Genomic DNA, 55,646 nt, shown 5'->3' with positions numbered 1-55,646 from the left:
TTACCTTGTGGAACCAGGAAGTTACGAGCATAGCCCGCTTTAACGTTCACTTGGTCACCCAGGCTGCCCAGGTTTGCTACTTTATCAAGCAGAATAACTTGCATTACCTTATCCTCTCAAAGTCGTTAATGGACAGTGGCCGATTACTGATGACGATCAGTGTACGGCAACAAAGACAGGTAGCGTGCGCGCTTGATACAACGGGCGAGCTGACGCTGGTATTTTGCGCGAGTACCGGTAATACGGCTCGGGACAATTTTACCACTTTCAGTGATATAGTTTTTCAGCGTAGCGATATCTTTATAATCAATCTCTACAACGCCTTCCGCGGTAAAACGGCAGAACTTGCGACGACGGAAATAACGTGCCATTTGGCTAGTCTCCAGAATCTATAAATTCAATCTGCTCGGCATGCAGAACCAATTTGTTCAGCCCATTGCGACCTTGATGGCAGCTAATGAAGCCTTCAACGGTTAACTGACTGCCGACCGTTATACTGTGAGTTAATGCTTGTGACTTTTGTCCGCTGACAATAACCGGCATTCTGCACCATGTTTGTCGGCTAAATCCGGCTTCCTGCTGTGTTGATCGGTGCTCAAGCACAAATTGACAATGCGGAATACCAGAAGGACTTACTTTTCGAACCGGCGTCTTGCACACTGTGCCAGAAAGTACCAGACGATTAGTGGTCACCACGGCAATTACTCTTCAGAATCCCCAGCTTCAGAATCATCATTGGCTTCTGATGCGAAGTCGTGACGCTCACGGCGTTCGTCTTTCGCTTTAACCATTGGTGATGCTTCAGTTACCGCGTGTTTAACGCGCATAACCATGCTACGGATAACGGCGTCGTTGAAGCGGAAGTTTGTTTCCAGCTCATCGATCGCTTCCTGCGGGGCTTCAACGTTCAGCAGAACGTAGTGAGCTTTATGCAGTTTATTGATCGGGTAAGCCAGTTGACGGCGGCCCCAGTCTTCCAGACGGTGGATCGTACCAGCAGCATTAGTGATAGTTGCACTATAGCGCTCGATCATGCCCGGAACCTGTTCGCTTTGGTCAGGATGGACCATAAAAACGATTTCGTAATGACGCATCGATTATTGCTCCTTACGGATTATTCAGCCTCCTGATAGGGTCAACCGCGGCCCATGGAGGCAAGGAACGTGTTTGTGTGCGGCTGAAAAATGACGCGTAACTATACTTGCGGGCGGTTTGAAACTCAAGGACTGACGGGGATTTATTCTTGTTCTGGCCCTTACTTCGCTAAAAAGGCATTTTTTGTTCATTAAATAACCAATGGATGTAGATCCATTAGTCTATTAAATCTTTCAATAAAATCATTGGCTCAGTGAAAATATCATTCATTTTTTTTGACCAAGTGAATCAATTACTACGTATTTTTAAATTAACAAAAGCGACTAGAATTATTTACATCCACCGCATATTAAGCGGTAGCGTTAATCGAAAGTTATTCAAAGTATATAAACATACCCTAAATAATTCGAGTTGCAGGAAGGCGGCAACTGAGCAAATCCTCAGGAGCTTACACCAGTAAGTGACTGGGGTGAACGAAGGCAGCCAACGCGCCTGCCACTTGAAGTATGACGGGTAAAAGATATTGGAGTCACCTATGAAACACACTCTCATCATCGCAGCCACGGTCAGTTTGCTCCTATCCGCCAACACGTTTGCCGCCACAGAAATCAGCCGCCAGGAAGCGATGCAGCAGCAGCGTGTCAGTATCGGCGAAATCTCTCTTAACCATAATGTGGTGTCACCGGATGACGCCGTGGCACAAATCAGCAAAATGGCTGATGAGCGCGGCGCTACGGCATACCACATTACTCAGATGCATGAGCCGGGTAGCAACAGCTCAATTCGGGTCAATGCTGAGATTTACCGTTAGACGCAGCAGTATAGATACAACACCAGTGAATACGACGACCAACAACCAAAAAAGCCCTTTGATATGCCCTTGCCCCCAGACCTTTGGGGGCTTTTTTATAAGTGGCTGCTGAAGAATGTGACTCCAGCCTTTAATGCACTTGGGGTAATTTTGTGGCCAATACCGGCCTCGGTAATATAGGTTAGCTGATTAGCGCGCCCGCTTGCCCTTAACGCCTGTACCAATCGCGTACTTTCTGCTGCTGGCACCACTTCATCAGCCTCGCCATGCCAGACCAATAAGGGCCGCTCTGCAATTTTTTCTAGCTGATGGTGCAGTTCATAATCCGCCAGCGGCGCTAAACGGCGCTCAAATTCAGCAGCGTTGACCGGCTGCCCTGCTTTCAATGGCGGAAACAGCGAGCGGGCCAGTGAGGTAAAATCACCTGACCCCATAAAGTCTGCGGCCACTTTCACCCATGGATAGCGAGCAAACGCCCCCAATGTGGTCATACCGCCCATTGATGCCCCCGCCACGCCAATGCGATCACCGTCAATCAATCCTGCTTGTTGATAATGTTGTTTAATCGCAGGCAACTCATCAATGTTTGATTTCAGGATCTCCCAGAAATAGGATAAGCGCTGTGATTCATCACCGTTAAACCGCGCACCGTGCATATCCGCATCTGGCAAGATGGTGCGAAAACCGGCTTGTGCGAAGGCATAGGCGAAGTAGGAATAGACCTCTTTTGATGAGGTGTAGCCATGATAGAAAAAAATGGTCGGTAGCGGCTGCTGGCGTTTACCCGCAGGGGCAGCATGAATCACCTCAATACCATTAATATTTTCCAGCGATATCTCAATCATGGCAAAAATCCTTTATTGATGCAGCGGAGCGTAAACAGGAAAAACCAGCGTAATATACCCAAGGAACAAGGCAGTGTGCCAAAATGAGGATATAAAGTCTTAAATCAATTTCTTCCAAGATATTACGCTTCACCTTGGGGTGTTACGGTAACCGCGCCGTTGATAAAGAGGCAATAAATGAAGATAAAACGTGTGATGGGGGTTTTGCTGCTGGCGCTCGGGCTTTCGGGTTGTAGTGTTTTTCATACGACACCAGCACCCCCTCCTGCAATCCAGCCTTATGCACAAGAAATTACCCGCGCCCAGAGCCTTAATTTGCAAAAAGTAGGCACCGTTTCAGCACAGGTATTTGGTAGCCCGATGGATATAGAAGCCGAAATTCAACGTAGGGCTAATGCCAGTGGCGCGCCCTACTATTTGATTATTATGTTGTCCGACAGCATTTATCCCGGCACCTGGTATGCCAACGCACTGCTGTATAAGTAACTCATTGCTGCTGACTGCTGATTTACCTATTGAAAGCCGCTGCCGCGATTGAGCAGTAGCGCGCAAACCGCTTCCGGCAGCATATATTGATCACGGTGATCCAAGGTCATGCGGCACCAGGCATCGGCCAATGGTGGTGAGGCAAAACGCAGTAGCTGAGAAGCACAACACAGATCGAATAGTTGCTGAGTTAATGCCCGCCCTTGTTCCTCTTTGGGGTTTTTCAGCCGCTGCTGTAATTGCCGCCACCCACGATCAAACAATCGATTCTGCCCGCGAACCGGATAGAACTCCTGCTGTAGCATCTCGAGGGCTGCCGGTAGTTTGCGAAATGTGCGCAGTACATCAAGGCACATGATATTGCCGGAACCTTCCCAAATACTGTTTACCGGCATTTCACGATAGAGTCGTGGCAGTTCACTCTGCTCACAATAGCCAATCCCACCCAGCACCTCCATCGCCTCGGCAACAAACCCACTGCCTTGCCCACATACCCGATATTTAGCCGCAGGAGTCAGTAGACGGCTAAATATCTTCTCATGAGCCTCATCTGACTTTTCCCAGGAGCTAGCTAAGCGCATCAGCAGTGCTGTATGCCCCTCCAGACGCAATGCCATGCGGCTCAGCACTTGTCGCATCAAAGGTTGGTCTACCAGTGGCTTACCAAAGGCCTGCCGCTGCCACGCATGATACAGCGCGACGGAGAAGGCACGCCGCATCAGACCATGGCTACCCAGCGCACAATCAAAACGGGTATAGCCCCCCATTTTTAAAATTTGGCGCACACCGTCGCCCTCATCCCCCAATAACCAAGCAGTCGCATTATCAAACTCAACTTCACTGCTGGCATTGGAGCGGTTGCCAAGTTTATCTTTCAGCCGTTCTAATCGAATGGCGTTATAGCTGCCATCCGGCAATATTTTAGGCAAAAAGAAGCAGGATAGCCCGCCATCGGTCTGCGCCAACACCAGGTGTGCATCACTTTGTGGTACAGAGAAAAACCACTTGTGCCCCACCAGACGATAAGCCTCACCATTGCCCCGCCCCTCCAGCGGCTCAGCCCGGGTAGTATTACTGAGTACATCGGAGCCACCCTGTTTTTCTGTCATGCCCATTCCTATCAACAAGCCCCGTTTCTGGCTACCAATGGACTGATGGGGATCAAAGCGATCAGAAAGTAGTGGCGATAGCCAGTTTTGAAATAGTGGAGGGAGTGTTTGCTGTAGTAGTGGGATAGCACCAAAGGTCATGGTTATTGGGCAGAGCGTGCCCGCTTCCACCTGCGCATGCAGGATAAAACGCGCCGCACGGGCGGCAAAAGAACCGATTCGAGCATCTTCCTGCCACGGTAGATTATGCAGGCGATGATTGACCAGCTCTTGCATTAACATATACCACGCGGGATGAAATCGCACTTGGTTCAACCGCTGCCCGACAGCATCGTAGCGCAATAACTCAGGAGGATTGGTGTTTGCCAGCCGCCCAAGTTCAAGAGACTCCTGTGATCCCAATTGTAGCCCGATCAAAGAGAGAGTCTCTCCATCCCAACCAGCGTGTTCACGCATCACGGCTTCCCGCAACGCCATGTCAGACAAAAATAAATTACTGTTCGATAATGGCTCCGGCTGATTGAAAACCAAGTGAGTCTGCCACTCCATACCTTCCTCCATTTCGGTACTCTATCCAAAGTAACTGTACCATCGGCATTCATAAATCAGGGTTAAGTATGGTGCAGGCGCGAATTTTTGCTGGCAGGCTCATCACAAACGGGGATGAAAGCCCTCTATATCACTGATGATTTAATTAAAATCCCTATAAAAAAGCCAGCATCCGTAAATGCTGGCTTTCTGAACTCAATAGCAAAAGAGATATTACGCTTTCAATGCTCGCTGGCGCACAACTTCAAATAAGCAAACCCCAGTGGCAACCGAGACGTTTAGCGAAGAAACCGTACCCGCCATTGGAATACTGATCAGTTCATCGCAATGCTCACGGGTCAAACGGCGCATGCCTTCACCTTCAGCCCCCATCACCAGCGCCATCGGGCCAGTCATTTTGCTCTGATACAAGGTGTGGTCTGCTTCACCGGCAGTGCCAACAATCCAGACATTGTGTTCTTGCAGTAACCGCAGGGTACGCGCCAGATTAGTCACTTTAATCAATGGCACATTCTCAGCGGCACCACTGGCCACTTTCTTGGCAATAGCATTAAGCTGCGCTGAACGATCGCGTGGCACAATAACCGCATGGACACCGGCGGCATCGGCGCTACGCAAACATGCCCCGAGATTGTGCGGGTCAGTTACGCCATCCAGCACCAGCAAGAACGGCATATCCACACTTTCCAGCAGGGCAGGTAAGTCATTTTCCTGATACTGACGCCCTTCACGCACTCGCGCTACAATCCCCTGATGGACACCCCCTTCAACCTGGGAGTCCAGCCATTGGCGGCTAGCCACCTGAATCACTAAACCGGCAGCTTCCAGTTCCGCGACCAAAGGTTGCAGACGGCGATCATCACGGCCCTTCAGAATAAAAACTTCCAGGAAACGTTGCGGATCATTGTCTAGCAGGGCTTTGACGGCGTGAATACCGTAAATAATTTCGCTCATGATGCTCTTTTATAATAAATGATTAAACATATACCCTAAATAATTCAAGTTGCAGGAAGGCGGCTAGTGAGAGAATCCCGATGAGCTTACGGTGTTGTAAGTGATTCGGGTGATTAAACGTAGCCAACGCACATGCAGCTTGAAGTATGACGGGTATAAATGATTAAATTAATGCGGGTGACCAAAGCCACCCGACAATCAGCAGGCCATTACTGGTCGCTGCTGGTTTTCTTCTTCGCACGCTTGGCCTTGGTGGCGGCGGCAATTTTTTTGGTTTTAGCGGACGCTCGTTTTGCTTTCGCTTTGGCTTTTTTCTCAGCCAGCGCTTTATCGTCCGGCTTAGCGGCGGCATCTGCTGGGCGGAATGCACTATCCGGCTCGAAGTTCACTGGTTTTTTTGCCCGACGAGGCCGTTGCTGACCACCACCGGCTGGCGCGCCATCACGGCGCGGAGCACCAGATGAACTGCCACGCCCACCACGACCGGTTGAGGTATCACGCATCGTGCGCTGCCCATCAGCTTTCTTCGCCTTATCACGGGCTGTTTTACCCTCACCGCGCGGCTTACGGGTACTGGAGACCAGAGCAAAGTCAATTTTGCGCTCATCCATATGTACCGCCTCAACCCGAATTTCTACGGTATCACCCAAGCGGTAAACCTGACCTGAGGATTCGCCGATCAGACGTTGGCCGATGTTGTCGTAACGGTAATAGTCATTATCCAGGCTGGAAACATGCACCAAACCATCAATAAACAGATCATCCAAACGCACGAAGAAACCAAAGCCGGTAACACTGGCAATGATCCCGGTGAAGACTTTACCAACCTGATCCTGCATAAAATCACACTTCAGCCAGTCCGCTACGTTACGGGTAGCTTCATCAGCGCGGCGTTCAGTCATTGAGCAGTGTTCGCCCAATTGCAGCATATCTTCGTATTCACTGTGCCAGCCACCGGTTGGTGTCCAGCGCTCTTTCTGATTGCCTTGCTCTTTGGCGAGCTGGTACTTGATAGCGCGGTGCATCGCCAAGTCGGGATAACGGCGGATTGGTGAGGTGAAATGGCCATAAGAGGCCAATGCCAGGCCAAAGTGACCCCGGTTTTCTGGATCGTAAATTGCCTGTTTCATTGAGCGCAGCAACATGGTTTGCAGCATTTCATGGTCCGGGCGATCGGCAACTTCATCCATCAGTACAGCGTAATCTTTCGGCTCTGGCTTCAAGCCGCCACCTAAGGTCAGGCCCAGCTCATTCAGCACGCTACGCAGTGCGGAGATATGGTCATCACTTGGGCGGTCATGTACACGGAACAATACAGGTTCGTTGTGTTTTTCGACAAAACGAGCGGCTGCAATATTCGCCAAAATCATGCACTCTTCAATCAACTTATGCGCGTCATTGCGCACCGTCGATTCAATTCGTTCAATGCGCCGTTCAGCGTTGAAGATAAACTTGGCTTCTTCGGTTTCGAACGCGATACCACCACGCTCAGCACGGGCCTGATCCAGCGCTTTATACATGGTATGCAGTTCTAACAGATGCGGCACCAGCGGCTTATATTGCTCACGCAGTGTCTCTTCACCATCAATAATCCGCCACACTTTGGTGTAGGTCAGACGTGCGTGGGAGCTCATCACTGCTTCGTAGAACTTATACGACGACAGCTTACCCTGTGAGGAGATGGTCATCTCACACACCATGCACAGGCGGTCTACCTGCGGATTCAGGGAGCAAAGGCCGTTTGAGAGCACTTCCGGCAGCATCGGAACCACTTGCGACGGGAAGTAAACCGAGTTACCACGGCTGCGAGCTTCATCATCCAGCGCGGTGCGTGGGCGCACATAATAGCTGACATCAGCAATCGCCACCCACAAGCGCCAGCCACCACCGCGTTTCTTCTCGCAGTAAACAGCATCATCGAAGTCGCGGGCATCTTCACCATCAATAGTGACCAATGGCAGGTTGCGTAAATCCACCCGCCCTTTCTTCGCCTCTTCCGGTACTTGTTCTTTCAGATCCACAACTTGTTTTTCAACTTGTGGCGGCCAGGTATGGGGGATCTCATGGGTACGCAGTGCGATATCCACCGCCATGCTGGTGCCCATGTTCTCGCCGAGCACTTCAACAATCTTACCTACCGCTTTAGTCCGGCGGGTCGGGCGCTGAGTCAACTCGACCACCACCATATAACCCATCCGCGCACCGTTGATTGCCTCTGGCGGGATCAGAATGTCAAAACTCAATCGACCATCATCTGGTACCACAAAACCGGTACCGGCATCAGTAAAGTAACGACCAACAATCTGGCTGGTTTTCGGTACTAATACGCGCACAATACGCGCTTCACGGCGACCTTTGCGGTCTGCGCCAACTGCTTGGGCCAATACCACATCACCATGAATGGCGGTTTTCATCTGTTCTGCGGAGAGATACAGGTCGTCTTTACTGCCTTCAACGCGTAAAAAGCCGAAACCATCACGGTGACCAATAACAGTCCCACGCAGTAAGTCGAGACGCTCAGGCAAGGCGTAGCACTGACGACGGGTGAAGACCAATTGCCCATCGCGCTCCATAGCGCGCAGGCGGCGACGCAGTGCCTCTAAAGGCTCTTCGCCGGTTAAATTAAGTTCATTGGCCAGCTCTTCACGGCTGGCAGGTGTTTCGCGCTTCGCGAGATGAGCCAAAATGAATTCCCGACTAGGGATCGGTGACTCATATTTTTCTGCTTCTCGTTCCAAGAATGGATCTTGTGACATTGCGGTTCCTCCGTTGTCAGCAGCAGGTCTTATACCCTGCGTACTTGAAGTCGCAGGGGTGTTAGCTGCGCGCGCTCACCCGAATCACTTACCAGTGTAAGCTCATCGGGATTCGTTTACTGGCAGCCTACCTGCAACTCCAAGTTCTTTGGGTATATATATCTTTGATTAAGCAAAAATCTACTCAACAAGTAACAGTTTGTAGAGCGGGGAATTATCTTTAACCATGTCAGCCAAAGTATAGTTATCCAGCTCGTTAAGGAAACTCTGTACCGCCTGATTAAGCACTTGTTTCAGGCGACAAGCGGGTGTTATGTGGCAAAAATCACTACTGCAATTCACCAGAGACAGTGGCTCCAGTTGGCGCACAACATCACCAATTAGAATTTGGTTAGCCGGTTTACCCAACCGTATACCACCATTTTTGCCCCGCACGGCGGTCACCAGACCGACACGGCTCAACTGATTGATTATTTTAACCATATGATTGCGAGACACGCCATATACCTCAGTTACCTGAGAAATGCTGGTCATTTGGCCTTCCGGTAGCGAGGCCATATAAGTAAGCGCCCGCAAACCATAATCAGTAAAACTTGTTAACTGCACGTATACCCCTGAGTATCAATTTACCCGGCTTAACCCCATCGGAAATAACACTTTTTGGATAGGTTATAAGTGTGATTCAGAAAACTCATATCCTACATAACTCGAGTTACAGGAAGGCGGCAACTAAGCGAATCCCCAAGAGCTTACATCAGTAAGTGATTAGGGTGAATGAAGGCAGCCAAACGCACATGCAACTTGAAGTATGACGGATATATTCTTTGAATGATAAACCAGCCATAAAGCTTGCGGCTAATCATTTAGGTGAAGGGTGGCGCTTTTGGTATAAAACGGCATATCCGAGGTCACTTCTGCATCTAATTATACCCAAAATAGCTGGCTTTGCAGTTAACAATGTATAATGGGTATATACCCTAAATAATTCGAGTTGCAGGAAGGCGGCAAGAGAGAGAACCCCGATGAGCTTACATGAGGTAAGTGATTCGGGTGACAAATCGGTCAGGAACCGATTTGAACGCTGCTTGCAGCAGCCTCGCAGAGGCCCATGGACGGGCCGAGTAACGAACGTAGCCAACGCACATGCAGCTTGAAGTATGACGGGTATAAACAATAAACCGGACTTAAGCCCGGCTTATTAAAGTCTGAATTCTGACTATTTGGCGGTTAGCCACTTAATCATAAATCAAACGAATCATGCATCAAATGGGTCGCGCAGGATCATGGTTTCTTCACGATCAGGACCGGTAGAGATAATATCAACCGGAACACCGGTCAGCTCTTCTACTCGTTTGATGTAGTTCAGGGCTGCCTGTGGCAACTTGCTATGTTCTTTCACACCAAAGGTGGTTTCTGACCAGCCTGGCATGGTTTCGTAAATTGGCTCGATACCTTCCCAACCTTCAGCAGCCAGTGGGGTAGTATCAACTTCGCGACCATCTGGCATGCGGTAGCCAACACACAGCTTCACTTCTTTCAGACCATCTAACACGTCCAGTTTGGTCATACAGAAACCAGACAGGGAGTTGATCTGCACGGCACGACGCACTGCAACGATATCCAACCAACCGGTACGACGGCTACGGCCTGTTGTTGCGCCATATTCGTTACCTTGCTTACGCAGGAATTCGCCAGTTTCATCATTCAACTCGGTAGGGAATGGACCTGCACCTACACGGGTGGAATAAGCTTTAACGATACCTAAGACGTAATCAACATAACGTGGACCCAAGCCAGAGCCTGTGGCTACGCCACCAGCAGTGGTGTTAGATGAAGTTACATACGGATAAGTACCGTGATCGATGTCCAGTAAGGTGCCTTGTGCGCCTTCGAACATGATCAGATCACCGCGCTTGCGGGCGCTGTCCAACAAGTCAGAAACATCAACCACCATGGCGGTCAAAATATCAGCAATAGCTAATACTTCATCCAGCACTGTTTGGTAGTCAACTGCGTCAGCTTTGTAGTAATGCACTAACTGGAAGTTGTGGTAATCCACAATTTCTTTCAGTTTGATAGCGAAGGTTTCTTTGTTGAACAAATCGCCTACGCGCAGACCACGGCGGGCAACTTTGTCTTCATAAGCAGGACCAATACCACGGCCGGTAGTACCAATCGCTTTTTCACCACGTGCTTTTTCACGCGCATTATCCAAAGCCACATGATAAGGCAGGATTAATGGGCATGCTTCGGAGAGTAACAGTCGCTCACGTACAGGCACACCGCGCGCTTCAAGTTCTGTCATCTCTTTCATTAAAGCGTCAGGTGCCAATACAACACCGTTGCCGATGATGCTGGTTACGTTTTCACGCAGAATACCTGAGGGAATTAAATGAAGAACGGTTTTCTCACCGTTGATAACCAAAGTATGGCCAGCGTTGTGACCACCTTGATAGCGCACAACATAATTAGCCCGTTCAGTCAGCAGGTCAACGACCTTGCCCTTACCTTCGTCACCCCATTGGGTGCCCAGTACGACGACGTTCTTACCCATCTCAAAAATCACCAGGTTGCTTAAAAAAGGATTCTAACATCTCATTCGGCTGCTTTCAGTACTTTTTAACACATAACTGAACAATTTTTGTGCTTACATTCAGCCACCCATGCGGCTACGCAACATGTAGTAGATAACCACACCAGCAACCACTAATCCGCCACCAAAACGGCGCAAAGTGGCATCCGGTAATTGGGTCATCGCCTGAATCATTTTGCGCCAGGCTTTGGGGTACAGCATCGGGCCAAGCCCTTCGAGCACCAAAACCAGACCCAATGCTAACAAGATGGTTGAATTCATTGTTTGTCTCAAATGGAAAAGGCCCGCGTTAACGGGCATTGCATACCCGCCCCACACCTACAATGTGGAGCGTTTACAACAAGTTAAATAAAATCAGGGGTGCCAGCGTAAGCCGCAAACCACCTATATGATGGATGGAATGTGGATACCCCCTTTTAACGGATTAAGTAATGTCGCATCGTTCAGATAATCCGGCGCCAGGTGCGCATAGGTCATAGTTTGCATGATGTTGGCATGACCCATTATACGTTGAAGCGTAATAATGTTGCCGCCGTTAATCATAAAGTGAGCGGCAAACGTATGTCTTAATACATGAACGCCCTGGCCTCTGGGTAAATCCGGCTTCACACTGCGAAGAATTTTACGGTAAGTGGCATAATCAACATTAAAGAGCCTACCTGATGATTTTGTCTTTACCTCTTTCATTACAGCCGGCGAGATCGGAACCGTTCGTTTCTTCCCGTTCTTGGTCTCCATGAAAGTAACCCGCTCATGCATGATGTGTTCAGCCTTTAAGTTTGAGGCTTCACCCCATCGCCCTCCAGTGCTTAGGCATAAAATCGTAAGCCGCAGAGCTTCACCGTCTAAAGCATTCAGTAATGCCGCTATTTCGGTTTCATCCAAATAGCACATATCAACAACTTGTTCCTTTAACGGCTTGATCACCCTTATAGGATGTTCAGCGTGGAACTCGCCCGCCTCTATTAGTACGTTAAACATCCCACTTAACACGGTTATATCCCGGTTAATGGTTGAAGCCTTAACGCCCTGGTAAAGACGTTCAGAGCGATATTCCAACAAGAATTTTTTGTTGATTCTAAAAACCATTGGATCACACATCTCTCGAACAATCCTAAGAAGTGCACCCCGGCGCTTTTCGCCGTGTTTTAAATTTCTTCCTTTATATGTCCACCAAGGTTCCAGTAGTTCCGATAACCTGCGATGGTCGGTTGGCTTATCTAGCCAATCCTTATCGTGCATATGTGTTATTACATATCTTTCAAAAGCAACTGCATCCGCTTTCTTGTCAAAAATCCGCTGAATCCTACGTCCTGTAGTTCCGCGCGGCCTGATATCCACTTTATAGCGTCCACCTTCGAGCGACTTAATAGACATAGTCATACCCTCCAGTGAAATTCTCATTTTGAAACTTTGTTTCAAAAATGAATAACTTATAAATACTTAACCAATCTTTTTCTCTGATGGGGAGGATATTATTTCGCCATGCCCATAGTGTGCGAGGGCCGGCGCAATTTGACCGGACTCAGGCGCGATTTTTCCGGTGATAAACCAGAGAGTATATTTTTCAAATTTAGGATGATTCAGAATTTTTGTTATTACTTCCGCATTTGGAACAGTTTTGTCCTCTTCATAGCGCCACAATGCATCGTTATTTATACCCAACATTTTGGCAGCTTCTGGCCGACTGATAAGTCGCTCACTTTCCCGCATAACTTTCAATTTAGCTCCAATACTCATATTCATATTGCAATTCTCCAATGTGGACTGTATTCTTTAAGTTAATCCGCAATGTTGGGGTGAATACCTCAACTAATACCCCAGCGTGGGAAATAAGAGGTTAACATGACAGAACTGCAACTCGCACACCTATTCAAAATTCCAGACGGCATTACCGCGTCTGAATTCGCCCGCCGCACTGGCAAGACTGAATCATCCGTTCGCCACATGATGGATAGACGCCTCCTACCAATGGTCACCGAACGTGAATTACTTGGCCCGGATGGCAGCGCCCGCCGCATTCTTATTTTGTGGAATGAGTGGTTAGAAATGGTGCATTTGGCCGCAGGCAGTCGCCCTATTGAGGCGCACGGATGGAAAGATAGCTGGATTGAAAAGGCCAAAAAATTATCTGCAAATATGGGGATGCCGGCCAGCAATCAGAGCGCAACGGCATGAGTTGGCTGTCGCATTACGGCCCAATGTACGCACTGACTGTTATCAGTGATCACACCAGTGCTTACCGTGGGTTTTCAATTACCAAGTTGAAGCGCAATAAAAGAAACCCGATCACCCGTTACCACGTTCGCCAGGGTGATGAATCTTATGGCAAGTTTGACGCCCAGGCGCAGGCCACGGATTACATTGACCGGTTGTATAAAATGAGGGGATAAAGCCCTCCCTCAAATAACAGATTTGCGAAAGGGTTTTATTTTTATTTGATTAGTATGGCGGGAGAATATGCCTAATTTCATATTGTTCAAAATAGGAACTAAAAGAAAGGTTATTAATGCTGAGAATATAGCTTACAGCTACCCATCTATTGTTAGTGATAATACGTTATTTATCACGCTTTATGATGGTAGCCGATTTAGGGCTGAGGAAGTATCCGAAGTTAAAATTGATGGAGTCAGCCCTTTTGATGAAATTGAGATTTCAAATAACTTTAGATGATTCAGATATGGCTATGGCCTTTTCTTTACTGTCATCAATAAGCAGTTGAGCTTGATAACGCTCTTCACTATTTATTGGGAAGCGTTCTAATTCAGAGCGGATCGCTAGCTCGAAAGGCGTGAAGTTGTTAAGGCCAATCGCGCCTAGCTCACTCATTAGGCCCAGTATCATGGCTTGCTGAATAGCTAATTGAAATTGCAGGTCGTTTACCTGTTCTTTTAAGTTGGAAATTTCTTCACGTTCAAACTCATTAAGCATTGTTTTAGTTTTCCTTTGTGGTTGGTAGGTGTAGCGCCGGGGTTCCTTCTCACAGTATTAACCGGCGCAAAAACAGTACCACAAAAAACGCGCGCCGGGCGCGATGCAGTACCCCGGCAACTATTCATTTGATGGAGATCACTTAATGACCGCTAACCAATGCCCGTCACTGGCTGCAATGCTACGGAACGGCCAGCAAGTTACCCACCGTCGCCACCAGTGCGGCTGGATTGAAACACCGGACGGTCGTGACTTTCAGCCAAAGGCCAGTGAAGTGCAGTTTATTAAAGGTTGTCGTACCCCGTTTATGACAAAGCCCAGGGCTAAACCCCGTTGGTGGGCGCGTCTGATGGGAATATTTGCGTAGGGGGATGTATGGCAAATACCGAGGAGGCCCGCGCCGTTCCGCTGACATTAAAAGAACGGCAGCACGGCCTACAGCATGTTGCTGAAATTTGGTCTTTGCTCCCCAGCAAAAAACACCAGGGAGCTATACCGGCACTGATTAATGAAATGGGCGAGACAGACCCAAAAATGAAAGGTGCCATCTATTACCTTGCAGACATTCCGAAAGCAAGGCACGGATTAGAGTTTAAGGAGCTGCTACCGCAAGAGCAGAGAAATTTAGTTGATGCACTGAACAGATGGAGGGCATCGACCAGTTTATTACCGGAACGGATCACCTATATAGATTGTGATCCATTGCTGGATAATAAAAGTAATTAAATAAACACCTGAAATTTACAGGCGCTTTACTGCGTCGGGATTCCCATTATCTAAGGGCGGAGTAATAAGAATGAGTGTTGCACCGATAAAATTAACACAAGAGTTAAACGATATAGAACTGGCAGCGCATTTTAATAGTGCTCGCCTTTCTGAACGCCTGTTACTACTTGAGCGATTAGAAAACAAACTAACTAAATTAAATCAATCAGTTTTTTCTAAAGAAGAAGTATTTAAAGAGTTATCCCGTTGGATATCAGAAGTTAAATCCGTTGCTAATTCATCCACTGTAAATAAAGAGGCTAAATAATGGCTACTCATATTAATACTATCAATGCTCTAAAAGGGCTGACTCGCGCAGCTTATGATATTAATCGCGCAGCATCTCACTTCAGTACTTGTCCGGGCTATGCGCTTGAACACTTAACTAATGCCGGTCTTGAAATCGAGCGTCTTAATAGTGAAGCCATTAAATTGCGCACTGAAATAGTGAAGTTAAACGAAGGTATCAATACTACCGTACAAGCCCAAGCCAAACGCTTTCACAATATCTGGGATGCAGTTATTGACGCCATCGCTGCCACAGATGCAGGAAAAAGCGTACTTCACCATGGCATGGATATTGACATGGCGACCGACAAAGCCATCGCCGCTATAAATAAAACCGAAGCCGACCGCAAAGAAGCCTTACGCACGGCGGAAGCATTCCAAAAGGCACAACCCAAAGCGGAATCAACAGAAGATATCTTTGACGCCGCAAGGCGTGAAATCTTCACCAGCTATTTTCCCGCTCCCGATGTATTAAGTGCGCTGACTGCCCGCCGGGCTAGTCTGTTCATGCGCGGTCGGTATCGATTTATTTTAACTGAAATCATTGATGAAGCTGTCCGCGCATCCGAGATACATCCCAAATGGCCGACAGATGCCCTCCATGCCGTATCTATTCTCACCGAGGAATCCGGCGAGTTAATGAAAGCGACTATTGAATACCATTATAACAATGGTGATAAGGAAGCTATTCGCCAGGAAGCCATACAAACCGCCGCAATGGCTTTGCGTGTTCTGCTTAATATTGACGAATATAAACGACCGTCAGACGAGAAATAAACACATATCACCCTGCCACTTGGTGGCGGGGATTTTTTCACATCTAAATAATGGAATTAAAAATGAGCAAAGAAAGCAAGTCTTGGAAAACGACGCCACTAATGGCCCTTGGGCTTATTTTCATCACCTTAAAGTTAATGGGATATATCACCTGGTCATGGTGGTGGGTAACTGCGCCATTTTGGGTATTACCCGCAATATTAGTTTCTGCTGTCGGAATAATTTCTTTGATCGTGGGTGCTATCAAGCTGTTTGGGGGATCAAAATCATGACAACTCTATCGCGCCGAGGTGAGCGCTGGTCACCGGCTGAACTGGCTTATCTGAGTGAAGCCATCACAACAACCCCTTATCGGGACATCGCCAATAACTTGGGTCGGTCAGTGCCAGCGGTCAGACGAAAAGCATTTCTTAATGGCCTGACTTCATGCCGCTGTGAACTTTGGTCGCCGGGTGAGGTGGCCTATCTGCGTGAGGCCGTCAAAACAACTCGATATCGGGACATCGCCGATCGCCTGGGCCGGTCACCCAAGGCAGTGCAGCAAAAGGCATTTGTGGAGGGGGTAAACCCTTCAATTGTCGGCGAGCGTAACCGCAACGCCAAATTCAGCGATCATGATGTGGAGCTATGCCGCGCACTTTACGACGAGGGCATAAAACCCAGGCTCATCGCCGAAAAAATGGAAATCCCCGTCGATAGCGTCTACAAAATTACACATTACCGGACGCGCCGAACGCCCACGCCTGGCAGTTCGCTACGCCAATGACCGACAAGCGCAGTAGATTTCAGCCTGCTCCATCACACCCCGGAAACGATAAAACGTTTGCCGGGGTTTACTCTTGGAATAACAATCCCTGCACCGCCATAAACCCGCGCCTGGATATTGAACCGCCGCCAAAAGTCACCCCTCTAGGGCAAATACTTGCCGCCTATAGCAAAGAGCGGAAAGCAGCAACAGAGACAGAAAAAGCAAGACAAGCCGCCGTTGTCGCCCTCTTCGTGTCCTCACTGACTGACGACGAGCGCAAAGCCATAGCAAAACGCCAGTTGCTGATTGAATACTTTGAAGAGGAGGAAGAGAAACGCGAGTTTACTTTAGCGCGCCTGGCTGAATCTAAAAAAGCCGAACGCCATAATCGCGCATTAGAAACACAGGCCAATCTCAACAGCCAACCTAAATTCATTCACCAGCCACTACAGCGGCGCATTGATTATTTGCGTCAGGAAAGCGGTGATGAGCGAGCCAATGCCTTTTTGAGTCGCTTCATTGAGACGGCATTGTCACGCTTGGACGCCATGCGAGGTAAGCAGCAAACCGCCGCGCTACGCCATATTGCCAGCCGTGAGAGATTAGACGGTCTGCTGCATTTGGCCGAACTCAATAAAAAAGAGGTCACCACCTTGGCAACAATGGCCGCTGCGCACATGGATATGTTGCTCGATAGCCAAATGGCAACACTGCCCGCCGAAAATGCCACCCCTCGCCAGATATTGCGCGTTTATCACGCCGTTGCTAACGAAGCCCGAAAGCTATCAATCACCCCGCCTAATTGGGATGCTCTCAACGATAAAATACGCCGCAGGGGCCAAATACCTTACGACCTGATCCCCGGTGCGCTAGCTCGTTTGCGTTGTGCGACTTGGTGGAAAGGCCGGTTATGGCGCTTACGTTGTCAGTGGCGAGAGGAGCAATTGCGCGCTGTCATGCTGGTTCACAAGAAAGCATCCCCTTACATCAGTCAGGAAGCGCTTGTTTATCAGCGCGAACAGTGGCGGCGTTCTACTGAGTTTATCCGTGCTCATGAGCTGGTTAATGACAGCGGTTTTGTCATGGATATGGAAGAGGTGGTTAACGCCAGCGCCAGTAATCCGCATCTACGCTATATCGAAATGATGACCACCTGTAAGGGCTTAGAAAATCTGGCAGAAATGCGCGGAGATAAGGCAATGTTCTACACCATCACCTGCCCGTCGAAGTATCACGCCACGCTTAAAGATGGCAGACCTAACCCGAAATGGAGCACAAAAACCATCAAGGAAAGCAGTGATTACCTGGTCAATCTGTTTGCGGGCATCAGGAAGAAACTCAACCGGTTAAACCTGCGTTGGTACGGCGTCCGTATTGCTGAACCCCATCATGATGGCACCGTCCACTGGCATTTAATGTGCATCATGGAAAAACAAGACCGCGCCGCGATCACCCAGGTGATGCGGGACTTTGCTATCCGTGAAGATCGTAAAGAGTTAGGGCGGGATATTAAACCCCGTTTTGATGTTAAGCCGGTGCTCAAAAGTAAAGGCACTATCACCAGTTACTTAACCAAGTATCTGGGTAAGAACGTGCGCGGCAGTAACATTAAAGGGAAGCTGGACAAAGAGACCGGTAAACCCATTGTCAGTAAGGAAACCGGCCAGCCATTAGGTGACGACACCGAAAGGGCTGTTGCCTGGGCTTCTCTTCACGGCGTCCAGCAATTCCGCTTTTTTGGCATTCCCTCCCGCCAGGTTTACCGCGAATTACGCATGTTGGCCGGCCAACTCCGACGCAAGGCCGAAGCAAAAGCCATCAAGATGGAAGCAGCAGCCACAACCAAGGACGAAACCGGCTTAAGTAAAGTTTGGTTATGGAAAAAAGTGCTGGCTAATAAAGATATGGATGATGTGTTAGCCGCAGCGGATGCCGGCTGCATGGCGACGTACATCCTAAAACAAGGCGGTGTTCTGGAACCCCGCAAAAATCACCTTATCCGTACCGCTTACATTGAGTCTGAAACCCCCAACGACTACGGCGAACACGGAACCAAAATTTTTGGCATCTGGTCACCTAGCCTGGGAGAACGCTCACGCGTTTGTATCCATAGCGATAACTGGAAGATGGTACGCAAGACTGATAGCAACGACAGCCAAACCAAGGCCACTCCTGTGGCCGTTGGGGTTGACGTTGGTTTTGATTTTGACATTGGGGCGGCAGTATCGCCCCTCGGACTCGTGGCAATAACTGTCCCCGCCTCCGACGACGAAACCCCAAAACAGCGTAAAAAACGGACAACACCACCGCCTGATCTAAGCGATTTCAACAAAATATCGTTCACCCAACGAAGGGAAATGCGCGAAAGGTTACGGAAATTACCGCCGCCGAGGTTCGGCGCTGACGACGATAACGTAAAAATCCGAACTCAGCCCGTCAGTGCGCCAATACTTTCGCCTGAAATGTGCCAAAAAATCGACCAAGCGGCGCAGCGTAGCGGCTGGATATTGGAAAAATGGCAAATCAGCGCGTTAGCCAGGGGTGAAAATGTGACTTTTCCCAACAAAATGACCGTTCGAGTAGACCAGGAACATTGGGATCGGGGGGAAGTGAAGTTAATTAAGATGTTTGGCATGCGGCAAATTAATGAGGATTCAACAAAATCCACCTAATTGTTTCCGCTGGTTCATATTTCGTATCACTTGTATAATGCGAGCAAGAGTTAACCAGATTTATAAGGGAAGTGGCGATGATTATTTACACTGATATTAAAAACACTTTTTCGTTACTGTCGGTGAAAACCCGCGAAAGAACACTTGAACTGAGAAAAGAAGCGGTAGAGCTTGTTAAGGAATATGAAAAATCTCTAATGCTTGAAACCGATTTCTGGGTTGATAGTAAAGGGATGCAACACCCTTATGTTGATGAAGGTATCGACGATAATGGTACTTTCAATTCAAGGCCGGTTGCCGCTGCTAGATTGGATAATGATTACGCTTTGAACTTTGTTTTGAAAACCATTGTTGATGATAGTATCCGCGGTGGTTCAGCTATGCATGTTAACGTGAAAATGAAATATATTAATAACACACTTTTAGTTTGTATCGGTGAAGATGCCGAACTGCTACATGTTATCGCTGATAATGTACCTGGCCGGTTTAATGAAGTGACCGAGCGAATCAAAGAAACTGTCATTGATGCTCTAAATAAAAGAATGCCTGAATAAATCACTAATAAAAAACCCGCCATTCGGCGGGTTTTTCTTATCCTGGCTGACCTTGTAGCAAGTTCAGGGCCATTTGTTTTTCATCTGGCCGTAGCCTTTCCAACAGTGCTTTAATCAACCCCTTATCACCCAGGCCGCTAGGGCTTACGGTGTGTGAGCGGGTTAATTCATAAACGCTGGTTTCGCTACATTCTACATTGGTGCAAGTGTAATACAGGTTTGCAAGCTGGGGCGCTTGCCATACTGATTTACGGTTATGCATCCGCGCACCACACGCCGTGCAAATAACCTTGATTGTCGCCATACCATCCCCCGAAAAACCGCCATCTTGAGATGATTTTAGCACTTTTCGCCGCTTATTTCTCATACGTTACGCCCCATCACCTGGCGTGATAACAATCTCATTATCAGCCGGCTTGGTCAGTGGCAATCCATCACTGTTTAGCCCCTCAAATTGCAGGTGCAAATGGGGCGGGATTTCGGGATCATGCTTCACTGCACTGGCGAACATCCGTTGAAGCGGGATCACCTCATCTTTTCGATAGGTATCGCGCGCAGTTTCCGGGCTTGCCATCACCGCCCCGTTAGTCGGGATTATCCCCGCCAGGCCGGAGGGGAAGCGGTGCGCGGTCAATACGTCTTGTGCGCTGATGCTTTTAATATTGGCGAATTCATCTTTTACGCCGGCATCACCAATCGGGATAAATTGCACCCCTTTTTCGCCACCGTCCGCGATATTGATAAACATCATTTTGAAGTTACCCACCCCTTTGGATTCCTCAATTTTTTTCGCGATATCCTCTTCCATTTCGTCGCTTAAATTGGGGTCGGTGGTATAGATAATCCCGCCGGTATGTGCGCCGTTATGGTAATAGCGACGCCGGAATATGGTGGCTTCCGTATTCAGTAAGGCGCTATGCATCCCGCCGATATAATCCGGCAAGCCATAAACCTGCTGTTGTGGGTCGTATTGGCGCAAAAAAATCACATCACGCGCCGGGTAAATAAGCGGCGGGCCTTTCTGTAAGACCGAAAAATCCCCATCCTTGCGGCGTCGAACGTACAGCGCCGGCAACGGCACCAAATCCACCACATCCCCCCAACCGTTACGCACTTTCAATATAGCGATATCACCAAACAGCAAAAAGTCATAAGCCGCCTGGCCCATTTCGCCCAGGCTCAGACCGCCCCCGGCATAGTCGCTGACCACCATATTCTTGCGGGCGTACAGAACCCCGCCATGCTGCCCGCACATGTTGGCAAGTTGTGCCAGGGCTAGCCGGTCGATGGGTTGCCGCCAGTGGTCGGCGGTCGAGTCGTACCAGATTTCGTGATACTGCGTTCCCTGCGTCAATATCGGCATGGGGGTATCGGTCGTTACGATGCTGAATGTGCCACGCCGTGCCGGCATGGCTTGCGCATTGGATTTTTGCTGCCTGGCGCTGTAGCGCTGTTTGCGTTTGCTCATTATTTTTTCCTGTCAGACGTCCCGCCCAGCCGGATTTCCGCTTGCGTTCGTTGTTAATTGGCTCGTTTATCACCGCATGGGCGATGGCAAAGAATTTGTCGGCGTGGCCGGTGTCGGCGCTACGGTCGGCGACAAACGTCATGCCGCCGCCGCTCTTGGTGGTGGTGTGGCGAATTGCCATAAAGCTGCCCGCGATGCCTTTATCCTCAATATCCCAAGCAATGCGTTTATGCTCGACAACGTCGATCATCTTCATGACCAGCCGGTTTTTACTTTCTTGGCTGTAACGGATTGGCGTCACTTCACGGCGTGCGAAGTCTTGCACCATCTCGCACACTGGCCCGCCAATGCCGGTGGTATCGATGCCGATATGCGTAATGTTGTAGCGGGTCATGTACTCCTTGATGCGGCCGACCTGGTATTTAAAGGCGAAGCCGTGCCAGGTTTCGATATGCAGCACCCGGAACGGCTCCCCGTCCACTTGTGGCGGCGCGATCAGAACAAACGAGGCCGTATCACCAGAGCGGGCGGGGTCGTAACCGGCCCACACCTCACGGTTACCAAAGGGCCGCATGGCGTTAACGTCGTGATCTTCCCAGGTGCTGACGTTGGTAAGACATTTTTCCAATTGTTCAAATTTGAATACACAATCGCCGGTGTCGATAAACTGACACATGTACAACTGGTTAAAGGAACTTGCGGCGTTTTCTTCCCGTATCTCTTCCAGGTCAATAAGAATGGCCGCAGCGCCATAGACTTTGGCTTTTTCCTCCATATCAGCAACGGCGGTTTCAACCGTGGTGATATAGCGCCAATGGTTATCCGGGCACATAATCCCGGCTTCCATTTGCTCGAAGGTTGGAAAATCAACGTTTTCCCGCGCCTTTTTGCCTTTGCGCCATTCGTCACCCGTCCAGAACGGATAAGCCTGATGCGTTTTTGCGCTGGGCGTTGAAATGTAAGTACGGCGTAAATGGCTATGTGTCGCTATCGCGCCGGCCACTTTTTTTAGTTCGGTAAAACCGCGTTGCCAGAAAATTTCGTCTATGTAGACGTTGGCGCAAAAGCCCTGGGCGGTATTGGTGTTGGTTGACAGGAAATGCAATTCCGCGCCATTGCTCAACACAATGGGGTCGCCAGTCAATTCAATGCCGAACAATTCAAAGGCAAACTTGATGATATAGCGCCGGAAAATAAGCGACTGAGGGCGAGAGGCCGACAAGAACGCCTGATTGTTGCCGGTTAAAATGGCATCTTCCAGGGCTTCAAATGCAGCGTACCAGGTCGCGCCGATTTGGCGTGATTTCAGCCATATCCGGTTACGGTGCTTTTTCGCTTCCCGCAGTGTGATTTGATAGTCATACAGGTCATCAACAAATTCAGCAAAATCAGCCGCCACAATGCCGGCCACATTATTTCGTTTCCCGCCACGCTTGCCGCTTTTCTTTTTGCTGCTGTCGTCGCCCTCGTTGGCGATCGCCTCAATGGTGCCACCGGCTCCCGTTGCGGTTATCCCGCGCGCCGCTGCCTCCAAATTCATGGCGTGAATTTTTTCAGTGTGCTTATGACGGCTGACAATTAACTTGCAGTGCATATCAATGTATTTATCGAGTTCTTTTAACTCAATATCATTTTTATTGGCCTTATCGACCAATACAGCCGCACGGCGGTTAATAACAGATTCTAAATCTTCCTCACTTAATAGACTGCGCCAGCCGCCTTTATCCGCCCAATAGTAAACTATCCGCGTCGAATTGAGTTTTAACTCGGCGGCTATCTCTTGGGCTGTCCAGCGCTTCAAATATAATGAACGCGCAAGGCCTATTAATTCTTCTGGATATTTTGATTTTCTGGTCATGCCTCATTATGGCGGCTTTATTTATTCAAAATGACAACTAAATACCGCAATAAATCGCAATGCCTATTTATTACGAATGAATAAGAAGTTTGATAAATGAAATAATAAAAACAATCCGCAATACTGAGCGGAGTTAATACCATCACCACGCCAAACCGATTAATTAAAAGGCTAATTATGTCCGGTTCACAACTGACAACGAATTTTATCCGCATTGCCACCGAGGGCGAAACCGTTGACGGTCGCGAAATAAGGGCGGAATGGCTGGTCGATATGGCAGAAACCTACGACCCGACGCTCTATACCGCCATGCTGTGGCAGGAGCACGAACGCTGGAGCGGCCCTTGTGGGGAAGTTCAGGAATTAAAAGCCGAAGTCGAAGACGGGTTGATGAGGCTGCATGCCCGCCTTTGTCCTGGTATGGAGCTGCTTTATGCAAACCGCAACGGGCAACTACTGTTTTGCTCCATCGAACCTACGGATGACCTGAATTTTCGCGGTACCGGAAAACCCTATCTTGAGGGCTTGGGCGTCACCAGCTCCCCGGCCAGCATCGGCACCGAGCGTATGCGCTTTAGTGCCAATAAAAACGGAAAACTTTACGGCGCACTAGAAGCATTAGTGATTAGTGATGTTGCCGACACCGAGGAATTAAATATGTCTACCAAAGACCCAAAATCAAAGAAAGCATTATTCCGCAGTCTTTTTAACCTTGCCGATAAAGGCAGTGATAAAAAACCGGAAAAACCAAAATCGCGTTTATTTTCCAGTTCCAGCCGCAAGTTTTCTGATGAAGATATTCAGACCATCGTCGAAGCGGTCGCCGAATTACAGGATACCGTCGAAGAGCAAGCGGAAACTATTGAAGAGCAAGCGACCATTATTTCCGAGTTGCAAGCCAATGATACGGACGTAACCGAAATTCAGGAAGCTTTGACCGAAGTTAAATCCGAATTGGTCACCGTCCAGGAAGAAGTTACCGAAATTAAAGACGAGGTCACCGGCGGTGAATTCAGCAAACTTAAAAACAAACTCAATGCTGCTGATAAAAAATTCAACAAACTTGAACAAGTCACCACCAAATTACCCGACGCCGCCCCTAATGCGTCCAGCGGTAAGAGTTACAACTTCTGATTTACGGTTAATTAAACCGGAACAGGCGGAATTAAATAGCCATTGCGGTAAACGCACTGACAAATAAACGAGAGCACTCATTATGCCAATGAATAAGTTATATACACTGATACAAAACTATGCACGGCGAATTGGTGAGGCCAGTGGTTCGGATGTTGCCACTCTTCCAATCACCGCTAATGGCATTGGTCGATTCAGCATCAGCCCACCGCAGGAATCAGCTTTGCGCCTGGCACTGATGGAGCAAGGCTGGTTTATGCCATTAATCACCGTGCGCGATGTTGACCAGATTCGCGGCCAGGTTATTGATGTCGGTAATCCAGGGCTGTTTACCGGTCGCCGTATTGCAGGGCGATTCACTAAGGACGTTGGCTTGTCTGGCAACATCTACCAGTTATACCCAACCGATTCATGTACCCGCCTGCCGTGGGAAACGCTATCTAACTGGATCCATTCAGGCACCACCGACGATGAATTTATTCAGTTAGTGGCTGAGTTTACCCTTCGTTCCTTTGCAAACGATATCTTGCGTGTCGGTTTTAATGGGACTCACGCCGCCCTTGAAACCGATGAAGATGAATATCCGAACGGGGAAGATATTAATATCGGCTGGCACCAAATCGCGAAGAATTTCGACACGTTACATGCGAATCCAGCCACACCAGAACAAGACCGCATTCCGGGCTTTACTCAGCGCGTGATCAATCCTGGCCCAGGCGAACTGACTCTTGGCGAAAACGGTATTTTCAAAACGTTGGACGCGATGGCCTCTTGGCTAATCAGCACCACCATTCCGAGTCAATTCCAGAATGAGCCGGACATTGTCTTGTTGATCGGCCCTGACTTGATTGCTGCTGAGCAGTTCCGCTTGTTCCAGGAAGCGGGCAAGCCGACGGAAAACATTGCCGCCCAAATGCTGGCAAATACCGTCACCGGTCGTCGCGTCTACGTTGCTCCGTTCCTGCCAGGTAAACGCATGGTTGTGACCACCCTGGCAAACCTGCACGTCTATAACCAGCGTAATCACCAATACCGCCGCGCGGAGCATGTGCAAGACCGCCTCGGCTTTGAGAATGCCTGGTGGCGTAACTCTGGTTATGCGTTGGGGCATCCAATGCTGTACGGCGCCATTGATGAGTCAGCTATCACCATTGAAGCGGAAGAAGATATCAACTTCGCCATTCAGAACGGCTTGATCCCAGGCACCCCAGGGCAAGATGCCCCTGTCCTGGATAACACTCAGATTTAAACGGAGGGAACCCCATGACGTTTAGCCCTCTACGCTATCGGGCGCAGGCATTAGCCCTGGGAAAGGTGCGACATACCACCCCGACAGAGGCCGAGCCTGGCGCAGACGAAAGCTTGCACTTGCAATTGTTGAGCCTGGAAAAGGACGTTAAACGCCTGGGTGTTCTGCCGCGCGTTGCCGACAAGATAGAACTCAAGGCGCGGGAGTTGTTACCAAAATGGCTTCCGTATGCCGAGCGCTATCTCAAGGCGGGCAAGGTCTATCAATACCCTGTATTCGGTTATTGCGTAGTCTGGTTGTTTGATACCGGCGATATCGATAAGGCGCTGGATTGGGCCGATATCGCGATCACTCAAAGCCAGGCAACACCGGACAAAATCAAGTCAAAATTTCCGTCATTCGTGGCTGATTTTATTCTGGATTGGGCCGCAGATGAGGCACAAGCGGGCCGCAGTATTGAGCCGTATTTTTCCCGCACGTTTACCAATGTGCGAGAGAACTGGCGATTAAACGAAAGGCACACCGCCAAATGGTTCAAGTTCGCCGGCGAGTTCCTGATCCGCGACAAAGACGGTAAACCCGCTGCCGCCGCGATCAGTGATATCCCGACCTTAATCCGGGCCAATGAATTGCTCGCCCAGGCGGAGGGATTTCATAAAAAAATCGGGGTGGAAACACTGCGTAAACGCATTGCTTCCCGTATTCGCGCCCTGGAAAAGCAAGCCGCTGAAATGGCGGATTCTGACCCATCAAAAGGCAATAACAATGAAATTTAAATTTAAATTGAATCAACTGGTTGAACCACGCATTAGCGATGAATGGGGAGAGGTTCGGGGTCGCGCGGAATTCGTAGCATCTGAAAATCAATATTTCATTTTCTACAAGGCCGCAGACGGCCGAGCACTAAGCGCCTGGTTTAATGAAAGTGAGCTAGAAGCTATTGAAGATGATCGTCACCCAGGCTGTCCGGTCTATGCCCCCATCGACCCGCCAAAAGGTGCGGTAGTCGAAGAGTAACCCTTTAAATTGTGAACACCGCCCCTTGACGTTGTCGCGGGGCAGTACCGACACCCGGCCAGCCGGGGCGGGCGAAGTGGAGGCCGTAGCGCTTTGCGTCTCACGGGCCGTGGAAACTTGTCAGCCCGCACCCCATAACGAGAGGTTTTTATGTTTCGACCCGGTGATAACGGTTTTCAGAAATCCACGTTAACCAATGATGGCTTTTGGCCTGACCTGGCACTGGATGAGTTCCAGCGTGAGCGCAGCATACCGCCCACGATTAACGAAAAAACCGTGGTGCAAGCCATGCTTGCCGCCGTTGCCGAGATTAACACCTCGTTAGCCAGTTTTACCACGCAGCAAAAAAGTAAGGGCTATATGACGGCCAGCGCGGTACCCGGCCCAAAGATGGAGGGCGAGAACGCACTGACAGCCCAATATAAAAAAGCGGTCTATGCCCGGACAAAAGCCGATTTGATGGGCGAATTTGCCGCCGTCAGCCGGCGCGAGGACAACACCAACCAGGACGCGCCGCAGACAAAAGCGTCATTACTGGCTGAGGCCGCAGTGGTATTGCGCGGCATCAAGGGCCGGGGCCGCGTGGGGGTGCATCTGGTATGACTCAGCTTGATAAGTTGTTTGATTTTGTCAGTAGTAACTTGCCGGAACGTTTGATGAAAACCACCGGCGCAGATGCCTGGATGGAAGATATTGAAATCATTCACGCGTCTAAAGCGTGGGGGCTAAATCAGCGCCGGATAGCAATACGGCAATATCAGGCGACGTTAGCCTGGGAACGCTGGCCCTATCGCCAGTATGACCCGGACACCTTATTTGCCCTGGTCATGGTGTGGCTGGTTGAACATGCCAACGAGCATTACAACCGGGATGAAATGCCGCCGCCTGAAGTCATTTTGCAACTGACAGATAACGATAACGCAACGCTGTTTATCACTGTGCAACTGGCTGACGACATCATTCTGGCAGAAAGCGAGGACGAGGGCATTATCCCGCTGAAAGGTAAGCGTTACCTCGTTGCAGCACCCACCGTGAATACCGCGACAGCCGGCTGGATTGTCGGTGCAAACGGAGCCACCGCACCGACCCACCCAGCGGGTGAGAGTGATGCAAGCTGACTTTACGCTGAACCGCGCCCAGTGGGAGGCGCTTAAAAAGGATTTGGCCGCGCTGGAACTGCCGCCCAATAAGCGTAAGCGCCTGCTGTGGCGGCTGTTGAAGTTAGGCGTGATGCCTGCCGCCCGTCGCCACCAAAAGCAACAGGCCAACGCCGAGGGCGTCAAATGGCCCAAACGCCAGAACGGTTTCAAAGGAAAAATGATGCGGGGATTGCCAAAAATGATGGCAATCAGCGAATTACCCGCTGCTGATTCCGCAAGAATTTATTTGCGCGGCAACAAAAAAACGTCGCCGGGCGTGGTCGGGAAAATGCAGCAATCAGGCTTTACTACCACCGTTACCGCTGACCAGGCAAAGAAACGAAATAGCAGCGAGGCCGGCGCGACACTGCGCCAGGCTAAACGGTTACTTGATTTGGGTTACACCGTTTTTCCAAAGACTGCACCGCGCAGCCCGTCCGTGAGTGAAATCATGGATTCACTGAGCCGGGACAAAGCCGGGGCCATTATCCGCAGTCTGGAGGGGCGAAAAGCAAAAGCAAGCTGGACGGTGACCTTGCCAGGCCGCGAATGGCTGGCAGTCAATGACGATGAATTTAACAAAATGCTGGCGCGTCAGATGCAAGCCATTAATTACGGCGGTGGCGTCCGGGCGCAAGACATTAAGGGGAAGGTAAAAAAATGACATGGCCCACAGTTACGATAGACCAGCTTAACCAGCGCCAGGGCAAGATTAACGAGGTGGAGCGTACCGTTTTATTCATCGGTAGCGCTGCTGATGATTCTGAAATCCCCGGCGACTTGATCGCGCTGGATTCACAATCTGATATCACCGTTGTGCTGGCTGATGCTGATACGACATTACGTGAGAACGTCCGCGCCGCACAGCGCAATGGCGGCCAGAACTGGCAAGCCTATGCGCTGTTATTGGCGGCTGATGCAGAGGCTGGCGACGATATGCTGGCAATTCTCAGCGCTCAACAGATGATTTCTGTTGAGGGGGTTATCTGCACCATCCCGATCACTACCGTGGCCGATGGCCGCACCAAAATTAATTTATACGCCGCTTTGCGCGCCGAACTGACCAATAAATATGGTCGCTGGGTGTGGTCAATGCTGACTGTTTCCGGGCCGGCGGCGCTGCCTGTACCTGTGTCATGGTCAGCGTACCAGGCATTTCTTGCTGAACTGGAGACCGGCATTGCTGCTGAGTCCGTGCAACTTGTCCCGGCACTGTGGGGCAATGAAGCCGGCGTGTTGGCGGGCCGATTATGTCACCGCAGCGTGACCGTGGCCGACAGTCCGGCCCGCGTGAAAACCGGTGCATTAATTGGGCTGGGGATTGATACCGCCGAAATGCCCGTTGATAGCAACGGGGTGGAAGTCACCCTGGCGCATTTGCGCGCCATGCATGACCTGCGTTATTCCGTGCCGATGTGGTACCCCGATTACGAGGGCATGTACTGGTCTGACGGCCGCACACTCGACGTGGTCGGCGGTGATTACCAAATCATTGAAAATCTGCGAATTGTTGACAAAGTCGCGCGCCGGGTACGGATTCAGGCGATCAGCAAAATTGCCGACCGTTCGATGAACAGCACCCCGGCCAGTATTGCGGCACACCAGACCTTTTTCGCCCGCACCATGCGCGATATGTCTCACAGCTCGCAGATTAACGGCGTGATGTTCCCTGGCGAAGTGAAATCCCCGCAATCCGGCGATGTGGTGATTACCTGGTCGGATATCGAAACCGTGAGCATTTACCTGGTTGTGCGGCCATATGGCAGCGCTAAAACCATTCAGATTGGGATCATGCTAGACCAATCCATTACCGCCGTTTCGGAGAATTAATCATGACGACTGCACGCATTGGCGGTAACTCAATCGACATTACCCTGGGTACGCAAATTATCCATGTCAAAACCGTTTCAGTGGATATCACCGATAACACCGCCGCCACACAATCACGCGGTATTCCTGATGGCTATGTATCGGGTGATGTGTCTGCTGAGGGGGAGATGGAAGTTGATACCAAGAACTTTAAAAAACTCAGTGCTGCCGCTAAATCCGCTGGCAGCTACCGCAAAATGCCAACTACCGACATTTTGTTTTATGCCAACACCGGCGATGAAGAGTTAACGGTCGAGGTATTCGGTTGCAAGCTGATTATCACCAGTCCGTTAGGTTTTGACCCGAAAGGTGGCGAGACGGCCACGCATAAATTTAAGTACATCGTGACCAGCCCGGACTTTATCCACATTGACGGTACGCCGATTTTATCTAGCGACGACGTCCGCGACTTGATCGGGTGAGTGATGCATATGCCAAACGGAGAAACATCATTTATTCGCATTGTGCTGATGCTGGGCGGGATTGGCGCTTTTATTTCACTCGCCAAGGTTTTGGTGGGTAACGAGGCGATCACCCTGCGCCTGATTGTGGGCCGAACAATATTAGGTTCAGGCACTTCATTGCTGGCAGGTATGGCGCTGATTCATTTTCCAGATATTCACATTCTGGCGTTGATAGGTGTCGCTGCTGCTCTAGGAATTATCGGTTCAAGTGTGATCGAGTTAGCCCTGACCCGGTTACTTACCCGCCACTTGGGACGACTAAAAAAAGGAAGTGAATCATGACATTAAGCGAAAAACAGGCGTTATTTACCGTCAAAATCGCCCAGTTGATTTATTGGGCTGACGAACACGGCTACCGCCTGACCTTTGGCGAAGCCTACCGCCCCCCAGAGCAAGCCGCATTAAACGCCAAATCGGGCAAAGGCATTGCCAACAGCTTGCACACGCAGCGCCTTGCGGTGGATTTCAATCTGTTTATTAACGGCCAATACCAGGATAAGAGCGAAGCCTACAAGCCTCTGGGGGAATATTGGGAGTCAATCGGTGGCACCTGGGGCGGGCGCTTTAAGTCAAATCCTGACGGCAATCACTTCAGCTTTGAGCATAACGGGGTGAAGTGATGCGCGAACTGCTGCCGGCGGTACTGCTACTGATTGCGGCTTGGTTGCTGGGCTGGACGATGCACGGCGACCGCCAGGCAAAAATCGAACTGGCAATTAATCAGGTAGCCGAGGCCAATCGCGTACAGGTTGAAAAAATCGCCGTCACCTCATCACGCCAGCTTGAGGACAAATTAACGGAGCTAAGGGCTAATGAAGTGCACACCGAGCGACTTATCAGGACTGAGATTATTAAACCGGTATTTGGCACTGTTTGCGCTACTGATGAGTATGTCCGGTTGTTCAACGCCAGTGCGGAACGTGCCGAACGTACCTTATCAGGAAAACTTATTGACCCCTTGCCCGGTAACACTGCCACGCCTGGCCGGTAATACTGGCACCGATTTTAGCGACACGTTAGAGCAGTACCAAAAGATATACCCAGATTGTGCGGCACGACACAACCAATTGATAATCGAAATAAAACAACGGCGAGATTTTGAACATGACCGATAAAGTAAATGTCAATGAGGTACTCATCAACCTGATTAATCGCGCGGCCAGCGGCGTGGATCAGGCTATCGATTTCAGTAAGGCCCAGCTACCGGATGTGATCCATCAACTGATGGTTTGGAAAGCAGTGTCTTACAGCTTGCGTAGTACCGTATTTCTTCTCTTGTGGATTGCCTGTTTTTTCGCCTTTAAAAAAGGTCTGGCACTGATGTCAGCCGACAAGAACAGTATTTCCGCCATTTTCTTATTAGTCTTTTCGGGGATGGTGGGGCCTGCCATGTTCGTCGGCCTGACATCAAACATCGGCGACGCCCTGCAACTGTGGCTTGCCCCTAAAGTCTGGCTGATTGAGTACGCCGCCCAACTAATGAACTAAAGCAACACGATAAAAACGACACACTAAGAATATTAACAACCCAATACTAAGGACTGAACCATGAGCAAAGAAACCAAAGACGTAATCACCCTTGAAGTGAAAGGTATTACGGTGCAATTTGCCCCGACCCTGGTCGCGTATAACAAGTGCCTGAATGAGTCGGCGCGTGATGAGAATATTATCGGCGCGATCAGTACCTACCTGAAACGCATTGTAGTGCCGGAGTCCCGCGACAATCTCGCCGAACTGCTGCAACGCCCCGGTATGGCCGCAGCCATTGCCAAAAAAGTAAATGAGATTTACGCGCCAGATGCCGAAATCGAAGTAAAGGAATAACCGCGCTCATTCAAGCGATTAAGAATAACCCGCTTGAACAATATATGACGCTCCGACGTCATTACCTTCCCAGCGAAGGTGATGACGTTATGAGTCTGGCGCGCGCGGCCTGGCTGGCGGAATACTTCCACGAAAGCGTCATTAACGGCACCACCGCAGGCATATGCAAAGCCTTTAACGGTGAATAGGGATAATCATGAAAGAACTGTCTTTTCTGTTGAGTCTTAAAAATAATCTGAGCGCACCGCTCGGCAAGGCGCAACAGTCTGTCGAACAGTTCGCCAAACAGTCACAGCGGGCCTTTAAACAAATTGCGGTCGGGGCTGTGGGGTTGTGGGGCGTTGCTCAAGGCGTCAAAGGCTTGCTTGCCCCTGCTCATGAGGTTCAGAAAACATTAGATGAGTTGTCTACACGTAATGTCAGTACGCAAGCCTTAGACAAAATGTTTAAGGCTGCGCAGACATTTAGCACCGCTTACGGCAAGAATGCCGCCGACTTTATCAGCTCAGCAACCATCATCAAAAGTACCATTGCCGGCATTACCGACAATGAGTTACCACGCTACACCACCGCCATAAACACCCTTGCCATAGCGACCAAAGGCAGCGCCGAGGGGGCCGCTAATTACATGGCTGACATGGCAAATAACTTCCGCACCACGGCAAGCGAAATGGGCAATATCCCCTTTGCCGAAATGATGGCGTCAAAAGGTGCGTACATGGTGCAGAATTTTGGCGCAAACCTTGACGAAATCCGCGAAATGGTCAAGTCCAGCAAGGGAACCGGTACCCAAATGGGGGCGGGTATGGATGAACAACTCGCCGTCCTGGGGATGCTCAAGCAGACCAAAGGCACCGAGGCCGGCGGGATTTACGACGCATTCCTGAAAAGCGCCATTGAGGGCGGCAAACAGCTTGGCCTGAGCTTTACCGACGCCCAAGGCCAAATGCTGGAATTCCCCGACATTCTGCAAAAACTTCAGGCGAAATTCGGTAACACCATTGAGGGCAACGTTAAGGCGCAAGCCGTATTAAATAAAGCCTTTGGCGAGGGTGCGCAGGCATTGACCGCCACCTGGGGCCAGGCGGATAAGTTGCGTAAACATATGCGCGATATGGGGAACACTCAGGGTTTAGAGAGAGCCATAGAAATGGCTAAAAAAATGGCCGACATGTGGGAGCGTGTTGATCAGGTGTGGAAGCGTATTCGAATTGCCGTGGGTATGCAGCTTATCCCCGCCATATCCCCCCTGGCTGATTACGCCATCAACGCCGGTACGCAATTCGGTAAGTGGCTGGAAATGTTTCCCAACATTGCGCGCTGGATTGGTTACCTCGCACTGGCAACTCTTGGCATGGCCGCAGCCGGCGCAATCGCCAATGTCGTGATGGGGGTATCGAAATTTATCATGATGGGCTGGACGGGGATAATCAAGCTGACAACCGCCGCCGTTCACGGGCTGATGTGGGCGATTAACCTCAAAGCCCGCGCCATTCAGTTAGCAACCTTTGCCACGGTCATTTATAACGGCGCACTAAAATTCTTGCGCGTCGCGCTCATTGCGACTCGCATGATGTTGATAAGCAGCACGGTTGCCATGCGCGCCTACGGTATCGCCACTATGTTAGCCGGCGTTGGGATGCAGTTATTGACCAGCCCTATCACTTTGATTATTGCTGGCCTTGTCGCGCTGGCGGCGGGGGTTTGGTATGTGATTTCCCATTGGGATCAGCTTAAAGCCGCACTGTTGGACAGCGCCGCATTCCAGTGGGTTATGCAGATTGCCGGCCAGGTCGGGGAGATGTTCGCCGGTGTATGGGCCTCGATTACCCTGGGCTGGGAAATGGTGGTTGGGTTCTTTGCTGGCCTGTCACCTGTAGAAGCCTTTAACGGTTTTGTTGACGCCATCGCCAATGTGTTCAGTGGCCTGTGGGACTACCTAACAGAGTCTTTCGGCGCGACCTACAACTGGATTGTCAGCAAGCTAAATAAAATCCCCGGCGTGAATATCGACCTTAAGCCTATCGGCCAGAACGAGGGAGGCGCAGCCGCGCCAGCGGCCACCCTCCCCGCGCCCGCGGGCTTGGTCAGCCCGGCGATGAACAAGGGCGGGATAGCCAAAACCCTGACCACCAATAACAGCAACCAGAGCAGTACCGTGCGCACCGGTAACACCATCGGCGAAGTGAATATTTACCCGCCGAACGGGGCCACGCTGGATAGCATCATGGAATCAAGGGAGCTTGCCGCCGGATGAGTGAACAACTGTACATCGACCTGCTAATCACTGACGGTGATTTTACGCTTTCATCCGGTAATGAACCGCTGTTGTGCGATAACCGCATCAGCATTGCGCAGGACTGCGTACATCGGATTATTGAGTCCGGCCTGGTTAAGTTGCTGATTGCCGAGCGTAGCCCGGTATTGCGCACCGATATCTTGTTGCAAATGGAACTGTTGACCGAAACCGATACCCGCATTGTGCCGGGTACCGTACTGATTACCGATGATGACCAGGGGCATTATTTTATTACCGCTGATACCTACGATTTCGGCCCACTGTCACTGCGAGACTTATTATGAATAATCGCCCTAATCCTGACTATAAGGCCATTCTTGCCGATCAGGGCATGCCGACGACTGAAAGCCAGGTACAAGCGGAATTCGCAAAGGTCGCGGCTGATGAAAATTTAGTCACCAACACCTCGAATATGTCGCCGTTCTGGCGGCTAATCAAAGCCATTGTGACCGCGCCAGTCATGTGGCTGATTGACGCGTTAGTAAATACCGTTATGGCTAACCTGTTTCTGGCTACCGCTAGCGGGACTTTTGTTGATCTGTTTGCCTGGGCGGTCAATTTGTCCCGCAAAGATGCCAGCCTTGCCCAGGGCGTAATCCGCTTTACCAAAGATAGCGTTAGCGCTGAAATTACCGTACCCGCCGGCACTGTGATCCAGACCGAACGCATTAACGGCACCGTTTATAAATTAATGACATTGGCCGATACCGTTATACCTGCTGGTGTAACCGGGGCGTTGATTGCGGTCAATGCTGAATCAGCCGGCAGCGGCCACAACCTGGCACCCGGCTATTTCCGTATTCTACCGGTCGCGGTCAATGGCATCGCCAGTGCGGTAAACGAGGATAATTGGTTAATCGCACCGGGGGCTGATAAGGAGCTGGACGACGATTTGCGTGACCGGGTGCGCAATCAATTTAATTTGCCGGGCCAGTATCATATCGATGCGGTTTACCGTGGGTTGATTGCGGGTATTGCCGGCCTGACCACTGACCGAATTTTTTTCCTACACGATGCGCCGCGCGGGCCGGGAACGGCCAACGTCTATTTATTGCTGGATTCCGGCATCGCCAGCCAGCCGTTTATCGACACAGTAAATGATTATGTGATGAGCCAGGGCAACCACGGCCACGGCGACGATGTGCTGTGTCTACCGTTGCCAGAAGAAATTCATGACTTGACCGTGACGCTTCACTTTTTCGATAGCAGCAATTTAGACGATGAGCAAAGCGACGCCTTGCTGGCAAATATCCGCAATCTGATTGGCTGTGCATTCCGGGAAAACACCGATTACACCGTACAAAAGACCTGGCCGCACAGCCGCTTTTCTATGTCCCGCCTGGGGGAAGAATTGCACGATCACTTTGCTGAAATCGAATCGCTGGCTTTTTCGCGGGGTGACATTATCAGCGGGTTATTTGTGCCACGCCTGGGCGTTCTGACGCTGGAGAAAGCCAATGGATAAGCTACCCACATTTACCTTGCCGGTATGGCTGAACAAAGGCGAGCCGGTCAAATTAATGCGCGCCTGCCTGGCCTTTTGGCAAAAGGTTTACACCTGGATCAAGTGGCCGCTTAACCAGGCAGACCCGTTAACCTGCGTCGTGCCGTTACTCAATCTGCTGGCGTATCAGCGGGATGTGACCCGATTCCCTGGCGAACCGCTCCCCCTCTTTCGTAAGCGGGTACATTTTGCCTTTATCAATGCCAAAGACGCGGGATCGGTGTCCGGGTTTATTGCGATATTCGCCCGCCTGGGCGTGGGCTATGTCGAACTGTTAGAACGCCAGCCCGATATTGATTGGGATGTCATAACGGTGCGTGTCACTGATAGCCAAGTGGCTGAAAACAGTGAATTACTGATGAATATCATTCGCCAGTATGGCCGCACCTGCCGCCGTTATCAGTACGAAATAATCACCCCTGTTGATATGTATATCCGCGCCGGCCATGTGGGTTGTGAATATATCTGTTACAGCGCCAGCACCGTATCAAATGAAGTGACAACAACCGCCGCCTTTGGCGCGTCGCTGATGGAGAAAAACTAATGTCACAAACTGCTATTACTTTTGCTTTCGAACAATGGAAAGCCCAGGAAGCCGCAGCGGGTAAAACCGTGGTGCTGGATGAATTTGTCTTGGCCTATGTGCCAGGTCTGGATCATACCGTCCCCATTAACCGCGCCGAAACATTGCCGCCAGTGGCGCAAATCGTTCACCGCCAGGCGGTGAATAAAATTGGCCTGGTCAATGATAATGTGGTGGTTTATTCCGTCACTATGGGTACTGAATTGGGTGACTTTGATTTCAACTGGATCGGGCTGGTCAATAAGGCCAGCGGCACAGTGGCAATGATTGTTCACGCACCGACCCAGCGCAAAGTTGCTAACGTAGCCGGCCAACAAGGTAACGTCTTGACCCGTTCATTTTTGATGGAATACAACGGCGCAGCGACCGCAACCGGCATCACTACACCGGCGGAAACCTGGCAAATTGATTTCACCGCCCGATTGACCGGCATTGATGAAATGCAGCGGTTAATTAACGTTGATAACTATGGGGCTGGCGCATTTTTTAACACGGGTTATCTGGTTGCCAAGACAGGCGCACAATTCTTTGTGACCAAGGGTACGGGTTATATCGGCGGCATTCGAGCCGACCTACCCGCAAATCGTAATATTACGGTACCCGCCGCCGCGACCAAGGTTTGGGCTGACGTCAGTTTGCAGGGCAACATTACCAGCCAATGGGAAGCGGTCATTAAAATTACCGTTGCGCCAACGCTGGCAAACTACACCGAATCCGGCTTTATGCACTATGTGTTTGCAGTCGCCAGTATCGATGCAGCCGGAAATATTACCGACTTGCGCCCGCAAGGTTCACTGAATGAACAAGAAACCAGTGACGCTCTGGCGCAACATGAAAAATCCCGTAATCACCCTGACGGCACGCTAACGGAAAAAGGTTTTGTCCAGCTAAACAGTGGCACTGATAGCAATAGCGAAACGCTGGCCGCGACCCCGAAAGCAGTCAAAAGGGTTGCTGACGCGGTGGTCGGGGTAATGAGTGACCATGTTCAGACCGAGAACCCGCACGCACAATATCTGATGATAGATAAATTATTGTCCGAGATTAAAGCCGCAGGCCCAGCCGCTATTGCACAAACACTCCTAAACCTTGGCTTGGGGGAAGCATCAAAACAAGGGGTAGCGACAAATGCACAGATGGCAACTGGGACGGCAAAAAATCTGCTGCCCAGCGTTGCAGCGGTTATGAGCATGTTCAGCAAGCGTTCATTTTCTGAAAATGACTTTATACGCTTTCCTGATGTACCCGGTGGGTTAATCCTGCAATGGGCATCTGTTACTTCAGGCAGTGGCGGTGACGCAACGTGGATTTATCCGACACCTTTCCCAACCGCACGGCTTGCCATATTGGGGACGTTCAAACGGTTGGGTGTTGTTGGCGCTGACTATCCCACAATCTCATTTAATAATATATCTGACCAGACGCCGCTAACCTTGTCTAACCTCCATCTACGGTTAAACGGCACTGCGGGGCCATATTCAGCATTTGTAATTGCACTGGGACACTAACCATGACTACGGCTTATTTTTCACCATCCCTTAAATCATTCATCCCCGCGGCATGGAAGGATGACGGTACTTATAGCGAAACAAACTGGCCTTATGATGCTGTTCTGGCTACGGCCGAAGAAGTCGACGGATTCTGGAAACAGACGCCGCCTGTCGGGAAATTACAGGGTTCAGTCGATGGGCGACCCGCATGGGTTGATATTCCACCACCGCCACCGTTATCTGCTGATGAACTGGCCGCCACCGCCCGCCGTTACCGTGATGCTTTTATTGTGGCCACAGACCCAATAATGGTGAGTGACTATTCCATTGATGATAAGCCACTCACCGAGGTGCAGCGCAGTGAGTTAACCACCACCCGCGCCATTTATCGCGCATGGCCAACCTTGGCCAACTGGCCATTGATTGAGTTGCCAGCGTCGCCACAGTGGCTTTTGATTGAAGCGGTGAATCAGGGTTACCGGGTGCCGGTCTGGCCGGATGCGTCATATGTGGCATAAATCGACGTTACGAATACCCCAAAATCTGGCCCCGGTCAATTGCTCAACCGTGGCCGCTCATCCCTGGGCGTTTGGCGTGGGTCAAGCGGAAAAATCAGGCTCGTTTCTGAGTCCGGCCAATGCGATTGATGTGCTCGCCAGCCGGTTGGCCGGCGCAGACAGCGAACAGGATGTGGTGGTATTTCTTATCACCGCCAAATCATTGGGCCAGTTTATTACCCTGCTGACCGCCGCCGGCGAGGTATTCCCGATACCGGCATTGACCCAAGTTCAGCGCCGAGCAAAAGCGGCGTTAAGCTTGGATGCTAGCAAAATGCAAATCCCCGCGCGTCCGGGTGGTTTGCCAGCCAGTGCGCCGCTATCGGTTGCCACCACGCGCATGGCATCCGGTGCGCAAGCCTTGCAAAAAGCGATCAGCGATACCGCCGCTGGCAGCAGTAGCGAGGCTATCGGTACCGCCCTGGCAGCATTCAAACAACAGCGCGCCGCATTGCTGACCGGTGCAAAAAATAGCCTGGAACAATTACAAGGGGCGAGTGTGCCAATTTGGGCGCTTTCGGTGGAGGGCAACACACAAACGGCTATCGCCGAGATGAAAAAAGACATTCCCGACAGCCAGGTCATTTTTAGCTTGGCGTTACTGTTTGTGGGCGCGGATTTGGCCCCACTGCGTGCAATGGTGGTAAATCATGGCTGATATTGTGATGCTGGCGCTCGATGGCGAGGCGATTTTATTAAGAAACATTCTGGTTACGTTGACGATGCCCATACAGGACAAAGACCAGAGCGGCCAGGCCAGCAGTACCAACAAATCAGAGCAAGGCACCAAAGGCAAAGAGTTGCGGGTATCCGGGGTAATCCGATATACGGATGCCGCTATGTTGGCGCGTATTTATAGCCTGGCCGAAGCCAAGAACGCAGATGGCAGTAAGAAGCGCTATCGTGTCGCGCACTCCCTGGCCCAGGCGGTGAAGTTCCGGGAAGCCACTTTTACCAGTGGCGTGGATGCCGCCGAACAAACAAATGCTATGGCGTGGCTGGTTAATTTTACCCTGACTGAGTTTTCCAGTGTGGCCGAACGTAAGGCCCAACAAGCCAGCAAAGGCGGGGAAAATGCCACTATCCAGACCGCAGGCGGTACCGCGACCGCGTCAGAGGGCGAGACAGCGGAAAGCCGCTCATGGTTTGAAAGTGTACTGCAAAAAATTGATAACACCATAGGCCCGGCAGGAGGTAGCGCATGAAATCCGTTGTCACGTTGCGTATTGGCGATGATGTTATCCCCGCCAATAACTTAAATCTTTCGCTCTCATTGAATGGGTGCGGCCTGGGGTTTGTTACTGCGCTAACTGACCATGATTGTAACGGTAAATTGGTGCGGCTGGATTTGGGCAATAACGCCTCGATATTCCGCTGGCTAACCGGGTTTGTGGAGCGTAGCGCGCCGGCTGAAAATGGCGCGCAGCGGTTAATGGTGCGGGAGCTGGTCGGCGTGTTCGAGCGTTCTTGGCCGTGTTCATTACAACACCCGACTTTGCGCGATGTTACCGACGCGGTCGGCAAATCAACTGCCATGCGTTTTGTGTTACCAGAAAACACAGCTTACACCGACACCCCGATCCCCCATTTTCAGCATAATGGCAGCGGTAACCAACTTTTACTTAACCTGGGGCGCGCGTTCAGTATCCCGGATTTTGTCTGGTATCAGTTGCCCGATGGCACGGTTTACGTTGGCAGCTATGCCGACTCTCGTTTTGCACAAACGCCGGTCGATGTTCCACAGGAATTCGCCCAGGGCGGCGGCGGCGGGAATAGCCTTACCTTGCCACTTATCCCAGCAATCCGTCCGGGGGTGATTGTTAATGGCCGGCGCATCACCAAGGTGGATGTAAGTGACGACACCATGACATTGAACTGGACGCCGTTAAACAGCCAGGGCCAGCCGGCGCAGAAATCCCCGGAACAGCGCCAGATTGAAAAGCTGTATCCAGAATTGGGTGCGGGTTTACATTTGCCTCGCCGCGCGCGGGTAATGAGTCCGACCGATGCCGCCGAGCTGGGCGACCCGTCCGACCCCTTCCGGCCTCGCTATGCGGTTAATGTTCAATTGCTGGACGAGAACGGCAACGCCGCAGCCGGCGCGCAGGAATATAACGCGGTACCGCTTCCCATTCCGATGGCTGGCAGTGAGGGCGGTATGTTCCAGTTCCCGCCAGAGGGAACGCTGGTAGAAATTGGTTTTGCTGATGGCCGGCCAGATAAGCCGATGATCCGGCAAATACTGTCTGAGGGGCTATCACTGCCAGCAGTCAAGCCGGGCGAACAGTTGCAACAGCAGCGCGCCGGCGTCAGTCAGCGCGTGACGGTTGACGGCAGTTGGCAGCGTGATACCGACCAGGCGATAGAAGAAACCAGCAGCCGGCGCAGCGTGACCAGTGACGAGGAAAGCCGCACCACTACGACCCGCAACACCACGGTAAAAGCCAACGATAGCACCACGGTACTGGGAACTAAAACCCTGATGGCCGGCCAGGTGGTGCAACTTGCCGAGGGTGATTATTCGATAGGCACATCGGCCAACATGGTGACCAAAGTTGGCAAAGACAGAACTGACGATGTTGGCCAGAATCAAAATACCAAAGTTGGCCAGAACCAAACGACCGATGTTGGCGGTGCGCTTACGGAGAAAATCGCCGGCATTCGTCGCAGTGTTGCCGCCGCGCAGGAACTTATCGCACCCTCCGTGCGCCTAGGTACCGATGATATCAACGTGCTGACGTTGCTTACTGATACGCTGGACGTGATCCAAACCCTGGCACAGCAGACCGCTAGCCATACCCACATCAACACCGGTGGGCCACTGAATGCCGGCGATTTCACCGCCACAGCCAACCGCACTCAAGCCCTTACTACCAAGTACGGCCCCTTCATTGCCTAACCTCCATAGAGCACAGACATAACCGTCTGTGCTTCAGTGCTCCCAACATCCCCCGAACAGTAATAAAATTACGTAATATCCCCGTAAGAATTACAGGAATATTTCACATTGCCCGCACAGCAAGGCCGGCACGCATCGTACATAACGCGCTGAGAGCCACACCACGGCACACATCCTTTAATGCACCTCACGATTCAGATTCAAACAAGATAATCGCGCCATGAGCCACCCATGAAACATGCGAGGTAAATCCAGTCACGTAAAAGAAAGGGGAGGTAAAACGCACACGCCCACCACGCCTGCACAAAATATTTGGCGAACTTATTACAGTTTGGTAACTCTACAAACGCCTACGCCAGGCCGCGCCAGTCCTAAGGATCTCGCATGGATCGCAAGCTGTAACGAGTGATATATATTTCAGTGAATTACAGTAAAGAGAATGATCTCGATATGATCTAATAAATTCAACATTATGATTTTAAAGGGAATTTATATTTTACGTCCGATCAAACGCAAAGCGGCAGGCATTTACAAGAATAAACGTAATCACGCGCTAAGCCAGACGCCGCAAGGGATTGCGCAAAGTTGAGGGGAAATTTTGATACTGTAAAAACGGGTGAGAAACTCACTTTGATCTCGGACAAAAAACCAACAACAGCAGCCAGAACGGCCACCAGGTAAAATACAACTCCCGCACTTTACGCGCTTACAATCAGGCAATAAAAAGCCCCGCAAGCGAGGCTGGGTGGATGCTATGTGGATAGCGTCAAAATAAAATCCATTTATTTCAACAGGTTAACTCATGTAAAAGGCCCGCGTTAACGGGCCTTACTGTTACGGTCAAGACGAGCTGTAACGACAGCCGTTATGGACGTTTGCTGGAGTTATCCGGCGACCTCATATAACGGAAGAAATCGCTATCCGGGCTCAGAACCATCACATCATTGCCGCTGTTGAAGCTGTTTTCATACGCACGCAAGCTACGAATGAAGGCATAGAAGTCTGGGTCTTTACTGAATGCGTCAGCAAACAGACGAGCTGCTTCTGCATCACCGCCACCACGAGTAATACGCGCCTGACGTTCTGCTTCTGCCAGTGTACGTGTTACTTCATAGTCAGCTGTTGCACGCAACTTCTCTGCTTCTTCCTGACCTTGTGAACGATGACGACGGGCTACCGCTTCACGCTCAGCACGCATACGTTGGAAGATAGCATCAGACACTTCAGCCGGTAAGTTGATCTGCTTGATTCGCACGTCAACAACCTCAATCCCTAGCGCCGCCATACTGTTAGGGTTAACCGCAGGCTGTTTGCCACGGGTTTCCTGCTCAACACGGGCTGCCGCAGAGGCAATTGCATCATCAGCTTCGGTGGTCACAGCTTCATCACCCACACTACCGGTGTTCAGCGCATCACGGACATCTGAAGTCAAACGCCCACGTGAGTCAGTAACGATGTCACGCACGTTCAAACGACCAATTTCAGAACGCAAACGGTCACTAAACTTACGTTTCAGCAGCACTTCGGCCTGAGAAACATCACCACCACCGGTGGCCAGATAGTAACGACTGAAATCGCTGATACGCCATTTCAAATAGGAGTCAACAATCAGGTCTTTCTTCTCGTTGGTAACGAAACGGTCAGCCTGGTTGTCCATGGTTTGAATACGGGCATCCAACCTTTTCACTGTTTCGATAAACGGTATCTTGAAGTGCAAGCCCGGCGCATACACCAGCGGCTTGTTATCACTATCACGTAATACCTTGCCAAAGCGTAGCACGATGCCGCGCTGGCCTTCCTGTACCACAAACAGAGAAGCGTAGAGTGCGATTAACACCACAACGACGATAAGTAAAAAAGACTTACGCATTGGTTATTCTCTCCCTACGCGAGTGGAAGTATCACGCTGAGCATTCGCCCGGCGCTGATCCATGATAGAGCCACTGGTTGAGCTGGTATTGGCGTTGCTTGCACCAGACTCTTGACTGCTATTAGCAGAAGAAGGCGGATTCAGACGAATCAGGCTTGTGTCTTTATTGCCATCCGCTGCCTTATCTGCACCTTGGCCGCGCAGCATTTGGTCCAGTGGTAACACCATCAGACTATTACCCTTATCACTCGCCAGTACTTTGCGGGTATGACCGAGGACCTTCTCCATCGTTTCGATGTATAGGCGCTCACGGGTAATTTCTGGTGCCGCCTTATACTCAGGCAACAACTTAGCAAAACCTGCGACTTCACCTTGTGCTTCCAACACTTTACGTGCGGCATAAGCACGCGCATCTTCTAACAGACGCTGCGCCTGACCATTCGCCCGTGGTTGGACTTCGTTGGTGTAAGCTTCCGCTTCACGAATATACTGTTGTTCGTTTTCACGGGCTGCAATCGCATCATCAAATGCCGCTTTAACTTCTTCTGGTGGACGCGCCGCCTGGAAGTTAACGTCCAGCAGCGTTATACCCATATTGTATGGACGAATAGTTTCTTCCAGTACACGTTGAGTATCGCTACGAACGATGGTACGGCCTTCGGTGAGGATTTTGTCCATGGTGTATTTACCAATAACACCACGTACTGCACTGTCAGTTGCCTGACGCAAGCTGTCGTCCGGGTTAGTCACGCTAAACAGATAAGCGGCCGGATCAGTCACACGGTACTGCACGTTCATTTCGACGCGAACCACGTTCTCATCAGAAGTCAGCATCACGCCGGACGCTGCCAATTCACGTACCGATTCAACGTTAACGGGCGTTACTTCATCGATAAAGGTCGGTTTCCAGTTCAAACCAGGCTGCACAATGTGGCTTAATTTACCCAAGCGAGTAACGACACCGCGCTCGGCTTCTTTAATTGTATAGAAACCACTTGCCGCCCAGATAACCACCACAGCAACCACAGCAATGCCCACAATCCGGCCACTGAAACCAGGGCCTCTTGTCGTACCACTGTTATCATTGCCGCTGCCGCCACCTTTACCACCGAGGCTACTCAGTTTTTTGCTCAGTTTTCGAAAGATATCATCCAGATCAGGCGGCCCTTGGTCACGACCACCTTTATTATTGTTATTTCCGCCAGAGTTGCCGCCATTATTATTGCTGCTCCCCCACGGATCGCGGTCCTGTCCGTTATTACCGGGCTGATTCCACGCCATGTTTTAGCTCCATTCTTCTATGATTGGTTTTCTTCAGGCCAAGAGCACATGCCAAAGAAGCTGGCTCTTAATCTCACAAAAAAGATCAGGTAATCAACTAATTAGTCGCACCGACTAATTAATAATATAACTGACCAAATCTTGCTCTTGTTTACAGAGACGACGCCAATCAACGATAGGCATTCTGACCACCATACCGACGTTTCCGTCCTCGTCTATCCACTCTTTTTCAATTGCCTGAAGCTGGTAAAAACGGCTACGTAGACGACCTGCCTGAGGTGGCAAACGTAATTCAAAGTGTGCGATCTCACCTGAAAGACGCTCCGTCAACGCTTGAAAGAGCAACGAGATCCCTGCGCCGGTTTGGGCCGAAAGCCAAACTCTGACTGGCAGATTGTCTTCGTTGCGATCAATTCGCGGGACAAAATCATCCAACAAATCAATTTTATTCATTACTAATAATGTAGGTATTTCATCCGCTTCGATTTCTGCCAAAACAGAATCAACTGCGGCCATATTCTCGGTTACCCGAGGGTCTGCTGCATCAATAATGTGTAACAGTAATGAGGCTTGCCGTGTTTCTTGTAATGTCGCTTTAAAAGCAGCGACCAAATCATGCGGCAAATGCCGGATAAAACCTACCGTATCCGCCAACACTGTATCGCCCACATCCGCCACATTAATACGGCGTAAAGTAGGATCCAGCGTGGCAAATAATTGGTCAGCCGCATAAACATCAGCTGCCGTAATTTTGTTAAACAGGCTGGATTTACCGGCGTTGGTATATCCCACCAAAGATACTGTCGGAATTTCAGCACGGGTACGCGCACGTCGCCCCTGCTCACGCTGCTTTGCCACCCGCTCCAAACGGCTCAAAATCAAGCTGATACGGTCACGTAACAAACGGCGGTCGGTCTCCAACTGGGTTTCACCTGGCCCTCTTAGGCCAATCCCCCCCTTTTGACGCTCAAGATGCGTCCAGCCACGTACCAAACGGGTCGCAATATGGCGTAATTGCGCTAATTCGACCTGTAATTTACCTTCGTGGGTACGGGCCCGTTGGGCAAAAATATCTAAGATTAGTCCAGTACGATCAATGACCCGACACTCACACAAACGCTCAAGGTTTCGCTCTTGCGCTGCAGAAAGGGCATGATCAAACAAGACAACAGACGCGCCACTGGCTTTCACCGCGTCAGCAATTTCTTCGGCCTTTCCTTCACCGACAAAATACTTAGGGTGCGGTGCTTTGCGACTACCCGTCACAATTTGCAAAGCTTCTACGCCCGCAGAAGATACCAGCGCTTCAAATTCACGCAGATCTTCTGAGTTTTTGTCTTGCGAGAAATAGATATGAACCAGTACGGCCTGCTCACCGGCTTCATAGCGGTCAAACAAACGTGCAACCTCTCAAACGGATTAAAACCGCTAGTGCGGAGAACATAAACCCGAATCCGTTGTTTATGTTCCCCGTCATGGTCGACCAGCAATGCGCTTTATTCAGCGTCATCGCTATCCTGCTGCGGTTGTTGCGGCGCAGACGGATTACTACCATGATAATTATTGGTGCTTCCACTCGGCGTATTGCTGTGATGCGAAACCGGGCGAGAAGGCACTACAGTAGAGATGGCGTGTTTATAGACCATCTGGCTGACTGTGTTTTTTAACAGAATGACAAACTGATCAAAAGACTCAACTTGGCCCTGCAGTTTAATGCCATTCACTAAATAAATAGAAACCGGAACCCGTTCACGACGCAATGCGTTCAGGAACGGATCTTGCAAAGATTGCCCCTTAGCCATTCTATATTTTCCTTATTTGCTTGTTGTTTTTAACTAAGAACCTATCGGCTCGAAAATAAACTGCGTAAAAAAAATCCGCGCGTTGAGTACTAATCAATTGTACACAATCATTCAACCTATGCACTAACAACCTGTATTACAGAGTCTAAAGCCTCTCCCGGCTTATCACTGTCGAGCCACTGAACTGAACTCCAGCCCCGTAACCAAGTCATTTGGCGCTTTGCCAGTTGACGTGTCGCACAAACTCCACGGTAAACCATTTCGTCGTAATCAATCTCACCGGACAGATAAGACCACATCTGCCGGTATCCCACACAACGAATGGCAGGCAAATCCGTATGCAAATCACCGCGGTCAAAAAGCGCCCTAGCCTCTGTTTCAAACCCTGCGTCCAGCATCTGATGAAAACGTAATTCAATCCGCTGGTGCAACAGTTCCCGGCTAACAGGCGCAATCGCAAATTGGTGAACCCGATAGGGTAAGGTTTCACCCGAAATTTTAGTCAGTTCCGTTAAAGTTTTACCTGAAATAAAAAAAACTTCCAGTGCTCTAGAGAGCCGTTGGGGATCATTAGGATGAATTCGCGCCGCTGCAACCGGGTCTACCTTGGCCAATTGCTGATGCAATGCCTCCCAACCCAGCTCAGCGGCCTGCTGTTCAATACGCTCGCGCACTTGCGGGTCTGCAGGTGGCAACGGAGATAATCCTTCCAACAGCGCTTTAAAATACAGCATGGTCCCCCCCACCAGCAGCGGAATTCGCCCGGCAGCGGTAATATCGGCCATCTCTTTCAATGCATCTTTACGGAAATCAGCGGCTGAGTAGGATTCAGCCGGGTCACGGATATCAATCAGCCGGTGTGGTGCTAACGCCAGTTCTTCAGCACCAGGTTTAGCGGTGCCGATGTCCATGCCACGATAGATCAAGGCAGAATCGACGCTGATTAACTCCACAGGTAACCGCTGACGAAGCGCAATGGAGAGCGCTGTTTTACCACAAGCGGTTGGCCCCATAATAAAAATTGCCGGTGGCCGGTCTAGATTTTCAATATCATTCATGTGTTAGGGTTGCCAATGCAGCCTTTATATCAATAGGTTGTAATAATCCAGCAGGCGGTGATTGCACCAACTGCGGACAAAGACGTTCCACATCCGTCAATAACTGTATCGCTTGAGACATATTCCAAACCTCATGTTCGCTGCCAAGGTGGCGGGCAATCCATGTGGCCAGAACATCTGGCGATATCTCTTCATGCTGCGACAGATAGCCTAACAGTTCCGGTATCAGTTTTTGTAAATTTTGTTGGCGTAATGGTAAAGATACCGCACGTAAAGTGGCTCTTGTCTGCTCAACAGTCAATTCTATCCCCATAGTAACCAATAAGTTCTGATGGCGCAGACAGGCTGCGGCCTCATTCTTATCTAATGTCAGTTTTAATGGAATAAGTAATGGCTGAGGGCGTAAACCCTCGGCTGGCGGATTCAGTTGAGCTTGTTTCAGCCAGCGCTCGGCAACAGTCAGTGCCAATAATGCCACACCTTGCTTATATTCAATCAAAGCATAGCAAGGTGGGAATACCGTTAATACTCGGCCAAAGCTGTAATAATCGCCATGAAGTGGTTCATCTGCTGATGCAAAGCGCGGGGCTGGCACCGATGCAGGCTGTTCTATGGCTTGGCTCACAGCGGCCGGTTGCACCAATTGACGATACAATTCGCCTTGCTGCTTTTGGTAGGGTTGCCCAGTGCTATAACCAGGTGCTGCCTGTTCACGGGCAGGAGACCGCGCTGCCGCTAGCGTGGGTTCTGAAGACGATACTTTATCTGAAACCCGTGTCCGTTCTGCCGCTGCCGCTTTTGCAGGCTCCGGTTGCGCATATTTATTCCCCCCCGCCGCCACACGATTTTCCGGCTGCCAGCGTGGTGCTTCTATCTCTTCACCATCTTCATTGATATTTAGCACTGGCGAGGCAGTCTGCTGTAAAACAGTGGTAACAGCCTGATAAATAAAGTCATGTACCAACCGCGCCTGATGGAAACGCACCTCATGTTTCGCCGGATGCACATTTACATCCACCTGATGCGGATCAATATCCAGATACAAAACATAAGCGGGTTGTTGGTCATCTTTGAGTAAATCTTGATAGGCCTGACGGATAGCGTGATTAATCAACCGATCACGCATCATGCGATTATTGACGTAACAATACTGCATTTCACTGAGTGTACGACTGGCGGCAGGATCAGCCACCCAACCACGAATAGTCAAATCACCATGTTGCCAGGAAATGGCCAGTGCATGCTGCAAAAACGCCGGGCCACAGATGCTCGCCAGCCGACGCTCGTGCTGTGAAGGGTCAGGGGCTGCGCGGTACTGACGCATTAACTTACCGTTATGACTCAGGTTTATCGCCACATCAAAGCGCGCCAGCGCAATGCGCCGCACCACTTCATCAATATGACCGAACTCGGTTTTTTCAGTGCGCATAAATTTGCGGCGCGCTGGCGTGTTATAAAACAGATCCAGCACTTCAAGAGTACTCCCCACCGGATGCGCCGCTGGCTTGATAGTGACGGCCATATCACGCCCTTCCGCATAAGCCTGCCAGGCTTCATTTTGTTCGGCAGTGCGGGAAGTCAGAATCAGACGTGAGACTGAACTGATACTGGCCAGTGCTTCGCCACGAAAGCCCATGCTGAGGATAGCTTCCAGATCTTCTAGCGAACTTATCTTACTGGTGGCATGGCGCGCCAGCGCCAGTGATAAATCGTCTTTGCCGATGCCGCAGCCATTATCGCGGATACGAATCAGTTTGGCGCCACCCCGTTCAATATCGATATCAATCCGGGTGGCTCCTGCATCCAGACTGTTTTCTACCAACTCTTTAACCACCGACGCAGGCCGCTCTACCACTTCACCGGCGGCAATTTGGTTAGCAAGCTGTGGTGGCAGAATATGAATCGGCATAGCAGTTCCTTTCGCTTACGATTGTGGGATCGTGAGGGTTTGCCCTAGCTGGACATTACCTGACTTTATCTTGTTCGCCCGCTCAATCTCACTCATCGACACGCCATATCTGGCCGCAATGGCTGATAGCGTATCACCACGTTTTACCTGATGTTTTACTGTTTTGTTTTAGCAATTGTTTGGGTTTTTGGTGCCGCAGCCTTTACCGTGCTGCCCGATGCCGGCACTTTCAAACGCTGGCCCACCCACACCACATCATTTTTCAGCGTATTGTTTTGCCGCAATAGCGCCATGCTGACACCGTATTGGCTCGCAATGCCGGATAAGGTTTCACCACGTTGTACTTTATGGATTTGGCTTTTCCCTGTCGCCACAGGCTTGACGGCAGAGACTCTGCCGCTTTGCGCATTGCTGACAATCGGTTCTGGCTGATTAACACTTGAACGCTGTACTGAAGAATCAACCGCCGCTGTTTCTATTAGCGGACGGTTTTCGACCTTTGGGTCGGCTTGTAGCGGATGCGCAAGGAAATAACTGCGCAAGCCTTTATAAATGGCCTGAGCAATCTTCTCCTGATACGCGCTACTGCCAAGCAGCCGCTCCTCCGTACTATTACTGATAAAGCCGGTTTCCACTAATAACGATGGAATATCCGGTGAACGTAACACCCCAAGACTGGCGTGTTCAGGCCGACGTTTATGAATGTCACCTACTGTTTGTAGCTCACGCAGCACCTTAGTCGCTACATCATAGCCCACCCGCTGGGAGTGGCCGAATTGGAGATCCAATACTGCCTGACTCAAATAGGGGTCTGACGCGGTATTCGCCAACACGTCACCTGCACCACCGAGCAATTCAGATTGTTTCTCATGCTGTTCCAGCCAGTTACCCATTTCACTGTTAGCACGGCGATTTGACAGAACCCAGACCGAAGCCCCAGTAGCACTGCGGTTAGGCGCCGCATCCGCATGAATAGAAACCAGCACGTTAGCCCCCTGCTTACGGGCCACATCCGAACGGCCCATCACCGAAATGAAGTAATCGCCATTGCGGGTTAAAACCGGTTTAAACATCGGGTCGCTATTAAGCAATGCTTCAAGTCGGCGGGCGATGGCAATCGTGACATTCTTCTCTTTCAGGCCATTTTGCCCGATTGCACCTGGGTCTTGCCCACCGTGACCGGCATCGATTGCCACCACTACACGATCACTATTAGCAACACGGCTGGCTTTAATCGGGCGGGCGGTATTGGTGGTGACGGTATCACTGCTGACAACCACGGTCGGCTTATTGTTAAACGGGTTTTTAGCCTCCGATGTGGTGTTTGAACTGGTCACGCGCGGTGCCGTATTCACGTTATTGACCGGCGGCGTCAAACGCCCAGCATTCGGGCTAGGGGTATTGGTTTGGCTGAGTGGTCTACTGTTTGGACTTAACGTATTGTTTGGACTTAACGTGGTTTGTACCTGACGAGCAGGGGCGGCTGCGGTCATGGTAATGACCACCGTGTAGTTACTGCCCGACTGCTGTGTCACCGCGCGGGTTTTAACTTTTTGCGTCAATTCCAGCACCAGACGGGTGCTTTGCTCATCTTTCGGGGTGCTGGAGCGAATTCTTTTCAGCAGATTCTGTCCACTGAACTCCAAGGGCAAACCAGAGAGATTACCGCTTTGGCGGACATCCAACACCACTCGCTCAGGCGAACTCAACGAGAAAAAGGCATAAATCGGTTTGCCATCAAAACTGAGCGTCACCCGGCTTTCCGTCGGGCCATTGTTCACCTTAATATCGGTGAGTTTCATAGCCAAGGCGGAAGGTAGGCTTAATAAACTCACCATAACCAGCATGACTGCGGTAAACGATCGTTGGCAGCGATTTATTAGCATCAAGCTATGCATCATTATCAAATTATCCTTGCACAGCAGCTAAACGGCGCAATACATCCGCACCCGCATCAGAAAGGGCAACCAGACGGGCTTCACGCCCTTCAGCCTGATACGCCAAATGTAACTCTATATCGGCCCGAGGTAAGAACCCCTCACCTTGCTGTGGCCATTCCACCAGGCAAATTGCCCGCTCATCGAAATAATCACGAATACCCATAAACTCCAGCTCCTCAGGATCCGCCAGACGATATAGGTCAAAATGGTAAACCGGTCTTGGAGTTAATGCATAAGGTTCAACCAAGGTATAAGTAGGGCTTTTAACATGACCAATGTGGCCAAGGGCCTGAAGGAAGCCGCGGCTGAAAGTTGTTTTTCCGGCACCTAAGTCACCGAACAGATAAATAACGCTAGCACCATTGAAGGCATGGGCCAAACTAGCCCCTAATGCAACGGTCGCTGCCTCATCAGGCAGAGGTAAAACGAGTTCTTTCATTCTGTGATATCTATCTTGCTAACTCAGGATTAACGTACTTCGGAATAACTGGCAGTAAATCTGTTGCCAGTAAACCCCGGGTGCCTTGAACTTCAGCCAGTTTGTCTGCGGCAACGCCATGCACGACACAACCTGCACAGGCAGCATCATACAGCACCAGCTTTTGTGCTATCAAACTACCAATAATACCGGACAGAATATCCCCCATGCCGCCGGAGGCCATCCCTGCATTACCAACATCAGCAATCGCCATCTCGCCCTGCTCACTGGCAATCAGGGTACCAGCACCTTTCAATACCACCACACCACCATATTGTTTAACGATGTTTCGGGCCGAAAGTAAGCGGTCACTCTCAATATCAGCGACGCGACAACCAAGCAGACGAGCAGCTTCCCCTGGATGTGGGGTCAATACCCGATTCTGACGCCTATGTGGATTTAATGCCAGCAAGTTGAGCGCATCTGCGTCCCATAATGCTGGTTTATCACTTTGTTGCAATAAATTCAGAGCATTCCGGCCCCAATCGGACTGCCCTAACCCCGGGCCGACAACCAGGACATCAGCCCAGCCAATACCTTGCTCAAGAGTTTCCGGCGTTAACTCTTGTACCATCAACTCGGGCCTTGCCGCCAGAATCGGTGCCACATGCTCAATGTGAGTGAGCACTCGCACCAAGCCAGCCCCACTGCGCAGAGCGGCTTCACCAGCCATGCGAATCGCACCTCCCAGCCCTTTATCTCCGCCCACCAGCAACAATCGGCCATGTTCCCCTTTATGAGCACAAGGGCGGCGTGGCTGTAGCCATTGCGGTAGGTGATCTGCGGTCATTCGCTCAATTTGTAGCGGTTGAGTGAGCAGCCATGCTGTCAGCCCCAAGTCATTGCAGTGTAAATGCCCCACCCAATCACGGGCCTGACCGGTGAGCAAACCTGGTTTCAGCGCGACAAAAGTCAGGGTGTGGTCTGCGCGAATAACAGATCCGGGAGCAGCACCGCTATCGGCACTGAGTCCAGAAGGAATATCCAAGGCAATCTTTGCGGCCCGATGGCGATTCGCGGTGTCAATCAGCGTAGCATAAGCGCCTTGCGGTGCCGCTCGCAGGCCAATACCCAACAATGCATCAATAATCAAATCAACATGTTGTGGCCACGGTGTCTCAGGTTGATGAATTATGCCACCTGCCGCCAGCCATTGGGATTGCGCCTGATGCGCTTGTGCGGGTAATGGCCGATTGCCGGGGCAGGCAATAAGCGTAACATTCAGCCCGGCGGCTAATGCCCGATTCGCAACGATATAACCATCGCCACCATTATTACCGTGGCCACATAATATCAACCAGTGACGCGCCGCTGGGTACTGTTTACGCGCCAGTTCAAAGGCCGCATCGCCCGCTCTGACCATCAGATCAAACAACGTTAGAGAAAAGTGTGCCGCGGCCACAGCCTCGTTCTGGCGTACCCAGTCCGCAGAAAAAACAGAGTGTGGTAAGCTGACACCGATTTGTTTCTTACTATGGTCCGTCATGGCACACCCCCTCGATCTGAATCAATTAGCCCAACATATCAAGCAATGGGGGCAATCGCTAGGTTTCCAGCAAGTCGGTATCTGCGATACGGATTTGTCTGCGGAAGAACCGCGGTTACAAACTTGGCTTGATAAACAATATCATGGCGAGATGGCCTGGATGGCTCGCCACGGTATGCTGCGCGCGCGGCCCCATGAATTATTACCCGGAACCTTACGGGTGATTAGCGTGCGGATGAATTATCTCCCTGCCAAGGCTGCATTTGCCAGCACATTGAACAATGCTGAGTTAGGTTATGTCAGTCGCTATGCGCTGGGCCGTGATTATCATAAATTGCTGCGCCAGCGGCTGAAAAGATTGGGCGATATGATTCAGAGTTACTGTCTGGAGCAGGCTCACGGTGACATCAATTTCCGCCCATTTGTCGATTCTGCCCCCATTATGGAGCGGTCATTGGCTGCAAAAGCAGGAATTGGCTGGGTTGGTAAGCACTCACTGATTTTAAATCGTGATGCGGGTTCCTGGTTCTTTCTTGGCGAATTACTAATTGATCTGCCGCTGCCTATAGATAAGCCGCAAGAGGAGCAATGTGGCCGTTGCGTTGCCTGTATCACCACCTGCCCGACCGGCGCTATCGTTGCACCCTATACCGTTGATGCTCGCCGCTGTATCTCCTACCTGACCATTGAACTTGAAGGGGCGATACCAGAAGAATTTCGTCCACTAATGGGAAATCGTATTTATGGCTGTGATGATTGTCAGCTTATCTGCCCCTGGAACCGCTTCTCACAATTAACTGATGAGGAAGATTTCAGCCCACGCGCCGTGCTACACACGCCACAGTTATTGGATTTATTTGCCTGGAATGAAGAGAAATTTTTGCGGGTTACGGAGGGTTCCGCCATCCGCCGCATTGGTCACCTACGCTGGCTACGTAATATCTCGGTAGCACTGGGCAATGCCCCCTATCTCGACAGTATCGTATTGGCACTGGAAGCGCGCCGCGGGATTGATCCAATGCTAGATGAACATATTGAGTGGTCAATCTCACAACAATTGAAAAGACGGTCTACACTGACTGTGGCTGTTCAATCGCCACAGAAAAAAAGGCTGGTGCGGGCTATTGAGAAAGGCCTACCACGGGATGCCTGATATCCCCCTTTACCTGAAACTATATGCTGTTTGGTATGGCTTTTTTTTATGTATTTTTATAATGAATGAACTCGGAGTTTTCCTGTGCATAAAAATAAAAACACCTTGGCAATCAAGTGCGAAAAAAAGCGCAAGTGATCGGTATAACGTTTTCACAGAAAAATATATATCGATAAATCAAAGAGATATGAAAGAGGGTTACGCAGTGGATAAAATATGAGCTGGATATAAAAAGAGCAGAATCTGTGGATAAGTCTGTTGACGAAGTTAATACATTGTATGTACAACGCGGCATGGCGCGTTATGTAGCTGTGGATAAAAATAATAGAATTGAATAAAAATTTTGGAGCGGGAAACGAGACTCGAACTCGCGACCCCGACCTTGGCAAGGTCGTGCTCTACCAACTGAGCTATTCCCGCATTGAGATGCTTTTGCACCCTGCTGTATGTGACAGCATTTGATATTTACTACTTATTCAGAAATAAATTTTGGAGCGGGAAACGAGACTCGAACTCGCGACCCCGACCTTGGCAAGGTCGTGCTCTACCAACTGAGCTATTCCCGCGTCGCTGCCATACGTCATAATAACGTATCACTTCTATTTCTGACTTCTGAACTAAAGCTGCTGTACTGCCGGTCACTATCTTTATGGTTAAAGATTGGAGCGGGAAACGAGACTCGAACTCGCGACCCCGACCTTGGCAAGGTCGTGCTCTACCAACTGAGCTATTCCCGCTTGGTGCCGTCTTACTTTTTACAACTTTTTCTACACATAACTCGTACTAAATCGGTCTGCGCATGTTTGCGAATTCTTCATCGGTACGGGGTGCGCATTATACGAGAAATCCGTTTTGCCGCAAGCCCCTAAAAGCAAAAAAATCATTTTTTGGTTCAAGTGCCGATTAAAACAGCAATGTGGCGCTTTTACCAGCGCCGGGCAAAGTATATACCCAAAGTTATTGAAACAGCAGGGGTGTAAACGCAGCTACCCCTGCTACTGCAAGGCCGCAACAAATCCTCAAAGTCATTGGAGTAGCAGCCAGGCAGCCAGCAAACGCATCCTGATGAGTCTATTTATTTTAAGGTCAACGGGCAGTCAGTGATTCGGGTAAGTGAGCGCAGCTAACACCCCTGCTACTTCAAGGCCGCAGCAAATCCCCAAAGTCATTGGAGTAGCAGCCAGGCAGCCAGCAAACGCATCCCGATGAGCTTACATAAGTAAGTGATTCGGGTAAGTGAGTGCAGCTAACACCCCTGCTACTTCAAGGCCGCAGCAAATCCCCAAAGTCATTGGAGTAGCAGGTAGGCAGCCAGCAAACGCATCCCGATGAGCTTACATAAGTAAGTGATTCGGGTAAGTGAGTGCAGCTAACACCCCTGC

62 protein-coding genes, 3 tRNA genes and 2 pseudogenes (1 of these 67 running past the window's edge) are annotated in these 55,646 nt (G+C 50.4%); 38 read left to right on the top strand and 29 right to left on the bottom strand.

Features of this window, described 5'->3' with window-relative positions:
- The 4 genes in view from rplI to rpsF are tightly spaced (at most 39 nt apart) and all read right to left on the bottom strand, a layout consistent with a single transcriptional unit that may run on beyond the window.
- Positions 1-104, bottom strand: partial view of a 50S ribosomal protein L9 gene (gene rplI / locus V2A85_RS00335; RefSeq protein WP_372557828.1) — the start only. It extends 349 nt beyond the left edge of the window; the window shows 104 of its 453 coding nt (coding positions 1-104); it begins with the start codon at positions 102-104; its stop codon lies beyond the left edge, outside the window.
- 39 nt (positions 105-143) lie between these two features.
- A complete protein-coding gene (gene rpsR / locus V2A85_RS00330) occupies positions 144-371 on the bottom strand; it encodes a 30S ribosomal protein S18 (protein WP_002210155.1) in 228 nt (75 codons plus the stop codon).
- Positions 372-375: 4 nt separating this feature from the next.
- Complete coding sequence (gene priB / locus V2A85_RS00325; RefSeq protein WP_049613473.1) at positions 376-696, bottom strand: primosomal replication protein N; 321 nt, start codon at positions 694-696, stop codon at positions 376-378.
- A 5-nt stretch (positions 697-701) separates the two neighbouring features.
- Positions 702-1,094: a 30S ribosomal protein S6 gene (gene rpsF / locus V2A85_RS00320; protein WP_002210153.1), complete on the bottom strand. Its 393-nt coding sequence runs from the start codon at positions 1,092-1,094 to the stop codon at positions 702-704.
- A gap of 536 nt (positions 1,095-1,630) precedes the next feature.
- On the opposite strand from rpsF, the gene V2A85_RS00315 reads away from it, so the two are divergent.
- Entirely contained in the window at positions 1,631-1,906 is a 276-nt protein-coding gene (locus V2A85_RS00315; protein ID WP_372557827.1) for a DUF1471 domain-containing protein, read from the top strand.
- 95 nt (positions 1,907-2,001) lie between these two features.
- Here the strand turns inward: V2A85_RS00315 and yjfP are convergent, their stop codons facing one another.
- Complete coding sequence (gene yjfP / locus V2A85_RS00310) at positions 2,002-2,751, bottom strand: esterase (protein ID WP_372557826.1); 750 nt, start codon at positions 2,749-2,751, stop codon at positions 2,002-2,004.
- Positions 2,752-2,928: 177 nt separating this feature from the next.
- Between yjfP and bsmA the strand changes: the two genes are divergently transcribed.
- A complete protein-coding gene (gene bsmA / locus V2A85_RS00305) occupies positions 2,929-3,237 on the top strand; it encodes a biofilm peroxide resistance protein BsmA (protein WP_005193286.1) in 309 nt (102 codons plus the stop codon).
- Between the two features lie 26 nt (positions 3,238-3,263).
- On the opposite strand, the gene V2A85_RS00300 is transcribed toward bsmA, so the two are convergent.
- The 8 genes from V2A85_RS00300 to V2A85_RS00265 form a co-directional block, all read right to left on the bottom strand.
- Positions 3,264-4,907, bottom strand: a complete 1,644-nt coding sequence (locus tag V2A85_RS00300; protein WP_420070711.1) for an isovaleryl-CoA dehydrogenase — start codon at positions 4,905-4,907, stop codon at positions 3,264-3,266.
- Between the two features lie 201 nt (positions 4,908-5,108).
- Positions 5,109-5,849, bottom strand: a complete 741-nt coding sequence (gene rlmB / locus V2A85_RS00295; protein ID WP_005193288.1) for a 23S rRNA (guanosine(2251)-2'-O)-methyltransferase RlmB — start codon at positions 5,847-5,849, stop codon at positions 5,109-5,111.
- Between the two features lie 209 nt (positions 5,850-6,058).
- Entirely contained in the window at positions 6,059-8,605 is a 2,547-nt protein-coding gene (gene rnr / locus V2A85_RS00290) for a ribonuclease R (RefSeq protein WP_420070710.1), read from the bottom strand.
- Positions 8,606-8,785: 180 nt separating this feature from the next.
- Complete coding sequence (gene nsrR / locus V2A85_RS00285; protein ID WP_083160967.1) at positions 8,786-9,211, bottom strand: nitric oxide-sensing transcriptional repressor NsrR; 426 nt, start codon at positions 9,209-9,211, stop codon at positions 8,786-8,788.
- Between the two features lie 649 nt (positions 9,212-9,860).
- A complete protein-coding gene (locus V2A85_RS00280; RefSeq protein WP_083160969.1) occupies positions 9,861-11,159 on the bottom strand; it encodes an adenylosuccinate synthase in 1,299 nt (432 codons plus the stop codon).
- A gap of 99 nt (positions 11,160-11,258) precedes the next feature.
- Positions 11,259-11,459: a DUF2065 family protein gene (locus V2A85_RS00275; protein ID WP_005193214.1), complete on the bottom strand. Its 201-nt coding sequence runs from the start codon at positions 11,457-11,459 to the stop codon at positions 11,259-11,261.
- A 123-nt stretch (positions 11,460-11,582) separates the two neighbouring features.
- A complete protein-coding gene (locus V2A85_RS00270) occupies positions 11,583-12,575 on the bottom strand; it encodes a phage integrase (RefSeq protein WP_420070709.1) in 993 nt (330 codons plus the stop codon).
- A 66-nt stretch (positions 12,576-12,641) separates the two neighbouring features.
- Complete coding sequence (locus V2A85_RS00265) at positions 12,642-12,944, bottom strand: helix-turn-helix domain-containing protein (RefSeq protein ID WP_420070708.1); 303 nt, start codon at positions 12,942-12,944, stop codon at positions 12,642-12,644.
- Between the two features lie 99 nt (positions 12,945-13,043).
- On the opposite strand from V2A85_RS00265, the gene V2A85_RS00260 reads away from it, so the two are divergent.
- The 3 genes from V2A85_RS00260 (at position 13,044) to V2A85_RS00250 (ending at position 13,871) form a co-directional block, all read left to right on the top strand.
- Complete coding sequence (locus V2A85_RS00260; protein ID WP_420070707.1) at positions 13,044-13,376, top strand: Cox family DNA-binding protein; 333 nt, start codon at positions 13,044-13,046, stop codon at positions 13,374-13,376.
- Positions 13,373-13,591: a hypothetical protein gene (locus tag V2A85_RS00255; RefSeq protein ID WP_420070706.1), complete on the top strand. Its 219-nt coding sequence runs from the start codon at positions 13,373-13,375 to the stop codon at positions 13,589-13,591. Before V2A85_RS00260 ends, V2A85_RS00255 begins: the two co-directional genes overlap by 4 nt.
- A gap of 67 nt (positions 13,592-13,658) precedes the next feature.
- On the top strand, positions 13,659-13,871 hold the full coding sequence (locus V2A85_RS00250; RefSeq protein WP_050336658.1) for a hypothetical protein: 213 nt from the start codon (positions 13,659-13,661) through the stop codon (positions 13,869-13,871).
- Here the strand turns inward: V2A85_RS00250 and V2A85_RS00245 are convergent.
- A complete protein-coding gene (locus V2A85_RS00245; protein WP_420070705.1) occupies positions 13,854-14,129 on the bottom strand; it encodes a hypothetical protein in 276 nt (91 codons plus the stop codon). The two genes, V2A85_RS00250 and V2A85_RS00245, sit on opposite strands and share 18 nt — an antisense overlap.
- A gap of 145 nt (positions 14,130-14,274) precedes the next feature.
- Between V2A85_RS00245 and V2A85_RS00240 the strand changes: the two genes are divergently transcribed.
- The 7 genes from V2A85_RS00240 (at position 14,275) to V2A85_RS00210 (ending at position 19,933) form a co-directional block, all read left to right on the top strand.
- Positions 14,275-14,496, top strand: a complete 222-nt coding sequence (locus V2A85_RS00240; RefSeq protein WP_420070704.1) for a phage filamentation protein Fil family protein — start codon at positions 14,275-14,277, stop codon at positions 14,494-14,496.
- Positions 14,497-14,504: 8 nt separating this feature from the next.
- A complete protein-coding gene (locus tag V2A85_RS00235; protein ID WP_420070703.1) occupies positions 14,505-14,855 on the top strand; it encodes a DUF5347 family protein in 351 nt (116 codons plus the stop codon).
- 70 nt (positions 14,856-14,925) lie between these two features.
- Complete coding sequence (locus tag V2A85_RS00230) at positions 14,926-15,162, top strand: hypothetical protein (protein WP_420070702.1); 237 nt, start codon at positions 14,926-14,928, stop codon at positions 15,160-15,162.
- A complete protein-coding gene (locus V2A85_RS00225) occupies positions 15,162-15,959 on the top strand; it encodes a hypothetical protein (RefSeq protein WP_420070701.1) in 798 nt (265 codons plus the stop codon). The genes V2A85_RS00230 and V2A85_RS00225 overlap by 1 nt, the downstream gene beginning before the upstream one ends.
- An 82-nt stretch (positions 15,960-16,041) precedes the next feature.
- Positions 16,042-16,725, top strand: coding sequence for a hypothetical protein (locus V2A85_RS00220; protein ID WP_420070700.1), 684 nt, complete (start codon positions 16,042-16,044; stop codon positions 16,723-16,725).
- Complete coding sequence (locus tag V2A85_RS00215) at positions 16,722-19,379, top strand: replication endonuclease (protein ID WP_420070699.1); 2,658 nt, start codon at positions 16,722-16,724, stop codon at positions 19,377-19,379. The genes V2A85_RS00220 and V2A85_RS00215 overlap by 4 nt, the downstream gene beginning before the upstream one ends.
- Before the next feature lie 77 nt (positions 19,380-19,456).
- A complete protein-coding gene (locus V2A85_RS00210; RefSeq protein ID WP_420070698.1) occupies positions 19,457-19,933 on the top strand; it encodes a hypothetical protein in 477 nt (158 codons plus the stop codon).
- A gap of 37 nt (positions 19,934-19,970) precedes the next feature.
- On the opposite strand, the gene V2A85_RS00205 is transcribed toward V2A85_RS00210, so the two are convergent.
- From V2A85_RS00205 to V2A85_RS00195, 3 genes are read right to left on the bottom strand one after another with little or no spacing between them, the layout of a single operon-like run.
- Positions 19,971-20,300: an ogr/Delta-like zinc finger family protein gene (locus V2A85_RS00205; RefSeq protein WP_219643400.1), complete on the bottom strand. Its 330-nt coding sequence runs from the start codon at positions 20,298-20,300 to the stop codon at positions 19,971-19,973.
- A 3-nt stretch (positions 20,301-20,303) separates the two neighbouring features.
- Complete coding sequence (locus tag V2A85_RS00200; protein ID WP_320407167.1) at positions 20,304-21,188, bottom strand: phage portal protein; 885 nt, start codon at positions 21,186-21,188, stop codon at positions 20,304-20,306.
- A complete protein-coding gene (locus V2A85_RS00195; protein ID WP_420070697.1) occupies positions 21,082-23,259 on the bottom strand; it encodes a terminase large subunit domain-containing protein in 2,178 nt (725 codons plus the stop codon). Before V2A85_RS00195 ends, V2A85_RS00200 begins: the two co-directional genes overlap by 107 nt.
- Positions 23,260-23,436: 177 nt before the next feature.
- Between V2A85_RS00195 and V2A85_RS00190 the strand changes: the two genes are divergently transcribed.
- The 25 genes and pseudogenes from V2A85_RS00190 (at position 23,437) to V2A85_RS00070 (ending at position 41,287) form a co-directional block, all read left to right on the top strand.
- The gene (locus V2A85_RS00190) at positions 23,437-24,393 is read left to right on the top strand and encodes a GPO family capsid scaffolding protein (protein WP_420070696.1); all 957 of its coding nucleotides are present in this window, start codon (positions 23,437-23,439) and stop codon (positions 24,391-24,393) included.
- Between the two features lie 82 nt (positions 24,394-24,475).
- Positions 24,476-25,642, top strand: a complete 1,167-nt coding sequence (locus V2A85_RS00185; protein ID WP_342222765.1) for a phage major capsid protein, P2 family — start codon at positions 24,476-24,478, stop codon at positions 25,640-25,642.
- 14 nt (positions 25,643-25,656) lie between these two features.
- A complete protein-coding gene (gene gpM / locus V2A85_RS00180; RefSeq protein WP_420070695.1) occupies positions 25,657-26,418 on the top strand; it encodes a phage terminase small subunit in 762 nt (253 codons plus the stop codon).
- A complete protein-coding gene (locus V2A85_RS00175) occupies positions 26,408-26,659 on the top strand; it encodes a hypothetical protein (RefSeq protein WP_420070694.1) in 252 nt (83 codons plus the stop codon). Before gpM ends, V2A85_RS00175 begins: the two co-directional genes overlap by 11 nt.
- 150 nt (positions 26,660-26,809) lie before the next feature.
- Positions 26,810-27,262 carry a head completion/stabilization protein gene (locus tag V2A85_RS00170; protein ID WP_046050852.1) on the top strand — a complete coding sequence of 151 codons (453 nt, stop codon included), beginning with the start codon at positions 26,810-26,812 and terminating at the stop codon, positions 27,260-27,262.
- Entirely contained in the window at positions 27,259-27,777 is a 519-nt protein-coding gene (locus tag V2A85_RS00165) for a phage tail protein (protein WP_420070693.1), read from the top strand. The genes V2A85_RS00170 and V2A85_RS00165 overlap by 4 nt, the downstream gene beginning before the upstream one ends.
- Positions 27,767-28,462 (top strand): hypothetical protein, encoded by a 696-nt coding sequence (locus tag V2A85_RS00160; RefSeq protein ID WP_087769037.1) that lies wholly within the window; start codon positions 27,767-27,769, stop codon positions 28,460-28,462. The genes V2A85_RS00165 and V2A85_RS00160 overlap by 11 nt, the downstream gene beginning before the upstream one ends.
- Complete coding sequence (locus tag V2A85_RS00155) at positions 28,459-29,628, top strand: DUF2586 domain-containing protein (RefSeq protein ID WP_420070692.1); 1,170 nt, start codon at positions 28,459-28,461, stop codon at positions 29,626-29,628. The genes V2A85_RS00160 and V2A85_RS00155 overlap by 4 nt, the downstream gene beginning before the upstream one ends.
- 2 nt (positions 29,629-29,630) lie before the next feature.
- Positions 29,631-30,089 (top strand): phage protein, encoded by a 459-nt coding sequence (locus V2A85_RS00150; RefSeq protein ID WP_025376679.1) that lies wholly within the window; start codon positions 29,631-29,633, stop codon positions 30,087-30,089.
- A 9-nt stretch (positions 30,090-30,098) separates the two neighbouring features.
- On the top strand, positions 30,099-30,413 hold the full coding sequence (locus tag V2A85_RS00145; RefSeq protein ID WP_420070691.1) for a holin: 315 nt from the start codon (positions 30,099-30,101) through the stop codon (positions 30,411-30,413).
- Complete coding sequence (locus V2A85_RS00140; RefSeq protein WP_420070690.1) at positions 30,410-30,751, top strand: M15 family metallopeptidase; 342 nt, start codon at positions 30,410-30,412, stop codon at positions 30,749-30,751. The genes V2A85_RS00145 and V2A85_RS00140 overlap by 4 nt, the downstream gene beginning before the upstream one ends.
- Positions 30,751-31,122 carry a hypothetical protein gene (locus V2A85_RS00135; RefSeq protein ID WP_420070689.1) on the top strand — a complete coding sequence of 124 codons (372 nt, stop codon included), beginning with the start codon at positions 30,751-30,753 and terminating at the stop codon, positions 31,120-31,122. The genes V2A85_RS00140 and V2A85_RS00135 overlap by 1 nt, the downstream gene beginning before the upstream one ends.
- A gap of 113 nt (positions 31,123-31,235) precedes the next feature.
- Positions 31,236-31,619: a hypothetical protein gene (locus tag V2A85_RS00130; protein WP_420070688.1), complete on the top strand. Its 384-nt coding sequence runs from the start codon at positions 31,236-31,238 to the stop codon at positions 31,617-31,619.
- Between the two features lie 60 nt (positions 31,620-31,679).
- On the top strand, positions 31,680-31,955 hold the full coding sequence (locus V2A85_RS00125) for a putative phage tail assembly chaperone (RefSeq protein ID WP_025376674.1): 276 nt from the start codon (positions 31,680-31,682) through the stop codon (positions 31,953-31,955).
- 44 nt (positions 31,956-31,999) lie between these two features.
- Positions 32,000-32,143 carry a DUF6890 family protein gene (locus tag V2A85_RS00120; protein WP_420070687.1) on the top strand — a complete coding sequence of 48 codons (144 nt, stop codon included), beginning with the start codon at positions 32,000-32,002 and terminating at the stop codon, positions 32,141-32,143.
- A gap of 8 nt (positions 32,144-32,151) precedes the next feature.
- On the top strand, positions 32,152-34,212 hold the full coding sequence (locus V2A85_RS00115; RefSeq protein ID WP_420070686.1) for a phage tail tape measure protein: 2,061 nt from the start codon (positions 32,152-32,154) through the stop codon (positions 34,210-34,212).
- Positions 34,209-34,538 (top strand): DUF2590 family protein, encoded by a 330-nt coding sequence (locus tag V2A85_RS00110; RefSeq protein ID WP_050917218.1) that lies wholly within the window; start codon positions 34,209-34,211, stop codon positions 34,536-34,538. The genes V2A85_RS00115 and V2A85_RS00110 overlap by 4 nt, the downstream gene beginning before the upstream one ends.
- A complete protein-coding gene (locus V2A85_RS00105; RefSeq protein WP_420070685.1) occupies positions 34,535-35,719 on the top strand; it encodes a baseplate J/gp47 family protein in 1,185 nt (394 codons plus the stop codon). The genes V2A85_RS00110 and V2A85_RS00105 overlap by 4 nt, the downstream gene beginning before the upstream one ends.
- Complete coding sequence (locus tag V2A85_RS00100; protein WP_420070684.1) at positions 35,712-36,302, top strand: hypothetical protein; 591 nt, start codon at positions 35,712-35,714, stop codon at positions 36,300-36,302. Before V2A85_RS00105 ends, V2A85_RS00100 begins: the two co-directional genes overlap by 8 nt.
- A pseudogene (locus tag V2A85_RS00095) lies at positions 36,302-37,300 on the top strand (phage tail protein); the annotation flags it as partial. The gene V2A85_RS00100 and the pseudogene V2A85_RS00095, both read left to right, overlap by 1 nt.
- Positions 37,301-37,315: 15 nt before the next feature.
- Complete coding sequence (locus tag V2A85_RS00090; protein ID WP_420070716.1) at positions 37,316-37,849, top strand: gp53-like domain-containing protein; 534 nt, start codon at positions 37,316-37,318, stop codon at positions 37,847-37,849.
- A gap of 2 nt (positions 37,850-37,851) precedes the next feature.
- Positions 37,852-38,349 (top strand): phage tail protein, encoded by a 498-nt coding sequence (locus V2A85_RS00085; RefSeq protein WP_420070683.1) that lies wholly within the window; start codon positions 37,852-37,854, stop codon positions 38,347-38,349.
- A complete protein-coding gene (locus V2A85_RS00080; protein ID WP_420070682.1) occupies positions 38,339-39,046 on the top strand; it encodes a hypothetical protein in 708 nt (235 codons plus the stop codon). The genes V2A85_RS00085 and V2A85_RS00080 overlap by 11 nt, the downstream gene beginning before the upstream one ends.
- Positions 39,039-39,593, top strand: a complete 555-nt coding sequence (locus V2A85_RS00075; protein WP_420070681.1) for a hypothetical protein — start codon at positions 39,039-39,041, stop codon at positions 39,591-39,593. The genes V2A85_RS00080 and V2A85_RS00075 overlap by 8 nt, the downstream gene beginning before the upstream one ends.
- Entirely contained in the window at positions 39,590-41,287 is a 1,698-nt protein-coding gene (locus V2A85_RS00070; RefSeq protein ID WP_420070680.1) for a hypothetical protein, read from the top strand. The genes V2A85_RS00075 and V2A85_RS00070 overlap by 4 nt, the downstream gene beginning before the upstream one ends.
- Before the next feature lie 865 nt (positions 41,288-42,152).
- Here the strand turns inward: V2A85_RS00070 and hflC are convergent.
- The 9 genes and pseudogenes from hflC to nnr all read right to left on the bottom strand — a co-directional run bounded on the left by hflC (position 42,153) and on the right by nnr (position 53,111).
- Complete coding sequence (hflC, locus tag V2A85_RS00065; protein WP_083160971.1) at positions 42,153-43,157, bottom strand: protease modulator HflC; 1,005 nt, start codon at positions 43,155-43,157, stop codon at positions 42,153-42,155.
- A 3-nt stretch (positions 43,158-43,160) separates the two neighbouring features.
- Positions 43,161-44,438 (bottom strand): FtsH protease activity modulator HflK, encoded by a 1,278-nt coding sequence (hflK, locus tag V2A85_RS00060; protein WP_083160973.1) that lies wholly within the window; start codon positions 44,436-44,438, stop codon positions 43,161-43,163.
- A gap of 114 nt (positions 44,439-44,552) precedes the next feature.
- A complete protein-coding gene (gene hflX, locus V2A85_RS00055) occupies positions 44,553-45,836 on the bottom strand; it encodes a ribosome rescue GTPase HflX (RefSeq protein WP_083160975.1) in 1,284 nt (427 codons plus the stop codon).
- 98 nt (positions 45,837-45,934) lie between these two features.
- The gene (gene hfq, locus V2A85_RS00050) at positions 45,935-46,240 is read right to left on the bottom strand and encodes an RNA chaperone Hfq (RefSeq protein ID WP_002209151.1); all 306 of its coding nucleotides are present in this window, start codon (positions 46,238-46,240) and stop codon (positions 45,935-45,937) included.
- Positions 46,241-46,356: 116 nt separating this feature from the next.
- A complete protein-coding gene (gene miaA, locus V2A85_RS00045) occupies positions 46,357-47,298 on the bottom strand; it encodes a tRNA (adenosine(37)-N6)-dimethylallyltransferase MiaA (protein WP_420070679.1) in 942 nt (313 codons plus the stop codon).
- Positions 47,291-49,207: a DNA mismatch repair endonuclease MutL gene (gene mutL, locus V2A85_RS00040; protein ID WP_420070678.1), complete on the bottom strand. Its 1,917-nt coding sequence runs from the start codon at positions 49,205-49,207 to the stop codon at positions 47,291-47,293. Before mutL ends, miaA begins: the two co-directional genes overlap by 8 nt.
- Before the next feature lie 15 nt (positions 49,208-49,222).
- Positions 49,223-51,054, bottom strand: a pseudogene (gene amiB / locus V2A85_RS00035) (N-acetylmuramoyl-L-alanine amidase AmiB).
- A 61-nt stretch (positions 51,055-51,115) separates the two neighbouring features.
- Positions 51,116-51,586 (bottom strand): tRNA (adenosine(37)-N6)-threonylcarbamoyltransferase complex ATPase subunit type 1 TsaE, encoded by a 471-nt coding sequence (tsaE, locus tag V2A85_RS00030; protein ID WP_083160981.1) that lies wholly within the window; start codon positions 51,584-51,586, stop codon positions 51,116-51,118.
- Between the two features lie 10 nt (positions 51,587-51,596).
- The gene (nnr, locus tag V2A85_RS00025) at positions 51,597-53,111 is read right to left on the bottom strand and encodes a bifunctional ADP-dependent NAD(P)H-hydrate dehydratase/NAD(P)H-hydrate epimerase (protein ID WP_372557821.1); all 1,515 of its coding nucleotides are present in this window, start codon (positions 53,109-53,111) and stop codon (positions 51,597-51,599) included.
- Between nnr and queG the strand changes: the two genes are divergently transcribed.
- The gene (gene queG / locus V2A85_RS00020) at positions 53,110-54,264 is read left to right on the top strand and encodes a tRNA epoxyqueuosine(34) reductase QueG (protein WP_372557820.1); all 1,155 of its coding nucleotides are present in this window, start codon (positions 53,110-53,112) and stop codon (positions 54,262-54,264) included. The genes nnr and queG overlap by 2 nt on opposite strands.
- Before the next feature lie 344 nt (positions 54,265-54,608).
- Here the strand turns inward: queG and V2A85_RS00015 are convergent.
- The 3 genes from V2A85_RS00015 to V2A85_RS00005 all read right to left on the bottom strand — a co-directional run bounded on the left by V2A85_RS00015 (position 54,609) and on the right by V2A85_RS00005 (position 55,001).
- Positions 54,609-54,684: transfer RNA gene (locus V2A85_RS00015), tRNA-Gly, on the bottom strand.
- A 70-nt stretch (positions 54,685-54,754) separates the two neighbouring features.
- Positions 54,755-54,830: transfer RNA gene (locus V2A85_RS00010), tRNA-Gly, on the bottom strand.
- A gap of 95 nt (positions 54,831-54,925) precedes the next feature.
- A tRNA-Gly gene (locus V2A85_RS00005) sits at positions 54,926-55,001 on the bottom strand.
- Between the last annotated feature and the right edge of the window lie 645 nt (positions 55,002-55,646).

The sequence above is a fragment of the Yersinia sp. 1252 StPb PI genome (assembly GCF_048593885.1).
In the GTDB taxonomy this organism is placed as follows: Bacteria; Pseudomonadota; Gammaproteobacteria; order Enterobacterales; family Enterobacteriaceae; genus Yersinia; species Yersinia enterocolitica_E.
The sequence above is the reverse complement of the archived record's forward strand: the minus strand, read 5'-3'. Positions and strand labels throughout refer to the sequence as shown.

What these genes read in the sequence shown, in the direction of transcription:
- rpsR (WP_002210155.1), bottom strand. Translation starts at nt 371, where the DNA reads ATGGCACGTTATTTCCGTCGTCGCAAGTTCTGCCGTTTTACCGCGGAA.
- V2A85_RS00100 (WP_420070684.1), top strand. Translation starts at nt 35,712, where the DNA reads ATGGATAAGCTACCCACATTTACCTTGCCGGTATGGCTGAACAAAGGC.
- V2A85_RS00225 (WP_420070701.1), top strand. Translation starts at nt 15,162, where the DNA reads ATGGCTACTCATATTAATACTATCAATGCTCTAAAAGGGCTGACTCGC.
- V2A85_RS00075 (WP_420070681.1), top strand. Translation starts at nt 39,039, where the DNA reads ATGGCTGATATTGTGATGCTGGCGCTCGATGGCGAGGCGATTTTATTA.
- V2A85_RS00185 (WP_342222765.1), top strand. Translation starts at nt 24,476, where the DNA reads ATGCCAATGAATAAGTTATATACACTGATACAAAACTATGCACGGCGA.
- rpsF (WP_002210153.1), bottom strand. Translation starts at nt 1,094, where the DNA reads ATGCGTCATTACGAAATCGTTTTTATGGTCCATCCTGACCAAAGCGAA.
- V2A85_RS00150 (WP_025376679.1), top strand. Translation starts at nt 29,631, where the DNA reads ATGACGACTGCACGCATTGGCGGTAACTCAATCGACATTACCCTGGGT.
- V2A85_RS00085 (WP_420070683.1), top strand. Translation starts at nt 37,852, where the DNA reads ATGACTACGGCTTATTTTTCACCATCCCTTAAATCATTCATCCCCGCG.
- V2A85_RS00105 (WP_420070685.1), top strand. Translation starts at nt 34,535, where the DNA reads ATGAATAATCGCCCTAATCCTGACTATAAGGCCATTCTTGCCGATCAG.
- hflC (WP_083160971.1), bottom strand. Translation starts at nt 43,157, where the DNA reads ATGCGTAAGTCTTTTTTACTTATCGTCGTTGTGGTGTTAATCGCACTC.
- V2A85_RS00165 (WP_420070693.1), top strand. Translation starts at nt 27,259, where the DNA reads ATGACTCAGCTTGATAAGTTGTTTGATTTTGTCAGTAGTAACTTGCCG.
- V2A85_RS00275 (WP_005193214.1), bottom strand. Translation starts at nt 11,459, where the DNA reads ATGAATTCAACCATCTTGTTAGCATTGGGTCTGGTTTTGGTGCTCGAA.
- V2A85_RS00190 (WP_420070696.1), top strand. Translation starts at nt 23,437, where the DNA reads ATGTCCGGTTCACAACTGACAACGAATTTTATCCGCATTGCCACCGAG.
- V2A85_RS00170 (WP_046050852.1), top strand. Translation starts at nt 26,810, where the DNA reads ATGTTTCGACCCGGTGATAACGGTTTTCAGAAATCCACGTTAACCAAT.
- nnr (WP_372557821.1), bottom strand. Translation starts at nt 53,111, where the DNA reads ATGACGGACCATAGTAAGAAACAAATCGGTGTCAGCTTACCACACTCT.
- miaA (WP_420070679.1), bottom strand. Translation starts at nt 47,298, where the DNA reads ATGAATGATATTGAAAATCTAGACCGGCCACCGGCAATTTTTATTATG.
- V2A85_RS00090 (WP_420070716.1), top strand. Translation starts at nt 37,316, where the DNA reads ATGAGTGACCATGTTCAGACCGAGAACCCGCACGCACAATATCTGATG.
- V2A85_RS00115 (WP_420070686.1), top strand. Translation starts at nt 32,152, where the DNA reads ATGAAAGAACTGTCTTTTCTGTTGAGTCTTAAAAATAATCTGAGCGCA.
- V2A85_RS00125 (WP_025376674.1), top strand. Translation starts at nt 31,680, where the DNA reads ATGAGCAAAGAAACCAAAGACGTAATCACCCTTGAAGTGAAAGGTATT.
- V2A85_RS00245 (WP_420070705.1), bottom strand. Translation starts at nt 14,129, where the DNA reads ATGCTTAATGAGTTTGAACGTGAAGAAATTTCCAACTTAAAAGAACAG.
- V2A85_RS00230 (WP_420070702.1), top strand. Translation starts at nt 14,926, where the DNA reads ATGAGTGTTGCACCGATAAAATTAACACAAGAGTTAAACGATATAGAA.
- V2A85_RS00130 (WP_420070688.1), top strand. Translation starts at nt 31,236, where the DNA reads ATGACCGATAAAGTAAATGTCAATGAGGTACTCATCAACCTGATTAAT.
- V2A85_RS00145 (WP_420070691.1), top strand. Translation starts at nt 30,099, where the DNA reads ATGCCAAACGGAGAAACATCATTTATTCGCATTGTGCTGATGCTGGGC.
- V2A85_RS00070 (WP_420070680.1), top strand. Translation starts at nt 39,590, where the DNA reads ATGAAATCCGTTGTCACGTTGCGTATTGGCGATGATGTTATCCCCGCC.
- V2A85_RS00265 (WP_420070708.1), bottom strand. Translation starts at nt 12,944, where the DNA reads ATGAATATGAGTATTGGAGCTAAATTGAAAGTTATGCGGGAAAGTGAG.
- V2A85_RS00175 (WP_420070694.1), top strand. Translation starts at nt 26,408, where the DNA reads ATGAAATTTAAATTTAAATTGAATCAACTGGTTGAACCACGCATTAGC.
- V2A85_RS00205 (WP_219643400.1), bottom strand. Translation starts at nt 20,300, where the DNA reads ATGAGAAATAAGCGGCGAAAAGTGCTAAAATCATCTCAAGATGGCGGT.
- V2A85_RS00110 (WP_050917218.1), top strand. Translation starts at nt 34,209, where the DNA reads ATGAGTGAACAACTGTACATCGACCTGCTAATCACTGACGGTGATTTT.
- gpM (WP_420070695.1), top strand. Translation starts at nt 25,657, where the DNA reads ATGACGTTTAGCCCTCTACGCTATCGGGCGCAGGCATTAGCCCTGGGA.
- V2A85_RS00260 (WP_420070707.1), top strand. Translation starts at nt 13,044, where the DNA reads ATGACAGAACTGCAACTCGCACACCTATTCAAAATTCCAGACGGCATT.
- V2A85_RS00140 (WP_420070690.1), top strand. Translation starts at nt 30,410, where the DNA reads ATGACATTAAGCGAAAAACAGGCGTTATTTACCGTCAAAATCGCCCAG.
- bsmA (WP_005193286.1), top strand. Translation starts at nt 2,929, where the DNA reads ATGAAGATAAAACGTGTGATGGGGGTTTTGCTGCTGGCGCTCGGGCTT.
- V2A85_RS00160 (WP_087769037.1), top strand. Translation starts at nt 27,767, where the DNA reads ATGCAAGCTGACTTTACGCTGAACCGCGCCCAGTGGGAGGCGCTTAAA.
- V2A85_RS00255 (WP_420070706.1), top strand. Translation starts at nt 13,373, where the DNA reads ATGAGTTGGCTGTCGCATTACGGCCCAATGTACGCACTGACTGTTATC.
- V2A85_RS00240 (WP_420070704.1), top strand. Translation starts at nt 14,275, where the DNA reads ATGACCGCTAACCAATGCCCGTCACTGGCTGCAATGCTACGGAACGGC.
- V2A85_RS00120 (WP_420070687.1), top strand. Translation starts at nt 32,000, where the DNA reads ATGACGCTCCGACGTCATTACCTTCCCAGCGAAGGTGATGACGTTATG.
- rlmB (WP_005193288.1), bottom strand. Translation starts at nt 5,849, where the DNA reads ATGAGCGAAATTATTTACGGTATTCACGCCGTCAAAGCCCTGCTAGAC.
- V2A85_RS00250 (WP_050336658.1), top strand. Translation starts at nt 13,659, where the DNA reads ATGCCTAATTTCATATTGTTCAAAATAGGAACTAAAAGAAAGGTTATT.
- V2A85_RS00215 (WP_420070699.1), top strand. Translation starts at nt 16,722, where the DNA reads ATGACCGACAAGCGCAGTAGATTTCAGCCTGCTCCATCACACCCCGGA.
- V2A85_RS00210 (WP_420070698.1), top strand. Translation starts at nt 19,457, where the DNA reads ATGATTATTTACACTGATATTAAAAACACTTTTTCGTTACTGTCGGTG.
- V2A85_RS00315 (WP_372557827.1), top strand. Translation starts at nt 1,631, where the DNA reads ATGAAACACACTCTCATCATCGCAGCCACGGTCAGTTTGCTCCTATCC.
- queG (WP_372557820.1), top strand. Translation starts at nt 53,110, where the DNA reads ATGGCACACCCCCTCGATCTGAATCAATTAGCCCAACATATCAAGCAA.
- hfq (WP_002209151.1), bottom strand. Translation starts at nt 46,240, where the DNA reads ATGGCTAAGGGGCAATCTTTGCAAGATCCGTTCCTGAACGCATTGCGT.
- V2A85_RS00300 (WP_420070711.1), bottom strand. Translation starts at nt 4,907, where the DNA reads ATGGAGGAAGGTATGGAGTGGCAGACTCACTTGGTTTTCAATCAGCCG.
- V2A85_RS00080 (WP_420070682.1), top strand. Translation starts at nt 38,339, where the DNA reads ATGTGGCATAAATCGACGTTACGAATACCCCAAAATCTGGCCCCGGTC.
- rnr (WP_420070710.1), bottom strand. Translation starts at nt 8,605, where the DNA reads ATGTCACAAGATCCATTCTTGGAACGAGAAGCAGAAAAATATGAGTCA.
- V2A85_RS00155 (WP_420070692.1), top strand. Translation starts at nt 28,459, where the DNA reads ATGACATGGCCCACAGTTACGATAGACCAGCTTAACCAGCGCCAGGGC.
- hflK (WP_083160973.1), bottom strand. Translation starts at nt 44,438, where the DNA reads ATGGCGTGGAATCAGCCCGGTAATAACGGACAGGACCGCGATCCGTGG.
- yjfP (WP_372557826.1), bottom strand. Translation starts at nt 2,751, where the DNA reads ATGATTGAGATATCGCTGGAAAATATTAATGGTATTGAGGTGATTCAT.
- V2A85_RS00270 (WP_420070709.1), bottom strand. Translation starts at nt 12,575, where the DNA reads ATGTCTATTAAGTCGCTCGAAGGTGGACGCTATAAAGTGGATATCAGG.
- V2A85_RS00195 (WP_420070697.1), bottom strand. Translation starts at nt 23,259, where the DNA reads ATGACCAGAAAATCAAAATATCCAGAAGAATTAATAGGCCTTGCGCGT.
- V2A85_RS00200 (WP_320407167.1), bottom strand. Translation starts at nt 21,188, where the DNA reads ATGTGCGGGCAGCATGGCGGGGTTCTGTACGCCCGCAAGAATATGGTG.
- mutL (WP_420070678.1), bottom strand. Translation starts at nt 49,207, where the DNA reads ATGCCGATTCATATTCTGCCACCACAGCTTGCTAACCAAATTGCCGCC.
- V2A85_RS00135 (WP_420070689.1), top strand. Translation starts at nt 30,751, where the DNA reads ATGCGCGAACTGCTGCCGGCGGTACTGCTACTGATTGCGGCTTGGTTG.
- V2A85_RS00235 (WP_420070703.1), top strand. Translation starts at nt 14,505, where the DNA reads ATGGCAAATACCGAGGAGGCCCGCGCCGTTCCGCTGACATTAAAAGAA.
- V2A85_RS00280 (WP_083160969.1), bottom strand. Translation starts at nt 11,159, where the DNA reads ATGGGTAAGAACGTCGTCGTACTGGGCACCCAATGGGGTGACGAAGGT.
- tsaE (WP_083160981.1), bottom strand. Translation starts at nt 51,586, where the DNA reads ATGAAAGAACTCGTTTTACCTCTGCCTGATGAGGCAGCGACCGTTGCA.